The organism is Pseudomonas shirazica, assembly GCF_015168335.1.
In the GTDB taxonomy this organism is placed as follows: domain Bacteria; phylum Pseudomonadota; class Gammaproteobacteria; order Pseudomonadales; family Pseudomonadaceae; genus Aquipseudomonas; species Aquipseudomonas asiatica.
The window spans coordinates 56,449-114,119 of the sequence record NZ_CP063457.1 but is presented as its reverse complement, the minus strand read 5'-3'; the positions used below and the strand labels follow the sequence as shown (position 1 = coordinate 114,119).

The window sequence follows — 57,671 nt, the reverse complement described above, 5'->3', positions numbered from 1 at the left end:
TCCAACAATGGCATATCCGTCTCCTTTCCAGATCCGCCGATTAAAGGCCGCGCCCAGTTGGATGGCAAGTGGCCAGCGCCTTCGAGGTGCTTCGCCGTGTTCCGTTTGCCTGCCTTCCTGACCGCCACCCTAGTGGCTTGTCCGGTCGTGACGCTACACGGGCAGAATTTCTGCATGCTGGCCAGTATCAAGCCGCTCTAAAGTCCGCTACCGGAAAGCGCTGTTTAGCGGTGAGAGACGGGGAAAGTGCGGAAGCTACTACCGACGCAAGCGATGTGGTGAGCAGTCCTCAGGTATGTGCGAAATTGCACTCCTCTTGACCACCAATTTGGGTTGGCGTTGACCACGGATTGCGTTCAACTTGACCAGGGCGTGTCACTGTCACGACCGTCAGAGAACGGCCAAAAACGGACACCGCCAACCCGTTGGAAAAAAACTGAGCGTTGCTTTCCGTTAAGTTTGGTAGTTGCAAGCCCCGTTCAGGAAGAATTGCTCGATCAACGCCGCCATACCTGCGCGTGCGATACGGCCGCGGCGCTCGGCGTCTACCAGGCCGAAGATCAAGGAGGAGAAGATTTCGGTAAGCGCCGGGGCACCGATATCGATACGGAATACGCCCAGTTTTTGCCCGCGTAGAAAGAACTCGTCCAGCGTTTCTGAGTAAGGCAGCCATCGGCAGCCGCCTGCATCTAAATCAAACGTGTCCGGGCGCCACTGAAATGAGAGGAAAACCAACAACTCCCTGTGAGTCAAATGGCCTTCGATCAGGCGATGCAATGCGTCCAAGGGCGCCGACTCAAGATCGGCATCGGCAATGACCCGATAAATAACCACCGAACCATGATCCAGAAGCATCTCGATCAGGTTGTCGCGGGTGCCGCAAAACCTGTTTAGCGTCGCCTTGCTGACTCCCGCTGCCTGGGCTATTTCTTTGAACGTGGCTCGCGGGTGGTCAACGATGGCGATCGCCAGGGCCTTCAGCAATTTCTCATCGGCAGCAGTTAAATCCATCGGTCACTCTTTATCTATCGCAGGCAGATGCGGGTATTTTGCCTAGAACACTCATTTTTCTCAAAGAGGATACTAGCTTTGTTCACATCAAAATCAAATGAGTCAATATTGACTCATTTGATTTTGGTGTGCATTATGCGCGGCTTCGACTACGTACTGGCTTCGTGCTTGGGTGAGATATGAACAAATTTCGCGAGTGGATCACTTTTTCCGTGATCTCCTGTTTGGTCGCCGTGACCCTGGTTGGCTGCGACAAGCCCGAAGAGCAAGGGGAGGAGGCGCCGGCGCGTGAAGTCGATGTGCTCAGCGTGCAGACCGAGCCCTTCACCGTGGTTGCCGAGCTACCAGGACGCATCGAGCCGGTGCGTGTCGCCGAGGTGCGCGCGCGGGTGGCGGGGATCGTGCTCAAGCGCACCTTTGAGGAAGGGGCCGACGTGAAGGCCGGCGACGTGCTGTTCCAGATCGACCCTGCGCCGTTCAAAGCGGCCCTGTCGCGGGCGCAGGGTGAACTGGCCCGCGCCGAGGCGCAGTTGTTCCAGGCCCAGGCGATGGTTCGCCGATACGAGCCGCTGGTGAAGATCAACGCCGTCAGCCAGCAGGATTTCGACAACGCCAAGGCCGCTCTGCAGAGTGCCCAGGCCGACAAGCGATCGGCCCAGGCCAATGTCGAAACCGCCCGCCTGGACCTGGGCTATGCCGAGGTTCGCGCACCCATTGCCGGACGCATCGGCCGAGCCCAGGTCACCGAAGGGGCGCTGGTAGGCCAGGGTGAGGCGACTCTGCTAGCGCGTATCCAGCAACTTGATCCGGTGTACGCCGACTTCACCCAGCCGGCTGCCGACGCCCTGCGCCTGCGCGCGGCCATCGCCGAGGGCAAGGTTGCCGGCGCTAGCGACCAGCCGTTGTCGCTGCGCGTCGATGGTACCGATATCGAGAGCAAGGGCACGCTGCTGTTCACTGATATCTCGGTGGATCGCAGCACCGGGCAAATCGCCCTGCGAGGGCAGTTCGACAACCCCGAGGGCGTGTTGCTGCCGGGTATGTACGTGCGTGTGCGCACGCCGCAGGGGCTCAACCAGAACGCCATCCTGGTGCCGCAACGTGCCGTGCAGCGTTCGGCTGACGGCCAGGCCAGCGTGATGCTGCTGGGCGAGGGCGATACCGTCGAGGTGCGCCAGGTCACTACTGGCGCCATGCAAGGCTCGCGCTGGCAGATCAGCGAGGGCCTGCAGGCCGGCGACAAGGTGATCACCAGCTCGCTGGCGGCTATCCGTCCGGGCGCCAAGGTCATCCCACGCGAGCAAGGCGCCGCCGAAAAAGCTCCACAGTCCCAGGCCCAGTAAGCCGGAGAACCATTCATGCCCCTGTTTTTCATCCGACGCCCCAATTTTGCCTGGGTAGTCGCCCTGTTCATCTCGCTAGGTGGCCTGCTGGTCATTCCGTTCCTGCCGGTGGCACAGTACCCCAACGTGGCGCCGCCGCAGATTACCGTGACCGCCACCTATCCCGGCGCCTCGGCGCAGGTGCTGACCGACTCGGTGACCAGCGTCATCGAGGAAGAACTCAACGGCGCCAAGAACCTGCTGTACTTCGAGTCCACCAGCAACGCCAACGGCATAGCCGAGATCACCGTCACCTTCCAGCCGGGGACCGACCCCGAACTGGCCCAGGTCGACGTGCAGAACCGTCTGAAGAAGGCCGAGGCGCGCATGCCGCAGGCCGTGCTGACCCTCGGCATCCAGACCGAGCAGGCCACCGCCGGCTTCCTGCTGATCTATGCGCTGAGCTACACCGATGGCGACAAGGACTCCGATGTCACGGCGCTGGCCGACTACGCGGCGCGCAGTATCAACAACGAAATCCGCCGGGTACCCGGTGTCGGCAAACTGCAGTTCTTCGCCTCCGAGGCGGCCATGCGCGTGTGGATCGATCCGCAGAAGCTGGTTGGCTACGGCCTGTCCATTGATGACGTGAACAACGCCATCCGCGCGCAGAACGTGCAGGTGCCGGCCGGTGCCTTCGGCAGCACGCCGGGTTCCAGCGAGCAGGAGCTGACGGCGACCCTGGCGGTCAAGGGCACCCTGGACAACCCGCAGGAATTCGCCGCCATCGTGCTGCGTGCCAACCAGGACGGCTCGCGCCTGACCCTGGGCGACGTGGCACGCATCGAGGTCGGCAGCCAGGACTACAACTTCGGCTCGCGCCAGGACGGCAAGCCCGCCGTTGCCGCCGCCGTGCAGCTGTCGCCCGGTGCCAACGCGATCCAGACCGCCGAGGCGGTCAAGCAGCGTCTGACCGAGCTGTCGGCCAACTTCCCGGACAACGTCGAGTTCTCCGTGCCGTACGACACCTCGCGCTTCGTCGACGTGGCCATCGACAAGGTCATCATGACCCTCATCGAGGCCATGGTGCTGGTGTTCCTGGTGATGTTCCTGTTCCTGCAGAACGTGCGCTACACCCTGATCCCGTCCATCGTCGTGCCGGTGTGTCTGCTTGGTACCCTGACCTTCATGTACCTGCTGGGCTTCTCGGTGAACATGATGACCATGTTCGGCATGGTGCTGGCCATCGGCATCTTGGTGGACGACGCCATCGTGGTGGTGGAGAACGTCGAGCGGATCATGGCCGAGGAAGGCCTGGCGCCGGTGCCGGCGACCATCAAGGCGATGGGGCAGGTGTCCGGGGCGATCATCGGTATCACCCTGGTTCTGTCGGCGGTGTTCCTGCCGCTGGCCTTCATGGCGGGTTCGGTGGGGGTGATCTACCAGCAGTTCTCGCTGTCGCTGGCGGTGTCGATTCTGTTCTCGGGCTTTCTCGCGCTGACCTTCACCCCGGCGCTGTGCGCCACGCTGCTCAAGCCGATTCCTGTAGGCCATCACGAGAAGACTGGCTTCTTCGGCTGGTTCAACCGCAAGTTCACCAGCCTGACCAGCCGCTACACGAAGCTCAACGACAAGCTGGTGCCGCGAGCCGGGAGGGTGATGTTCATCTACCTGGGCGTGGTGGTGCTGATGGGCTTTCTCTACATGCGCCTGCCGGAATCCTTCGTGCCGGTGGAAGACCAGGGTTACATGATCGTCGACATCCAGCTGCCGCCCGGCGCCACCCGTGAGCGTACCTCGGCCGCTGGTGGAGAGCTGGAGTCATTTCTGATGGCCCGCGAGGCCGTGCAGACGACCTTCCTGGTGCTTGGCTTCAGCTTCTCCGGCATGGGCGAGAACGCGGCCATTGCCTTCCCGCTGCTCAAGGACTGGTCTGAGCGTGATTCTTCGCAGTCGCCGGAAGCCGAGTCGGTTGCGGTCAACGAGCACTTCGCCAACCTCGATGACGGCGCAATCATGTCGGTACCACCACCGCCGATTGAAGGCCTTGGTAACTCCGGTGGCTTCGCCCTGCGCCTGCAGGACCGCGCCGGTCTCGGCCGCGATGCCCTGTTGGCAGCGCGCGATGAAGTGCTGGGCAAGGTCAACGGCAATCCGAAGTTCCTCTACGCCATGATGGAAGGTCTGGCCGAGGCGCCGCAGCTGCGCCTGGTGATCGACCGTGAGCAGGCCCGCACGCTGGGTGTCAGCTTCGAAGCGATCAGCAGCGCGCTGTCCACTGCGTTCGGCTCGTCGGTGATCAACGACTTCGCCAACGCCGGCCGCCAGCAGCGCGTGGTGGTACAGGCCGAACAGGCCGAGCGCATGACGCCGGAAAGCGTCCTGCGCCTGCATGTGCCCAACGACAGCGGCAGCCTGGTACCGCTGAGTGCTTTCGTCACCACGAGCTGGGAGGAAGGCCCGGTGCAGGTCGCGCGTTACAACGGTTACCCGTCGATCCGCATTGCCGGTGACGCCGCGCCCGGCGTGAGCACTGGCGAGGCGATGCTCGAACTGGAGCGCATCGCTGCCGAGCTGCCCGAAGGTATCGGCTACGAGTGGACCGGGCTTTCGTATCAGGAGCGGGTCGCCAGCGGCCAGGCGACGATGCTGTTCGCGCTGGCCATCACCGTGGTGTTCCTGCTGCTGGTGGCGCTCTACGAGAGCTGGGCGATCCCGCTGACGGTGATGCTGATCGTGCCGGTCGGCGCACTCGGCGCGGTACTGGCGGTGACTGCCATCGGCCTGCCCAACGACGTGTACTTCAAGGTCGGCCTGATCACCGTGATCGGCCTGGCGGCGAAGAACGCCATTCTCATCGTCGAGTTCGCCAAGGACCTGTGGGAAGACGGCTACTCGCTGCGCGATGCCGCTGTCGAAGCCGCGCGCCTGCGTTTCCGCCCGATCATCATGACCTCCATGGCGTTCATGCTCGGCGTGGTGCCGCTGGCCATCGCCACTGGCGCCGGCGCTGCGAGCCAGCGCGCACTGGGCACCGGGGTGCTGGGCGGGATGCTCAGCGCGACCATGCTCGGGGTGATCTTCGTGCCGATCTTCTTCGTCTGGGTGCTGTCGCTGCTGCGCACCAAACCTCAGCAAACCGACAACCATCCCCTGCATAAAGCGGAGTAATGCGATGACCTCTCACTTCATGCTCCGTCGCGCTCTGCTGCCCCTGGCCATCGCCGCCCTGGCGGGGTGTTCGCTGGCCCCGACCTACGAGCGCCCGCAGGCACCGGTCGCGTCGCACTGGCAAGCCGCCGACGCGGAGGGCGCCCGTGCCCAGGCGCTGGACTGGCAGACCTTCATCGTCGATGCCGACTTGCGCCGCGCGGTGGATACGGCGCTGAGCAACAACCGCAGCCTGCGCCAGGCGCTGCTGGATATCGAAGCTGCGCGTGCCCAGTACCGCATCCAGCGTGCTGATCGCCTGCCTTCGATCAACGCCAATGCCAGCGGCAACCGCCAGCGCCTGCCTGCCGATCTGTCGCAGACCGGGCGCTCGGAAGTGACCAGCAACTATCAGGTCGGCCTCGGCCTCGCGGAGTACGAAGTCGACCTGTTCGGCCGCGTGCGCAACCTCTCCGAGGCCGCGCTGGAGACCTACCTGGCGACCGAGGAGGCGACCCGTGCCACGCAGATCAGCCTGGTTGCCGAGGTCATCCAGGCCTACCTGACCCGCGATGGTGCGCTACGCCGCATGGCCCTGGTCGAACAAACCCTGGACAGCCGCATGGCCTCGCTGGAGCTGGTCAGCCAGCGCCGTGCAGCGGGGGCCGCCACCGCCCTGGATTACCAGGAAGCGGTCGGCCTTGCCGAACAGGCTAGGGCCGAGCGCGAGAGCACCGAACGCCAGTTACGCCAGGCGGACAACGCCCTGGTCCTGTTGCTCGGCACGCCAGATGCCGCTCGCCTGCTGCCCGCGACGCCCCGCGACGACCTGATGGTGCTGCAGGACATCGCCCCCGGCACCAGCTCGGAACTGATCGAACGGCGCCCGGACATTCTCGCCAGCGAGCACCGCCTCAAGGCGCGCAATGCCGATATCGGTGCAGCTCGCGCCGCGTTCTTTCCCCGGATCAGCCTGACCGGTTCGGTGGGCAGCTCCAGTGCCGAGTTGTCCGGATTGTTCGATGGCGGCTCGCGGGCCTGGAGCTTTGCCCCGACGCTGTCGCTGCCGATCTTCGCCGGTGGCCGCAACCGCGCCAACCTGGACCTCGCCGAAGTGCGCCAGGACGCGGCGGTGGCCGACTACGAAGGCACCATCCAGACCGCCTTCCGCGAAGTGGCCGATGCCCTGGCCGCCACCGACACCCTGCGCCGCGAGGAGGCTGCCCGCCAGGCTCTGGCCGGTTCCAGCGAGGCTGCGATGGCCCTGGCTAAGGCGCGTTACGAGGGCGGCGTGGACGACTACCTGCGTTATCTTGACGCCCAGCGCAGCACCTTTAGCAACCAGACCACACTAATTCAAATCAGCACGGAACGGCAGATTGCGCTGGTTGACCTGTTCAGGTCTCTGGGCGGTGGCTGGGGCCAAACTGAACCGATGGCCGGGATCGGCGCTGAGTGAGCAAAGCCAGGAGTCCTGCATCCGAAGACCGGACTCTGGCTCCATCACCGGTGAGCTACTGGTCATCGACGGGGCAATCGTCTGATCGAGAATAAGACTGTCTGACGACTGGCAGGCCTATGGATTATTGGTGGCAGCAGCTAACGGCTCTATAAAGAGCTGCAAAAAATCACTGTAACGCATGATTGACTGACTGCTTCTGGCCGGTTTCTGCCTGTTGCGTCTCTGCTGCCCACTGGCCAAGTCGGATGCACGCGGTGGTCAGTACCAATGCAATTGACTGGTCAAATGGGTGCAATTGCGCAGGTATGGACTTCAAGCCCCAATTTCCTGGAAAAGAGGTTCTTTCTATGGACATCCGACATCAGAGATTGAGTAGCGGAATGTCTGAGCTGAAGTCATGTCCATGGCTGTTCTTCTTTCCTTTAGATTGATGAGCTGTTCGTGAAGCTCGATGGGCTTCCCGAGCCGATCATCGAAGTGGGCCGCGCAATTCAATCTCGCGTGCTGGAGTGGACCGCGTTGCCAGTAGGTGTCGGTATAGGTCACACGAAAACCCTAGCGAAGGCAGCACAGCACGCCTCGAAGGTCTGGCGTGAGAAAACAGGCGGAGTTGTCGATCTGCGCAAGCCCGAGGCAGTTGAATGGCTGCTCCGTCGAATGCCGGTAGATGAGGTGTGGGGTATCGGCCGTCGCATGCGCGCAAACCTGGCCACTGACGGTATCACCACCGCATGGGAGCTTTCGCAAGCAGATGCGCGGGCTATGGGGCGCAAATACAGCGTAGTGCTCGAGAAGACGATCCGGGAGCTCTGCGGCGAATCCTGCATGGACCTGGAGCACACCGCGCCGGCGAAGCAATCGATATGCACAAGCAAAATGTTTGGCGAGCGGGTGCGCACGAAAGAAGGGCTTGGCCAGGCCCTGGCGTCTTACATTCATCGTGCGACAGAGAAACTTCGCAGGCAGCGTTCACTATGTGGTGTGTTGCGGGTTGGAATTCAGACGTCGTTTCATGGCGACGGCCCGAAATACGCCAATGCCGCGACGGTGGTACCTGACTATCCAACCGATGATGTGCGCCAGCTTACGCGGTGTGCTCTGCGCGCCCTGGAAGGAATTTTTCGCCCAGGGTACGCATACAGCAAAGCCGAGGTCCTGCTGATGGATCTGCGCCAGCGAGGAGAATTCACACAGGATCTTTTCCGTCCGAGCCAACCGGTGCGTTCTGACGCTCTCATGGCCACGATGGATAAGATCAATCGACGGTGGGGCCATGACTGCCTCCGGACAGCTGCTGTACCAAAGGCGCCAGAGTGGGCAATGAAGCGTGCCCTGCTCAGCCCAAGCTACATGACAGACTGGGATCAGCTATGGCGGGTGTATTGCAAATAGGGGCTGCACCCAATCGGCGATCCCACCCCAATATCTTGTCCGGAATCACAAAGGCAGATCCCGAGGCCCGGTCGATCGACTATTCAGGTCGCTGGCGAGGCCATCAGAGGGATGGTGGGGCTTGAGCTGCCGTGGCCATGTCAGCCGCCCAATCCCGGAGATAACCTGGAACGATGAGCTTGTGTCGAGCCCTAGACCCTCCAGTGTAAAGGGCAGCAAAAGCCCTGCTCGCGGCGATACGGTCACCAGGCCTGACCGGACTGAGCAGATCTGGCGCGAGCATCACCGCATTAATCTCAGTGTTGCGTGCGTCCATGACCCTTCCGAGCTGTAGCTGCGCAGCTCCTGTTGCATCAAGGCTGAGTAACGAGGCATCGAACTCTGATGAGCTATACCCCTTACTCAGCATCCGGTCGATCCGCTGGAAGCTACTGTTTTTGCTCCCCATGTCCGCTCGAAGATCCTCCCAGCTGGTGTACCTGAAAAGGGCACTATGGGTTGGGCGCACCTGATCATGAAAGAGGGCGATGCAGTCAAGAATGAACCGGCGGAAGGTATTCACTGCGCCAGGCAGCAGGCTGAACCGCGCGCCAGCATTGGCCAAGCGCTGAAACCACTCGAATAATCCCCACTCAGAATCAACTAGGATCGTGACGGCTCCGTTGGGAACCTCTGGCTTGTCGTAGTAAATAACCTTCGTCTCGATGTCGCTGTTGCCCTCGAGCGATGCCAATTTCAAGATCGGGTGCTTGTCGATCAGGGGGTTTATTACGCCCTCGATCTGTCGGCCGGCACGAATGGAATGGGTGATCTCGTGCTTGCGGAGTGTGCTAGCCCGTTGAAAATAGCTCCCATCCAGGCGCTGGCATGCGTCACCCAGGGTAATTACGGGTTGTGGGCAGCGATCGAGAAAAGCCGAAAGTGGCCAGCTCAGATCGTGCGCCTCGTCGACAATGATGTGGGTAAATTCCTGGCCTATAACCGCTTCATGCAGCAGGGTCATGCGCTTGATGCGGTGGTATCCACGAAGTGGTAGCTCCAAACGTGCATCAGTTGGCTCAATGGTCTGGTCCCACAACCGCTGCGCATATCCCACCAGCACCAAGCGGTCCATATTTTCGAGGTTGATCCCTTTGGGAATGTGCTGTTCCGACAAGGCAAGATCATTGCTGTTGCAGAAAGAGGCGACCATTCTTGAGCAAGCCGTAGCTACATGGGACGGGCTGAGCCTACCTACCTGGCCGAAGCCTAGTCTGGATGCGATGTCTTGGGGAGTAACCTGGTGCCGGGCCGAGGCGCGCTTTCCCGGCCGGGCATAACCGATATTTCGCTCGAGCACATAGTTGGCCAGATCTCCGAACGTCATTCCTCTCACATGCGCGGCTCCGATTCGCTGCATCAGCGCCTGAAGCTGAACCGCGGTGAAAGCCAACACGAGTGGACGACAGAAAGAAAGCGAGTCCACCAAGCGTTCAATCATGTGGGTCTTGCCGGTACCCGCGAGCCCCTGGATATGGATGCTCTCATCAGGCTCGGCATGAATAATTCGGAAGGTCCTGCTCTGCTGATTTGACAGAGAAATTGTCTTTCCCGATGAGGTCTCGAATGAGTGCTTGAGCGGGTTCAGGTTTTGGGCATGCGTCGCGCAGAAATTGAAGTCCCAGTGCCCGTCCTTCAGGTATTGCTTTGCATCTAGCGCCTCTGCATCAAGGAAACGGAGCCGCAGTCGGGGCATAAGCGCCAGCCCCTGTTCAAACAACTCACGCTTAAATCGCCCAGCAATGAGGCCAGAAAACGTACCTGCCGGATGGGTAAGGGCCAGATCAGTGCCCACAGAAATCAACTCAGCCAGCGCCTTCTCCACCAGCATTTCGCTTTTAGGCTTTCCGTTCAAGGCGGGCAGGTTTTGGATGACGGCTACCGAAGCCACTTGGGCCACGTCCCACTGCCCCAGTAGGACACGAGCAACACTACTCGGATCAACCAGTGAATCGGCCTGGGAGGCCAGCAGTGGGATGTAGAGAACCGGGTCGCTCACGCTTTTTTCTCGGTGAAATGAACATCGTTGACCGTCACCAGCACTACTTGCCGGCGACGGGCCCAGCTACCCAGTGTATGCCAAGCCAGCTGAAGGTCACACTGCGTCACCGCCGGTACCAGTTGAGCTGATAACACCTGGCGTCCTCGGGAATCTCGTCAGGTGGCCATCGTAGACAGCCAAGATACAACCGGTCAGGTCGGCTCGGACTGGGCCGGGTAACTTGTACCAGGTAGGCCGACCCACCGGAGGTCAGGATGTAATCACCAGCGCTCAAACCATCCGCGCCGTCGATGTAGAGCTTACAAGGGGTGAAAAGCTGGCGGCGGCTGGCCATACGTCTCTTTACAACCCAAGGGGCAAGTCATATACCCCGAAATGCTGGTAATCCGCAGCGGCGGATCCAGCAGGATGGGCAGCGCGCCAAGCTTTCAACTGGTCGTGATATTCAACCCATGCCTCATCACTATCCAGATCCGTTGGGAGCTCAGGTGGGCTTAGGTGGTAGTCGATCAAGCTTTCCAGCCAACTATCAGCCTGCGCTCGATCTTCAAAAACTCGCAGCGGTATCGGCTGCTTATGGTCGTAGACTCTGGCGGTCGCCATCACCAGGAAGACTTTCTCCCGAGCCGCTTCGGCCAGAACAGTCCGGTCGCCTTGCGATTTTTCAAGTTCGGCCAGGTCCTGGGCCGCAACCTTCATGAGTTGAGGGTGGCTCTTAGCCGCCGTATTGGCGGCTTGGGTGGTCGGGTCTTTGTCTTTCATCGCTGTTACCTACTTCCCTTCGTCGCTGCGCTTAGCCTGCCATGCAGCACCAGCCTCAAACGCTTGGATGGCTGAGTGACCAAAGTAGTAAGGCGCATTGGTTACATGCTCATGCCCATCAGGTGAAAGCCCTCCGTTTGCTACGTAGTCCAAGCCGGCGGTATAGCGATCAGTGTCAAAGCTTTCACCTTCTGATGCTCGACAGGCCAACGGCTGCTCAGCTGATTTGTATACGCGCACCGCGCTTTCGGCAGCTTGCCTGGCCAGATCGTAGAACTCATCGCGCTCGTCATCGGTGATGATATTCGCATCTGCCAGAGCTTCGGCATAGGCACGCACATGCTCCTCGGCGCGATCGATGTAGCGGCGCTCAGCGCGGGCTATCTTGCTGAGCTTGATGCGCACCAGGTTGAGATACGTAGCTTTCGGGGCAGTAGCGGTGCTGGACATGTGGGGCAATCCCTTCCTTTGCCAGGGCGCGAGATTAGCGCCCTTTTACTGACTTAGCCCCGACGAGCGGGGCTGGGGAGAGAACGATTTATCACTCAATTCTGGATGTAGTTGCGCGAGCATTTGCAACGCTGTTCATAAAACGCAACGGCTTCACTGTCAGGCATGTTGGTTGGGCACGGTTGTAGCGTTTTTGTCCTATGGATGCACGCACAGCCTTCCTCAAAGTACTCACGGTTGAGTCTGAGGCGTTCCTGCTCATTTTGCTGCTCGACCTGCATGGATGCCTCCTCCTAATCGTGTGCTGCCGCTGCCCAGGCGAAGGAGCTGGGCGACATATCGTTGCCTCAAACTCGGCGCCAGCGCAAAAGAGCCGAATGTAACCAGTGACCTAGCCGCATGCTCGATCACCCCTGCATCGACCGGCGTTGGCTAAAAAACCGAGGATATCAACCGGCGTGAGCCAATCAGCCTCCGCCATCCAAATCTCTCTTTCAAGCTCGCTCGACACGCATTCGGCAATGCGGTCTTGCTCATCACGCTCATCTTGTTCGGTCATCCCGAAGGAATGCTGAATGGGCTCACAACAGAACCCGCAGCTGCAAATACCGCGGCTACTCGTGCCGGAGCAAACCGCCACAATTCCAGCGCAAAAGATGCACGAACAGTTGAGCATTTGCCGATTTCCCTACACCCGAGATGTGTTGTGAGCCCAGGCAGAATGGCCGTAATCCAGCTGCCCGTAAGCCGCGTTACAGTCGTGGATAACCACCATGAAGCGAGCTCTGAACAGCCCCCGCTCGTTGTACTTCCCAGAGTCGAATTCTTCGCTCAGAAACGCACCGATGTCCCCATCCAAGCGCGATGAACTCTCCACGTCGCTACGCTCTCGGGCGGCGATGTAATGCGCGGCAAGCGTACAAGCAGATTTCAGAAGCGATGGTGGGAAAACAGTTTCGTTCTCTGCCAGTTCGGGCAGGGTGAATGGGTTGCTGGGTTTGAATGTCATGAGCCGTTTCCTGTCGAATGATGGTCGACATACAGGTTGTCGATGAATTGGCGCACCGCTTCAACGGTGGGCGCTACCAGCCCGTGGTAGCGCACGAAGTCAAAGCGCTTATCGTGTTCGTCCCATTCGGCCAACTGGTCAGCATCGAACGACCAGCGCCGGCCGGAATGAGAAATCTCAAGCCAGCCCGGTGAGTCAAAATCAATGAAAACGGGCGAGTTAACTGCCAACGCACACTGTTCAGCACTGTCCTCGCAATCCTCCCAAGCCACAGGGCTGATGCAACCAGCAGTCTCCATATCCAACTCGCCTGCTGCATTGACGGTCGTGGAATAGATTTGGCCATTCTCAAGGAATACAGCCTCGCCACACGGCAGGCGCAAAGCCTTGCGTGGCTCGCCCGTCAATAGCGCCGTATAGGCGTCGAGCGCTGCGCGATAGGTCAGATTTTTAGCGGATGCGGTCATGGTGGCGCGATTTCCCTTGGCAGCTGGTAATGGTAAGCCCGGATGATTATCCGAAGATATCGGCCGTGGGCTGAATCCCAAATCGCTGCCTCATTGTGCTTTTGCCACCTCCGTAATGACATGGCCATCGGCGAAGGCCAGATCCAGCTTGCACACATGCCGAGCCTGCTCGGCGCTGCTGATTATCTCACCGCCAGGACCACGGACCAGGGCAAAGCCTCTACCAAGCAGTGCCAGAGGATTTGTTTTGTCGTATACCGTGCACGCAAGCTCCAGACGAGAATTTTCTCTGGTAACGAGCGCTCTACTCAGGGAAGCCACCCTCGAGGCGGCAAACAACCCCCTTTGGCGCTCAGCTACGCAGAGACTAGCCCCGAGCCTTGTAAATCTATCCAGCGCCAGCTGGAGGCTCATGCGCTGCTGGCTGATGAGCCGGTCCCGCCCTTTTTCGAGGCTGTTTTGCTGTTGCAGCAATAGCCGATGCTCCCCATGGAGGACTTCCGTCACTCGGCGGCTGAAGATGCTCCAAGCACGGTCTAGATGCGGGGCTTGGCCAGACACCAAGCGCAAGATCATGCCATTGGCCCGCTCTACCTGAGCCCGTGCAGTCGAGGCCTCAGACATGAGCGCTGTTTTAATGAACCCTATGACCTTGGATGGTGTGTCGAACCGGCGCTGCGCAACAAGATCGAGCACGCACTCGTCGACCTCGTGCCCAATGCCAGTGAATACCGGCACAGGCAACCGGCAGACCCAAGCCGCAAGGTTCGCGTCGTTGAGCCAGGCGAGATCGCTTTTCGCCCCACCTCCACGGATTATGCATACGGCGTCGAATGGCTGATGTTGATGCTGTTCGTGAACAGCCCGCAGCGCAGACCGGATACTGTCTGATGCGTCACGTCCCTGGAACGTGGCCGAGAAATAGTCGAAGCGGCACACTTCGGCCGCAGCTAACTGCTCTGCATCACGGCGAAAATCGGCCAGCCCAGCAGCCTGGTGCGGGGCGACAACCGCAACGCGCCAGAACCCCCTTGGACTCGGAAGCCCACGTTGAAGGTCGAACCATTGCCGATCTTTCAGGGAGAAAATGATCTTCTGAACTTTGGCCTGCATGTCCCCCAGCGTGTAGCTCGGGTCGATGCCAGTGACCATCAAGGAGAAGCCAAACTGAGGGGAAAATTCCGCTCTCACTTTCAGCAGGACATTCATTCCTGCTTGAGGTAAGCCTCCTGTTGCCTCCTGCCATTCACCAAGTACCTTGCCGGCGACATTGGCAAACATGGTGCACCGCGCCTTCGCGACCTCAGCTCCCTCACGCGACTCCAGGATGTCCATGTAGCAATGACCGTTAGGACGGCGCTTGAAGTCGCTCAGTTCCGCCACTACCCAGCTGCTTTCTGGTACCGCGGCTCGGATAGCCTTCTGGATCTGAGCAAGGTATGCACTCAGGCTGAGGTGCTGCGCTGAGGGCTCAGGTGCGTTCACCGGGTTGGCCCTCTTCAGCGCCCAAGGTTGCCTGGACAACGCTCTCGATGCGGGTCAGACGGTCGGCGCAAAACTTACGGGCATCCGCAAATTCGCGAGCAAGGGTCTCCAGCTCGTCAATACTCACTTCATTGCGCTCCAGGCGCTTTACGGTCTGGTCGATGAAGGCGATGTTGGCTTCGTAGGTATCTCGGCTCATGTGGGAATCCTGGAAATTGGGTCAATCAGCCTGCCGATTGTCGCAGCTTCCCCAGAAGTCCCAAAACGATCAGCCTTCAGGGTTGATCCACGTTGTATGCCCCGCTGGGATCGCACCTCGTTTGCAGCCGTATCGCGCCAGGTACATTTCCCGGCTTTGCTGCAACCAGGTCTCAACGGTTGGAAAGATCATCGCCGCATACACCTCAATGCTCGGATGTTTTTTCCAGTCGCCATTGTCGATCGCAGACTCCAGAGATCGGTCATACCAGGTACTGATCAGCTGCTCAGCCCCTGCCAGCTCATCGGCGGCCGACGTCGCAGAGTGGATCAGGTCATAAGCCTCGCGTTTCTTTTGCTCTCGGGTGGCATGCGCAGCAGGTAGTGCTTTGAGGGAGAAAAGAGCTTCCTCGAAATTGAGGTGACGCTTCTCGTGAGCATTTGAGTCTTGGGTTTCACAGGGGGCGAAAGAAAAGCGGCAGAATTTGCAGTAAACCAAGCCACTGTCCTTCCGATCGTAGTGCTGCTCCAGTGAGCAAGCAACCAGCTTGCGAACTTCATGATAGCTGCGTGCCTGGAGATACTGCTGCGCCATCAAGTTGAGGCGCTGCGCATGGCTAAGTCCTGGATGCAGGGCCTTTGCCTGTTTGGCGAGCTTTTTGAGGTTTTCGATATCGCGGAGTGTGATTGGGTTTTGCATACGGCAGCCTCCAAAGGCTGATGCTCAGTGTCCACTTCGAAGCACCCATGTGGGTTCCGTTGGTTTGACAGTAGTGCTTTCGCTTTGCCAGTGTGGACGGCAGGCACCTACCCGAGTGCCAGGGGAAATATCCCTGTGTCGAATACGTACGTCAAGAGCCACGTCGAAAATTGTATGTGGGATGAAAATCTATCCTGGGAGCGCGCCCAGACCGAAGCGGCTGCCACAGGGTAGGTATCATCATTTGGGGCAGTCTGCTCCCGGAAAAGCCTCCACTATCTCCAACAAAGAAAAGCGAGTGAGGACGCACTTCCATGTCTGCCATTGCGCCCTCACCCGCCATAACTCCGCTTCGCGACACGTTATTAAGCATGACGCCTCAGCAACATCCACTGATTCCCTATATTAGGGTCACTTAGTAAATATACCTGCTCCATCCCCTCGAAAGACGTGTCCAATTTAAGGGCGTCGCAACCGAAATGCTCGCTTAATCGCAGTAGCACTTTATACTTCTCCGGTTGTGGTTGGCGCTTGAGCTCGTCAAGGATCATTTTCAGTTCGGTGATAGCTGCAACAAAAAACGTTCGTGCGCGCACTGCATGTACTTGCCCCAGCAATGATTCATATTCAGCAAGCACTACAGCGAGCGCCTTACAACTACGCTCTCGCAATGCAGAACACTCTTGAGTCATGGCGATAGCTGTCAAGAGATAATGACTGTTGGGGATTTCCCCACGCAGTTTTTTCAACACCGCCTCGCACCAATCTTTTTCTCCAGGCAAGATATAGCCTTCAAGCAAAAAATTATCGCTGCCTACGCACAACTGAGCAACTCGACACATCAAACATCTCCTCCATAAGCATATAAGAAGCGCATCACATTTATCCGCTACGCGACACGGTTGCAGCGCAAGGCGATCAATCCAGTTATTTGTTCCCGCTGGATTCGTAGCTGATTCTGTTCATTAGGCAGTAATCGACAGTGTACCCATCAATTCGAGTAATTATCTCTCCTGACAAATCGAGAAAAGCAGACGCTCCAGCATAAAAACAGATTCCGCCGCTCGGATACTTACTACTCCTAATCTGAAAACCCTTGGCATCAGTCACGGAGATTCCTGTGATTTCATTCCAAAGGAAAAACAATCCTTCCCCATACAACCCATCATCCCTTACTGAAAAAAGCACCTGCCGAAGACGGCTCCCATGAGCAACGCCAATGAAGTCACCGTTCGGCAATACCGGAGGGAACATTCTGCCGTCACTTCTCTTTTTGAACTCCAAATTCACCACCTATCCGTTGCCTTGCTTATCCAGCAAATTCCTAAATCCAACTTACCCCAGGCCAATCATGCAGATACTGTGAAAATAATCCGCTGAGGGGTTATCGCCGAGATTCCAATCACGACAGCGCTACGAAGAAGCCCCCTCAACGACCATCCGCTCGTATTCGCCGCGATGGTTGAAGGGTCTTTAATTACCAGCGGTGTGCTGTTGCTGGGCATCACTTCGGTGTGTGCATATCGAGTGCCGCAGCATTCGACCCATGGATTTTTCCCCGTGTACTCGAGCCCTATCCGCTCCGCGCAAGGTTCCATAGCTCCGTCGACCAGCAAGAGATTTTTTCCTCTCTCAATCCTGCATGCTGTCCCCCACCTCGCAAATTTGCGCTTTGCCAATTCTCCAACCACCGCATCCAATCCCAAGAATTTAACGCGCTTCAATCCCGGTCGCTGGGCTCTCAACCTAGCCTTCGGCGCTACCCCGCAATCCCACGCTTCGCGACACAGGTTCAGAAAAAGCGACCTCACACCACCTCGCTTGCTTATGGGAGTCTGACGGTTCACCTCACATAGAAGGACATGCGTATTCGAACTCGCCTTAGGGACGTCTTGCTGGAGGCCCTGAGTTCCGTGGCCTGTAGCAGTATCGAAACCCAATGATCGCTGCGAAGAGGCGTCGTCATGGTTTAAGGGGTGTCGTGAAGGGGTGTTGCAATGGTGTGGCGCAGGCTTGCGACGCAAGCCCTCTAAGGGTTTGAGGCTGTTACGGGGTGGGTTGAAGCAACGCAAGATCTTGTGAAGAGGTGTCGTCATGTGCAGGGGGCGTCGTTAAGAGGTGTCGTGAAGGGGTGTCGTGGCTGGAGCCCTTGATTCTGTTGCGCTCCAGTCAATTGCAGCTGCTTTCCCCCTGCGTCGCCTTCAATCCTTCGCCGCGGGGTAGTCGTGGGTGATGAACGCAGCAATTGAGCTGTCCACCGTGCCGGCTTTCCTCACCGCTGGGACCAACTGACGGCGAACTCTCTGTATGCCAGAGCACGTCTCCCTGATCTCGGCGAGCTGGATTTCGTAAGCCCGAACCATGCTCTTCAATGGCTCTTTCACAAATGAGAATGAGGAAACGGGGTACTTGCTGCCTTTCCCCTTATTGATGGTGCGGATTACACGAGGCTTCTTGGCCTCGCCTTCCTTGAACCTTGGCAAAATGACTTTCGCCCATTCGATGGTGACGGCATTCGGGCTGGATTGACGAATTCTGATCACGATCGGGATGTGGCCTGGCTTACCTGCGTGTAACGAAAGGGCTGCCTGGAAGAATGAGTCGCGCAGCTCCTCAGCTCGGTCAACAAGACAGGAATAAACGCGATCAAGCTCCGCCACTGCTGGGTGCTTGGGGGCTTCAGAGGGTGGATTCATATGCTGCTCCTTCGTGGTTGGGAGCATTTTGCGGTTCAACAACGCCTGGAGGGATTGATTTCAGACGCAAAAACGACCTGAAAACAACGCCCAAAGCTTTGGTGAAGCTGGATCATGACGGCAGGTCGTCATCTGTTGACCGGGTGATGTCGATACGGCGCTTGGGATTCCGAGAATTTAGGGTTTCCTGGGCTGTGAAGTCATCCGCGTCGTCATCTGGCGCACTTCTTTTGTCCTTTTCTTGCTGGGAGCGCCATTCGAATGGGCAACGCATTGGGTCTAGATATTGGTTACAGCAACGTGATTGGTGTTTTTGGCAGCGGTGATAGCCAACCGGAGTCGATTATTCGACCATCGCAGGCCGCACCATTGAGCCTTCTGCCCGGTGATTCGGGGTTACGACCTGGTGAAGTAATTGTTGAGGTAGGTGGAACTTCATGGGTTGCTTTTGCCGCCCCCGGCCGTGTTCAGGAAGGGCGGGAGCTGCATGAGGATTACACGTCTTCGCAGGCCTACGAGGCGCTGTTCAAAGGTACTCTCCTGCACGCTGCGGGAGAGAATGATGTAATTGACTGCTTGGTAACGGGACTCCCCGTGTCACAAGCTCGCGACAAAGAGTACGTTGAGGCGCTTGTCAAACGTATGACTGGTACACATCGAATTACACCAAAACGCGAAGTGACAGTTAAGCGGGTTCACGTTGTTGCTCAGCCGATCGGTACGCTGACAGAAATCTATTGTAAATCTGATGCGTCAGATGTGATTGAAGAGTCAGTTTCGATCATCATCGATCCAGGATTTTTCAGTGTTGATTGGGTTGTGTTTGACCATCGTGAGCTTGTCGTGAATTCCAGTAGTAGCAGCCTTAAGGCAATGTCTGTAGTACTTGAAGCGTGCAATGAGGAAATCGCAAAGGATCATGGCGGCATCCCAGGGGTAGAGAAGATTGAACATGCACTCCAGTCCGGAAAGTCTTACATTCTCCTCTATGGGCGCAAGGTTGAACTGGCCGAATACCTTGAACGCGCGGCAGAACGTGTGATTCCTTTCGTCTTCACTGAAATCAAGCAAGGCCTTCGATTCTTGAAGGGGCGAGCTATTGATTGTGTGATCCTTGGCGGCGGTGGCGCTTCATTGTACGAGCCATTTGCCAGGAAGGAATTTCCAGAGGCGATGGTAGTAAAGCCTGAGAATAGCGTTAAAAGCAATGCTGAAGGTTTCTGGCATATCGCTCGTTCTTAATCTAAGGGAATGCGCAGGGATGCGCAGAGGGGAAAGCATGAACAAAACGATGCGACTTCAATGTCGAGTCACGCCAGCAACACCGGAATTGCACGCGCATCTTGAAACCATCGACCCCGACTACAGGGGCAAAAGGCTGGTCGCAATGGCTGCCTTATATTTAAGTATGACTAATGCTCCTGACGACATTAAAGGCAAACAAGAAGAAATCCAACAAGCCACCACCAATATAAAAGGTCAAAACAATAGTGCAACAACCTCTCGACCCGTAGCCAACTGGATAAGGGGGGCAAATGTTTAACATAAATAAAATTTCAACTATTGCTGCAACCGCAGTTTTAATTACGTTCTCGATTGAAGCAATAGCGGAAAGCTTTTCCCTAAAAGGCACTATGTGGGAGCGAGCTTCGCTTGCTTCCGCGTGCAAACCTGATCCTCTCCTTTTATATTCTCTCGCTCTGAATGAGTCTAAGGCCTCAACCGGCAATGGTATGGTGGCACCTCATCCATTCGCACTCCGTAATGCGCCTAGTGGTGCTACTTATCCACACTCCTACCCCGATGCCGAAACTAAACTAAAACGATTTATTGCCGAAGACGCTCTTACCGATATAGGCATTATGCAAATCAATTATCGATGGAACGGTAGTCGGGTAAAGCACCCGGAGCTTCTGCTTGATCCCGAGGTAAATATAAAAATTGGTGCGCAGATATTGTGCGAGTCGATCGCTCAGTATCCAGTTGATATGCAGCTTGCCATTGGTGGGTACCATACTCGCAACCCCAAAAGGGAACTTGACGCACGCCAGTATGCGAGTAATGTGCTCCACATTTGGCGTTCACTACAGCGTTTGAAGTAAGGGCGGGAACATGCGAGTTAAGATCAATGCATCGATGATACAAATGGGTCTACGCTGGCTGACATCCGGCTTGCGAGATTTCAATGTCATTCTCGCTGAGCAGCGCTTGACTCAGAGCGATATGGTTTGGCTTTCGTCTTTGAGCACGAATCAGCGCCAGCTGAACGCTGTAGATGCTCTACCCGTATCCCTTTACCGTGTCCACTACAACACCCTGAAGGTTGGCAGGGGCTATCTTGACGACGAGGAATTTAGGGAGATAGGCAACAAGCTGGTCATGTTCATGGAGTTTTGCCACTTTTCCCGTGTTAACAAGACGAGCCCAATACTTGCTGTGGGGTTCGACGACGTTGGGTACCGGGTTTTCGAAGCTGGCTCTTTCGACTCACGCATGATGTTGGTCAGCCGCGGCGGCTTCTCGGTTGGGACCAGGTGTAATCTCAGGAAGCTGAGGATGAATCTTGCTTCGCCAACAGACCAGTTGAGGGACGTGACCACTGTTTTGCTTGGCGACCTTCGCTACTTCCTTAAGCCCGGCGTGAGTGGAATAGGCAGGGTCAAGGACTATCCATCTACCATGCCCCTCGACGTCGTTGCGACAGAACTGCTTCAGCAGAAACTACAGCCAAAGCTGGTCGCGCAGTGGACAGGACTGAATGCTGACGAGGTGGTTCGGATGAAGCGTTCTTTGCTCCGGGATACCCCTCTCGTACAGTCCCAAAGCGGTCGAATCCAGGCACCCAACAAAACATTGGCGGAAAGCCCTCTTCACAGCCTTCTTTATCTGACTGTATACCGGCTGCTCGCCGACAATCCCCTGCGGCGAACGAATGCTCGTGCTGTGGTTGCGGCTCATCGGGAATACGTCGAACTGTGTAAGGCAGTTGGCGTTGAGGCTAGTGATATGATCTCCCCTTCTAATGGGTACCAGCTCAGCAACGCAATGAAGACAGGGGACATCACGCTCACCCCATGCAGTAAGTGCAAAGAGATCAATGCTCGGTACGCACTCAAGCCGGGCCGTTGCATCTGGTGCAACCACTGAGACCCATCCACGAGGGGCCGTCATAGGGCTTCCTTGCCTTGATCAGGGCTCTCCGTTTGGGTTTTGGTGCGGTGGTGTGATTATGGTGGGGAGATGAATCGAATGGTGAATGAAATGCGCAACGACAAAGTTGAGTGCCAGTGCTGCAAGATGATGATGGTCCCGAAGGTGGTAACCAGCGCCCCCTTTTACATCTGTGGTGTCCCAATTGGTGGACGTGATCCCGAGTCCTCGGTTTGTCCGTTTTGCCTGTCACCCAAGTGGATGCTAACTGAGGATCAGGTGCTCACTGGTGCTAAAGCCAACGTTGAATTTTTCGGCATCATGGTGTTGGTTTTGATCAACATCGTCGTCTTCACCCGCTTGGGTGCTGAAGCGGTTGGGGTGAGCGTGGGACTATCTGTTTTGCTTTTCCTGTTCCGGGACCGAATCGCAATGGGGCTGAAGAGTCGCCTGACTGGATTTTTCAAGAGGTAACACATGCAGTTGGTAAAAAAAGGCCGGGGAATCCCGGCCTTGTCGTTTCCGATCTAGATCGTTTACTCGGCATTAATTCCTGTCGGCCGACGAGGTTTTGCGGTCACAGGTTCCGCTGGAGATGACGCTGGAGCAGGTGGTGGACCAGATCTGGCAGGTTGAGGTGCCGATGCCTGGACCGGAGGCTGTGGAACGTCCTCATTTGGAAGACCTGAGTAGGCCTGGGGTTGAGGTGCCGATGCCTGGACCGGAGCCTGTGGAACGTCCTCATTTGGAAGACCTGGGTAGGCCTGGGGTTGAGGTGCCGATGCCTGGACCGGAGGCTGGGGAACGTCCTCATTTGGAAGACCTGAGTAGGCCTGGGGTTGAGGTGCCGATGCCTGGACCGGAACTCGTGGAACGTCCTCATTTGAAATGCCTTGATACGCCTGAGGTTCGACAGCTGCTCTTGAGTCCGCGAGTGCCGTCAGGGTGGGGTATGAGCCGCTTTCTGGGGCCTTAGCAGCATCGTCGATCGCACTGATAGCCCCTGCGATGTAGTTGTCATCCCGAATTCCCTGGCTCCGGTAGTAGCTATTCAGTTCACGATAAGCGTCCCCTTGGGACTCGCCGAACTCCCCAGTGGCTTTGGCCGCGAAGTATTGTGCCTCCTCTGGTTTCAAGCCTTGACTGATCCCAATGTCATAGTAGTTTTCAAGCTTTTCGCTATCTGAACCACTGCGGAACGCTTGAGCGATGGTATTGATACCTGTAAACGCAGAGTTGGCTCCTTCTGCCACTACCTTGCCAAGATTGGAACCATGTCTTGCGGCTTCGCCTCGTTCCGACAGGGTCTCGTAGGCGGCTTTGGATGAACGTTTATCGATGTCTCCCGAGTTTGTGGTTCGTGCCTCAGTCACAGGTTTAAGGTTCTGCGCATTTCGCTGATCGATGACTGTCGCCCCGTCATCCTTGGTAGCCTGGTAACCACTGAGGTTCATATCGTTGGTGCTCGCATAAGCACCGGCATTAGAGCCCCATTTCGCATCGAATTTGCCGCCTATGGCGTCGACGCCAGCCGTAGCCCTTGCAGCATCACCCGTGAGCCCCGCGTTCCCATTGGCATTCCCCTGGTTGACGTTGAAATCGAAGGGGTTGTACTGGCTCATCAACAGCTCACCAAGACGCCCGTCCTGGTTGATTGCCCGGATTGCTGCCATAGCGCGACGCTCGCTCATGTCTCCCGACATATCCTGAATGCTTTGGCTCCCAAAGGCTTGTTTGTACAGCTCTTTGCCCGAGTCTGTTTGCCCTGCCATTTTCTCAAGGGCGAGTGCAGTCTCATTGCGGCCAAGCCCGCGCGTGAGTGCTTTCACGCCGGCGTCTCTGAGGTTGAGTGATTGACCTGCCTTAATCGAATCCTGCTGAGCTGATGCCTGGCTATAAGTCTGCTGCGCCTGAAGGGCTGTCAAACGGGTTTTACCGATTTCGTCCGTATTCGTAGTGCTTTGCTGTGCCAACGCGCTACTTGAGAAGGCGTCACCCGTAGCGAAAGTCAGCGTGCTCGAATCGGTTGCCTGCACAGACTGCGTAAGTTGAGCAAGCGCTTTCTCGGCCTTGGCTCTGCTTTCCTGGGTCATGGTGTCGGCCGAGGTGTTGTCCGACCGCTTCATACCGCCAATTGGCGTAGAAATGCCCATCGCTGCGTTGGACGTGGCTTGATTCAACGACGATTCGGAGAAGCCGAGGCTCCGCAGAGACTCCTTTGCCTCGTTAAACGAGGCATTTGAGCTGAGGACTGAGCCGGCCGAAAGGTTTTCCCCGATCTGCGCAAGAGCTTGCCGTCCAGTAGCAGAAGAGTTGAGTTGCTGCCCGGCGGCTCTGAGGCTTTCTTGGTACTGCGATGTTGCTGTTTGTGAAGCCATGCTTGCGCTCTGCACAACAGCAGTCGCTGCCTGTTCGCTGCTGATAGTTTCTGCCAGTTGTGGGCTACCTGTTTTGGCAACGCCGGCCCCTATCTGGTCAGATGTGAACGTAGCGTTGGTACTTAGAACAGGTGCGCTTTCCTGAGATCGAGGATTAACGTCTTCGGATTTGAATTTGTCGCCTGCTGTCATCTGGCTCATGATGCTATTCGCAACCATGGCAGAGCCAGAAACGATGAATAGAGCCAAGGGCGGCACAGAAGCGGCGAGCAAGCCGCCGATGCCCAAGGCCTTGCCGATCGCCTTATCAATGTCCATGAGTTGTAGCATCGCAAAGCCGGAGCTAGTCGGATCGTATCCATTGAATACAGCCTCCATCTGGGAGCCTGCATACCAGAGGGTGAAAGCATTCACGATGCTTAACAGCGGCATCCACAACCCGACAGTCAACGGCAATACGAGGTACTTACCGAGGATAGAAAGGCCAGGCGATCCCAGGAGCAGAGCGAAGGCCAAGAACGGTGTCATCGCATAAAGCATACCCTCGAAGAAGGCGATCATCGGCCTCATGTAGTGTTTGAAGCTGTCGCCCTTCCCCGCCCATTGAATTTCTTGTTGGTTGAGCGATTCACGCAGTGCCATCGCAGCCCGTTGCTCTTGCCAATGGTTCATAGCGTCGACGCGAGAATCGTTGAAAATAGGAGCTATAAGTGAAGTCAAAACATAGTCCTGAGCGGACTTGCTACTGAGTGCCAGGCTCTGAATCGCCTGATCTGTGGCAGCTTGAACCTGAATACCTGTGGTCATACGATTGGTTTTGACTTCTTCGCTGAATCCTTTCTGAAGAATGTCGTCAAGCACGTCTGTGTACACATTTTGCAAATGCGCGTTGAGGAACGACCTGGCCTCTGCGCAGCTCTTCATTGAGCCGGCGGTACCGTCATAGACGTAGATAAACATCGATGAAGTCTGATTGGAGAGTACCTGAGCCCAGCCAGGAGACCGGTACAGGTCAGCCAGGGTCTTGTCCGTTCTCAGCGCAACGGGGTTTAGGGAACAAAATGTCATGTACTCGTTTACCGACCGGGGCAGATCCCACCCATCGGACTTTCGGTAGTTTTGAAAGCCGTCGAGAGCCATTGGGTTCCGCAGAGCATCACGCACCTTCGACAGCGTGCTCAGGCTTGAAAACAGCCCATAGTCGGTCATGCTTGGAGTAGAGAATGCCTGCTCTGTGGTTTTGGTGATACCGTAAGCTACCGTTGAAATGACCGAGCCGACGAATGCAGGACCAAGAGGGACGTTGTCCACCACCCTCACCTGGGAGGTCACCGTGTCCTCGATGACTGTGGTAACTGTAGGGCCGTAGAACATCATGTAGAGGACAAGCACAAGGCCCGCTTTGCCGAAAGTAATGGCCTGGTTATTAAAAACTGCTTGGAACGCCAACAGGAAAATGCCTATCAGCGCGCCAATCCGAGCAAGATCTTCAGCATCACCGCTGCCTGTAATCATCGCGCAGGCATTGAGCATCATCTCCAGAAATTCGGCGCTGCCAGTCGTATAAATAGTGAAATCCATGGATATCTCCGTTACGCGCCTGCGTTATCGTTGACGGTTCCCTGAGGCAGAGTTCCGCTATCAAAGACAGGGGCCATCTGGAGCATTTTTTCAGCTTGCCCATCGGCATCTTTGCCTTGCATTGCGTCCTCAATGTACGAACGGTACTCGTCCATGAGCTCTCCCTTCGTAGCACGCAGATCTTCGATAACCTTCCCAGCATCTGCCATGTTCAGGCTTGTCAGGCCCTTCTCTGTATGCCCAAGAAGCTGATTGATAAGGCTCATCGAAGCATCAGCAGCGATTTTCTTGGCGAATTGATTCAGATAGTCATACCCCGATTGGGCACCTGCTTTCTGGGTGATCTTCATAAGGTTCACCCCTACACGGCTCGATGCGAGATAGCCAATGCGGTTTCCGTCAGCAGCGGTGGCTGTCCCGTTGGCGAACCTCTCAAGGATTCCGTTGTTCTGTAGGTCCTCAAGGATCCGCGTCTCAAGGCCCTTAAAACTGGTAAGAGTGCGGATGTTAGGCTCAGAGCAAGCAGGATCGTCGTCATCGCACTGGTAGACTTTCACATCCAGGTTGGTTGATCCCTCTACAAGGATCTTCAGACCTTCGCCGGTGATGAGCTTCGGCATGGGTTGCGCAGCAAAGTTTTTCCCCCCGTTGTCGTCGTTCGTGAGTGACACGTTGTAACTGCCTACCATCGACATGATGAATTCAGCGTTTTCATCGCTGCCAAAAAGGATTTGCGACTGGAGGCCAGATTTCTTCATGGCGCACCACAGCACGTTCCCTGTGTTCTCGCATTGGACAGCTTTTCCGGACGCCACAATACGATTCGCCGGCGAATCCTCTTTGGTGGATTTTGCAGTGAAGAAGTCAGACGCAACGTTTGAGCCGAACGCGGTCATCGCAGATTTGAAGTCTGTGCTTTCTTCATATGCTTTTTTGGCATTTGTGACCAACCCGCTCGCTAGCTGGCAGCTGTTGGAAAACATCTGATTGAGCGCTTGAATCTTGTTGGCCAGGTTGCGAATAACACCACCTGTTTGGGCATCCATCGCATCTAGAGCCAATTCAAATGCGAAGCCTGAAACGATGCCAGCAGCGTTTGAGGCCACGTTCCTCATGAGTGCTACGAACTCTTCACCGTTGATAAAGGAGAACGAGCCGCTGTACAGGTTGATGCCACCGCAGCCGCCCTTTGCGCTCGGAGGGGTAATACTGATCAGGTTGGCAGTGGATATTCGATTCCGAAGGACAACGGAGCCGCCGGTAATCACGCCTCGAGTTGCGGTCTTGTACGCCCCAGGGCTGGTTACGTTGATCATGCCGCTGAACATCTCATTCACCTGCTGTTGGATGTTCGCGTGAGCCCCGAAGGGCACCACAAATAGCGCTACAGCAAGAGCTATAGGTTTGATTTTCACTGTCCACCTCCGTTGTCTTTTTGAAAGGCGCGACGAGCTTCTTCGCGCATCCGATTCACGAATTCATTAGGGTTCTTTGTTGCGTCGGGCGGAGCGTCAGCCAGCTTCGTGGCGTCGATCAAACCCATGGTGTTCAGACGGGATGTGGCGTTGTATTCCTGAGCTGAAATCAGGCCGGCTTCATTCGCGGCCATGAGAATTCGTGTAGTTGCCGTCTCCATTGAAACGGTACTGAAGCTGACAATCTTCACATCATTTGGTGGTATGACTAGGGCGAGCGCCGGCGAGGTGATGATGCCCAGCTGCTCTGCAAGCCCTGTGTCGTACTGTGTGTTTGGGTACTTACCGCCAGGAAGGGGGGCCCCGTCCATCGAGACGGGCATGACAGTGAACCCGTATCTGAATTCGAGAGCAGAAACTGCGGCTAGGGCCTGCTCACACAAAATGCAGTCATTTCCGTTGTAGAAAAACATCAGCGCAGAGCTACCTGCGATCATCTTCAACAAGGTTTCTTTCTGCTTGCCCGCCGCAGTCGCTAAAGCGTCAGAGGCGGCGTTTGAGGCGGGGTATCGCATATCCTCATCGAGGAATGGGTCGTTGCGGATTACGTCGACGGAGTGGCGTGAGAATCGCTCTGCTTTGTCGAGCATGATTCGCTGAGCCCAGAAATATGCGCCTACATTCTCCTTGGTCGGGTTATCCATGGCCGCATCACGCAGCTTCGGAAGCATTTCGCGAATCCAAGCCACGCTGCCCGTCGGGGGCAATTCAGGCAAGGAAGTCTCAGCGTGTTCCTTTTCGGGTGGTGGTGGCGCAACTGGAGCTGGGGTGGGCTCGACCTGTTCGGGCTCAGTCTCCGCGGGTGGATCCTCATACCAGAACCAGCCTCGTTCCTTATCCTGGTAGAACGATGAACCGGCAACCTGAGGTGTTTTCGAATCAGCGGGCTTGCTCTCTCCCCCAAGGGAAACGCTGCTGATAGTGGCAGCAAGCAATAGAATGGAGAATTGAAGGGGCGTCATGAGTTCGTCTGGCCAAGATGAGAATGCTCAAATTGTGAGCGTTGGCCAGCAAGAGAGGGCGCGTTTTCAGACGGTTTTATAACCTGAAAAAGTGGGCGGGGCGGGATGGCCTGAGGCCTATCGCTGTGCGCGATAGACCTCATGACCGAGGAAGCCGAGCGATCCACGTTCACGAAGAACGTCATTCCAATCGACCCCTTTAGAGCCGTCTGGGATAGGCATGTCTGGCAGCATGATTTGCGCCTTGATCCCCATCTCCCACAGACGTTTTTTTAAAGCGAGTGCAGCTTTCTGGCCACCCTCCTTGCGGTCCTTATCAGCCCAGATTCGGACTGCTTTGGTACAGGCTGGTGGTACAAAGCTCTCCAACAGGTATGAATTCACCAAGGGCCATACGGGTATGCCCATGGCAGTTTCAACCGAGAGAGCTGTTTCTAATCCCTCACTTACATCCAAGACTTCTCCTGGGTGAGATGTTGGTACCGCACAGCCGGGGAGCTTACGGTTGCTGGGAATTGGAAACATTTTTTTCGGCTCATCAAGATCGGCCTTTTCACCCTTCATCGTCAGGTAATGACGGTTTATCGTCACTGCCTGGCCTTCAGGATCGATGAGCGTACACACGATCCCCGGATGCTTCGAACGCTTGCCAGCTTTGTCCTTATAGGTCAATTCTGGGTGAAAGCGAACGTAGCGGCTCAGTTCTGGTCGATCCCAAGCAAGAATGCCGCGGGAGCGAAGATAGAGCCTTGCAGGTTCCGCTGATGAGTCTGTGAGGGGAACTGTTCCCTTCCACAGGTTGCGCATAGCTTCACGCAGCCAATCGTCTGAAGCCTCTGGCTTGGCCCGGGCTGGCTCCTTTCGGATCACAACGCTTGGGATAAATCCATCAGCGGTGCGTCCATAAGGGTCTTTGACCCGAAGCAATGCTCCAACCTCCTGTAAAGCATGGTGAAAACTCCAACGGTTGACCCACATCAGCAAAGCTATGCCATCCGCTTTGACTCCGCAGGTACGGCAGATTCCGCCGCTCGACGAACCAGCCGTCTTCCGGAAAATCTTAAATCCGTCTTCCCCACCATGCACAGGACATGGAACCCCACGCCCTGCTTTCTTGTGTGCCGGCACCAATGAAGATGCGAGGCGTGCGAAAATGTCATGCCAGCGGCCATCAGCGGCGACCAGCACATCTTGCTTCTCTGGGGCGTAATTGCCTTCTGAGTTGTTGGACATGGGTACCTCCGTAGGTTGAGATGCGCCCCGAAGGGCGCATTGCTGGCTATTTCAAGATTTTGATTTCCCAGGAATTGCGGTAGGTATTAACCCACTCCTGTTCTTTTTTACCGTCGACAACGACCTCTTTGAGAACACTCACGGCGGTTTTGCCAAGAAATGTCAGCGAGATGTTGTCACCTTGTTGCGCTCCAGATTGGCGAAGCTGAGCGTTGAGCTCGACTCCCCAAACCAGGTGTTCACCGATACGCAAAAAGAACGACTTTCCGTTCTTCTTGAGGAATCGATAATGGGCGAAACCTGAACCGCGGTATTCGCCGGTAACAGACCTGCCAGCTACCCCTTGAAAATTGAGTTCAGGAGCGCGCTCACCTTCCCCTTCATCGCTCTCGGCGACTTGGATCTCTTGAGCAGATCTTTGAGGCGCGGGCTGCGGTTCGCGGGGGATGAATTCCCCTTTGATCTCGCCCGGTTCTTGGTTCTCGATCGATGCAACCTGGTTGCGGCCTTCAGGCCGGTACAGTCTGTTGATCACCACCGGTTCAAGCGCTTGGTGCGTAATTTCATTGGTTTCTGGCTCGGGAAGCATATGAGCCAGGCGCTCTGAAACTATGCAAAGACCTTGTGGCAGTCGGAGATAGCTTGGAACATCGAAGTCGACACGGATCATTTCTCTTCTCCCTGGCGACGCAGGTAGGAGGGAATGTAGTAGTTGTCATAATCGACACTGCTACACCAACGGGCGTTGGGCAACGTCTTGGTTGCTTGAGGAGCCGAAGCTCTCAACCAACCGCGCACGTAGATCAGAACACCACGCAGAATCTGCTCAGCATTCAAGATCACTACGGCAAGGAACACGCAGAGAGCGAATGGCAAAATGTGACTTGCAAACTGCGGTGCGTATATAGCTCCCAACGTTGCTACGAGGAAACCAGACGCGGTCAGCACTTTTACTTTGAGGGTAGTAGATGCCATTTTTAGTTCTCCATTTTTGAAACGGAGAACGCCCTAACGGGTGTTCCCCGTCAGGGTTTTCAGACACAAAAAAAGGAAGCCGGATGGCTTCCTTTTTTGATCGGCGCTACGCGAACGTAGGCTGGGCTTTTAAGCTGATGAGCTCAGCTTGGCTTGCTCCCAGACGCATACACGTCGTGGGTACCTGTGGCAGCAGCATGCTGTCACTTAGGGTCAATGGTCTCTAGAGACAAATTCTTAATCGACCTTAGCCGATGAGTGAAGCAATTCTCGCCGCCATTTCTGTCAGTCGTCAACCAGAAAAATTCACCCCAAATTCAGACGCTATTCGTGCGTGAAACCGAAATCCGGAGGGTGCACAAGCTGGTGCAATAGGCTGGCCACCAACATCCGGAGATACCGCCAATGGCGACCGCTCAACCACAACCCACGAAGTACCAATATTCCAAGCCATCCCTCAAAGGGAAAATGGTACTGAACACGGAGCAGGCCAAGTTCTTCGCCGGCAACCGTTTCGACAGTCTCATGACAGCCCTTTTTATCATCGACGTTACGTCCCGCAAGCTAGCGAAAAATCTCAAAACCTTTGATCACAAAGCGGTAGTTGATGCGGTGTCGAAAAAGATCGAGCGCATGGAGGTAGCCGTGCGTGATGAGTCTGAGCGGATGGACACCCTTCTGAAGAGCTTGGGGATTAAAGAGCTTGCTAGTTACAGCTCTCCGCTGACTCGTGAATTCGAGATCACCAGTCCCGAAATCAAGCGGATGAGCAGCCTGCTTCAGGCATTTGACCATCTGATCATCCAGGTAGATACCGCCTGGCTGCATGAGAAGATCGATAGCTCGGAAGCTGATGAATTTCGGGCAAACAAGAGCAACCAAATGGCGCGGCTGATCCGCTCACTCGTTGGCCTCGGCCAGAGCGCGCGAGCGAAGGCATACGCCAGCAAGGTTGCAGAGCTCCATGAGGATATTGAGAAGGCTGAAGCTAAAGCCAGCGCTGAGAAGGAAGAGCGTGAGGCTGCGGGCCATATTGAGCCAGCAGGCGATCCTGACCCTCTCGATTCGCTTCCAGAAGAAGCCATCGCTTGATCGCGCCTGTAAAGACAACGCCCCGCATTGCGGGGCGTTTTGCTTAGGAGAGTCTTTATGCTTGATGATCTTGTGTCAACGCCGGCCAGGACGAGTAGGAGACGAAGAGCAACGACTGATCAGCCTACTCCACGCCAAGCCATCCCTCTGTGGGAAGAGGAGCCGGCCACCGATGAATCACTTGATGCGCCAAATGAGGCAGTTTTTTGGGATACGAAAGCGATTATCGCTCTGACGGCTGCTGTTCTTGTTGGCCTGGCGATAGGTGTTCCTCTAGGGGTCTATCTCTATGGCACGTCATAGGAGCATCCTCGCCGCGGCGCTTCAGCTTTTCTACATGCCTTCTTGCAGCCCAATAGCCCCCCTTGATTCTGCGCTCGCTCAGCGCCCGGCAGATTGACACCACATGGCCCCGGCTAAAAACCGGGGCTTTGTAGGACTGAATTTTACGAATCACCCCCCAAATGCTGAAGACCCGCTCAGGCATTCCATACGGGAAACTGGCCTGCCCTGCCATCACTGCGTAGCTGTGGATTTTTTGGGCGTGGACTCCGGTAACCTTCTGAACAGCCTTCACGTGTGCGTAGTTCTGCATCAGCGGGTTTTGAAGGCGATATTTTCTCCGGCCCACGATCTGCAGCCAGCTCTCTGGGGCTTCTGGGTAGGTAATGATCTTTCCCTTGAAACACTTCGTTTCCAAGACAAAGATCCCGAAGCGCGAAACGATGATGTGGTCAACCTGTGTCGATTCTCCTCTTGTCTTGCCACGATAGATCGCATTGGCGAACACCTTATATTCGCCACTGAGGCATAGGCGGAGCATGAAGTTGACCTTGTACTCACCCCACCACCCTCGGTAGACAGGGAATTCAAGCAGACGAACGTGGGCGATGCCCGCGAGAACCCCCAGAATGAGAACCGGGGGCAGATACAGTATTAGGAAGTCATTCATAGCATTACAAAACCGCCCTTTACGGGCGGAATCTCCATTAGAGCTTCGAGCAGCAATCTGTCCATCGCCAGAACATGTACATGGCATCGTTCCCTGTCCCTGGTACATGCCGACTAGGCCCACCCTCCCAAGTCTGCGGCGGTTCTCCAAGCCACATTGCTCTGCTGTTCTGCGACTTCGGCCAAAACTGGGTCACCTTGTACTGGCTTTTGGGGATCGTCGGGTAGATACCCGCCTTGCACACGTTTTCATCTCCCATCGTGCGTCGTGCGAGGCCCCTGCGGTGTTGCTGAGCGATCACTCTCGCAGCCAGCAATGCTGTCGTCCGGTTTGCATCTTGAGCCACGGTGACGCCGGCAAATGGATAGATGCTCCCCCACGTCCCGGTACACCACCAAAGCGACTCCAGAGGCTCCTTTCGGGCGGTCACGAGGGCTGATTCGGCAGCACAGGCCGCAATAGCGATTGGATTGGCTACTGCCGCGGACTCAGGGTGCTGAAAGAATGCCAACGTGCCGTTGTTCCAAGTCGGATCGATCTCGGTAAAAGAGATGATATCGAGGTCGAGATAACCATCCGGGTTGCATTTGGTCGGCGTGTAGAGATCGAGGATTTGAAGTAGGGGGAATGCATATAGATGGGCGTGGTAGAACGAGCCGGCAGCCTGGCCTGTCTGGGTGCTGTTGTCCTGCCGAAGCCGGCCGTAGCTGCGCTTGTTGCCTAGCGGCAGCGTTACACCACCTAGGGTTGGCGAGCAGCCGGGCTTACGGACAGTTTCTACCATCCGTGCGGGCTCCCACATCGCAGTGATGATTCCGGGCTTGTAGATCGAGGACGAGCCTTCCTGGCAGATACAGAAGACCATTTTTGTAGCCTTGGCAGGTGCTGTGCCGGGTGTTATTTGCACGCCGGATACACGGATGGGGAAAAGGCATGCCCAGCAGATGTCGGTGAACAATTTCGGGCCAAAAAGGCCAGAGTCTTCACACATCACCTCACCGGAAGATGTCGTATCAGCAGCTGTACCTGGAAGGTAAAACATACCTGCCATCAACAGCAGTGCGGTGGCTACTACCTTATTGATGCTCATGATTGGCCTCCTCAAAGGCTGATTGAGCAATCTCGCGGACAACAAAGTTTTTGTCGTCAGCTGTTACGACGGAAGGGGCGCGAAGAATCTGGAAGCGCTCTGCCATGTCAGGCGGCAATAGGTAAAGGGGGGCATCCAAACTGTCCTGGACGCTGTTGAACAGCTCCCAACCAGAGGCAGTGGGAATTTGAGTAGCCATTACCGTGACGGTGAGGTTTGCCCCATTGTCTGCGTATTCTCGCTTCGCCAGGGCAACCTGCCACGCCTGCGTCGGATCGATTACCACCAGCTTCTGGTCAAAAGGCATCATGTCGAGAGGATTAATCCTCCCTGCCTTTTGAACAACCCTGCCTTGGCTATCGAGGATGTCATCGGGAACAATGACCGATGCGTCGACGAGGCGTGTTGCGCTCTCTGTTACAGGCGGCAATGGATGCCCTTTGTGATTATCCCAAAACCGAGCGATTGCGCGCTTTTTCATAGCGACGGTGTCCAGCTCTGCAATACGCTGTTTCGCAACCTCCATTAGGTCTGGCTCTATGATTTCCTGTGTGGGGCCAATAGTGCCTAAATCCCCCCGCTTACCTTCCTTCACCGCTCCCTCGATGTAGCTGACGGAAGATGACCCAGCAGCTTTAGCGATCAAAGCATCATCCGTAGCTTCGAGAGCGACGGTGGGAACGGATGAAACGCTATGGCGCTGGAATGCGAGAGGATCAAGCAGAACGCTCACAGTGCTTTGCGTCTCTTGGGTGAGAAGGTGCATTTTGGTCACAGCGTCTCCCATCGACATCCCCTCAGGGATACCTCGAAAGACGATGCCAACACCTGGTAGTCCGTCAAAGGACAGCAAGATGTCTTTCAGGGCAGTAGCCCCCATCGACCATGACACAAAGATAAGAGTGCGGTTTCCATCGCCCAGGGGGTGTTTTTTCTCGCGATCTTTGCCATCCGCGCTGCGATCGTTCTGCTGGGATTCTTCATTGATGCCTTGATCGATGACTTTTGCGGCCATCTCGCTCACCCAGTTCATGTCATCTCGGCCGCTCACCTGTTCGCGCGCGGCTTTCGCGTTTTGGCTGATCTCCCTGACCTGATCGAGAAGCGCAGGATCAAATTCATTGAGTTTGTACTTTCGAATGCCAAGGTCATCACCGGCGATGGCCACCGTGTAGCTCAGGGCCAACCCAACACACATGGCTATTTGCTTTTTCACCATATCGGATACGCCTTCCCGATGATTTGGTCTGTCGACGCTGAGCCCCAATAGCGGGAATCGAAAGAGTCTGGGGTGCGGCCGAAGAACCAATAACGGCCCTCGCCTATTTCCCCTTCCCGAACGTATTTCTTGGGATCAATCCCGTGCTGGCTGGCGACCTGGAGCCCTTTGCCAACGGACACGCCATTGATGGTTGTTTCATCAAGTGTCACCTTCGCGAGATCGCCAGGCATTCCCTCGAGAACCTTCACGATGATCGTGCCGTCAGCAAAGATCGGACTCAGACCCTTGGAGTGAAAGGCATAAATCTCCCCACGCACCAGGTCATCCTTGTTTTTATCAATGATCCATAGCCTGTATGGGGGCAGGCATAGGGAGGCCTGGCTAGCGATAGCGATGGAATAACGGGATGCCAGCAGCACAACGCCGCCGGCAACCGCTGCGGATAAAAGTAGGCCTTTGCCGAGAAAGGCTGCCGAGATTCGCTTTGGAGCTCGATCTCGCTCAACCCTCGCCATTGCCCTGTGCACCTTGGCCTCAATGCTGAAGGGATTCGACAGCGCCATCACGCCACTTCCGCTGGGTTGGAGCTATATTCGACACCTCGATCACGCAGCACGCGCAGGATCGCCTCATCCTGCGGAATGCCGGTGAGCGTGTAGTTTCGGATCGCCTGCACATCTTCAGGTGCGGTGGAGTAGAGTAGGATCGAGTATGGGTCCACCGTGAGGCGCACGATACCGGCCCCGCGGGGGGTGAGCATGAAGATTTCGGAGTAATGCCCCTTGTACGACTTAACAGTCTTCAGGATTCGATAGCCACCTTCTCCCAGCGGAAGACGCTTGTTTTCCTGGATAGCATCAATAGCCTCGGCCTTTTGACCGAGTAGGAGGGTGAACGCGGAGTTTTCAGCAATGGCCTGACCGACTTTGTTCTGGTAGAGGTCGTTGACCCCTTGAGTGATCACGATGGCACTACCGCCATATTTCCGGAACCGCCGGTAACCGTGCTCAATAAACTCACCAACGTTACCCTGAGAAAGAAGTGACCAGGCTTCGTCAATGATCACAATTTTAGGGCGGTCACGCTCACCCAGGTACATGTCCTGCTGAATCTGGTAGATGAGCTGAAGGAGAACGACTTGTTGAAGGTGTTGACGTCCCTTCAGTTCCTCAAGCTCTAGTACGGTGAAGGGATTCTTGAAGTTGAGATTGTTCTTTCCGTTGAAGAATCGGCCGTACTGCCCCTTCGAGGTGAATGCGAAGAGCTGATGACCAATATCTTGAATACGCAGGTCTTGGTCTCCCAGAAGCGAGTCGGCGATGTTGTCGACAATCATCCCCTTTCCAAGCTCCTGCCAGCATTGGGTGAGATGTTTTTTCAGCCCAGCGGTCTGGAAGTCGCTGAGGGGTACGGTTGGGGCGGCCATTGCCGAAAGTAGCCCGACCAAGACATCCTCTTCTTCGCTGTAATCTTCAATCAGCTCGAAGGGGTTCAGGCAGAGGTTCGACTCCTGATCAAAGCGGGCAAAGTCGCCCTTGTAGGCCTCAGAAAGTTTTAGGTAAGACAGGCCCACGTCGATGACCCACACCTTCGCTCCAATGCTCAGATACGACGTGATGAGATAGTTGGTGGCGAACGACTTACCAGATCCCGATTGAGCGGCGATCATCGCGTTGTAATTGGTGTCGGAGTCGAAGAGGTTGAAGCTGACCGGCTGGCCGTTACGAGAAATGAACGGGGCCACCTGAGTTCCAGTGCCCTTCCAATCGCCATAGATTGGCAGCAACGGCAAGGCCTGGGTAAGGCTCAGTGTCTTGAACCTGAAAAGGTCCTTCATCGCATCCGGATCCGCGCACATCGGCAGGGAGTTCACGAAGACGGGCAGCACACAGAATTTGTCCTCCATGAGGCTGAAGCCCTGCGTAGCAAAATGGCTCTTCGCATTCGATGCTGCCTGAATGAGATCTTCCCGGTTCCGACCGAAGACAACGAGGGTCATTGTCGCCTGTACGTTGGGAAGACCCTTGTCGAGGTCTTCGAAAAGCGTGTCGTAGGCTTCCTTGGTCTTTCGAAGAACGGGTACGAAATGAACCATAGGTCCGAAGCTCTGGTTGATGGACCATTGCCGGCGCTTCGACAGCTTATCTTTGGTTTCCAGCTGGGGTGGGAAATACAGGGTCATGTTAATGATGCAGTTGCCCCGGATTCCGCCCCGCTGAGACATGATGTCAGCCAGATACTGAGAAGCATCACCCTGCCACATGACATCAGGGAAGCGCTTGGCGGACAGCGTTTTTACGAAGCAGTCTTCTCCGATCTGAAGGTGGTCTTTGCTCACGTCCAAGCTGCGGTTGTAGTCGAGGATCTGTTCGTTGAGAGGCTTGTCCGTCTCTGCCTTAATGTCCGGATCTTCTCGCCAGGATGCAGATGGCCCCTGGTTCAATATCGAAGAAAAGATTTTCTTGTAGGAATCGTTTGTAAGAGGCACAGCAGCCAGGTTGCAGCTATCCAACGAGGTTCGCAGCCCGTCGAAAAGCTCCTTGGCCGCATTCGCCTCCGTCTGGGTGGGAAGCGCGTTGGCGATCGGTATTGTTACCGAGACAACGAGGCTCTGTTCACGAATCCGTACACCTGAGATCGAATCAACCGGCCGCATGGTTCGATCGCTGAAATACTCGGCCCGCGCATTCGTTACTTTTTCGAGCAGAGCTTGCGTTTCCAGCGGCAGATCTATGCGGCCTGACTCACGAAATGCACGACGCAGACGGAGGAAGCCTGTCTTCATCTCATTGATGTTCTCGGTGCAAATCATGCTGAACTGGATCGTTGTTTTTTCCGGCCAGTCAACTGTCAGGCCAGCCTTCAAACGGTCGCCTTCATCCCCGTTTGAACCTGAAAGCGGGGAGCATAGGAATGCGAATCCCAACCGGTTCCCTTCCAGCTGAAAAAGGTAAAGATTCGGTTCATAGGCAAGCCCATTGATCAGCTTTGAAAGGCGAGGCGTCGAGCGAATGATTGCTTTGAGCATTGTCGGGCTCCTTAAAGGTTGCGATTCGATTCAATCCAGGCGCGCAAGCCTTCTTCAGGCTTGCCCTCACGAGTCAACCCGTCATCACGAATGAGGAAAGGAACATTTCGAGCGCCGAGAAACTGTGCTGTCATGCGGCGCTTCGCTATGACATCCAGATCACACTGGGCGTCGGGGACCTGTTCGAGGGGTGTTTTCATGTCGCCGGATGCCCCCGCTTTCCATGCGGCAACTTTGTCTTTAGCGCAGAGAAGTTCTCTGGTTCGCGCAGCACTCTCTTGGCTGAGCAGGGGCAGCATAAGCACGTCAAGCCGATACCCCTCGGGCAGGGATGAGCGCGCTTGCTGAATGATTTCTTTACAGAACCCACAGGCGGGATCGGAAAACATGGTGATTGCTCTCTCACCATTGCCGATTGTAAGAGGGGCGAGATCCTTGAAACCGAGGTTAGTCTTATCCACTGGGATGTAGTGGGCGGCAATTCGAGCATCTTCGATGGTCTTTAGCTCTTTCTTGGCCCACACGTCATAAACCGTCCCCTGGATGATGAATCGGCCGGTATCGCTGATCACCGCGAACTTGCCATTCTTCTCAATCGCCAGCATTGCTGACGCAGGCAACATCACTACCTTGTCGGCGTTATTGCCCACAGGATTCGCAGCTAATGCGGAGCCGGCCACTACAAAAAACGAGCTTGCAAGAATGGTTCGGGCTACGGTGAACATGGGCTTACCTCCTAAGTCGATTCACCCAGAGTATTTCGCCCGGAATAGAAAAGGCCTCTTTTTCAAGACGTTTTAGCGTCGGAAAAAGAGGCCTAAAGAAGGAGAATTGAGGGAGATCAGAGCCCTACAGGCAGGCTCAGGAGAGAGTTGGTGACCACCGAGGCTGCGGGGATAGTCGCAGACATTACCGACTCGATAACATCGGGCGCGGCATAGAGGCCCACACCTCCACCGACACCAGTAACGAACGGCATGAGCGATTGGCGGAGAACGCCCGCGCCGATGCCGGTGAGGATCATCAGACCGATCAGAATACGGCCTAGGGTACCTTGCATCCATTCAGTCAAGGTAATCCACACGCTGTCGAAGGTATCGCCGCCGGTACCAGCGATCGCGGTACCCGCCACAACCATTGCCGCTGCGATGGCCATCGTTTGGAGGGTTGCTTTGTTGACGTGCATTGGTCTTGCTCCTAGAGGTTGACATGCGCAGGGGCTGCGCTCAGGAGACATTTTTTGTTTTTTCAATAAGCCTGTGGCTCGCTTTCAAGCGCGTTTTTCGACGGAAATTAAAAAAGGCCGCTTTGGGCGGCCTTTTTTTTACTTGCTGGAAACCGGAGAGGATTCCGCTCCGGAGTTATCGACGCCTACCAGTGTTATTACCGGCTCGCCGTTTGGATAACGCCACATGGGCACGGAGATACTGTTTGAACTGAGCGCCTGCTGCTCACCGTTGATGAACCAGATATTTTTGGCCATTCGGCCATCCTCATCAGTACACACAGCTTTCGCCAACCATGAGGTTCGACCCTCTACAACCTCCAGCTTGCAGACCGGGGGCTTGTTCCTTGCAACAGCGATGGAAACTTCGCCTGTAGCTGTGTGCCCCATTGCACTCGCAATATCCAGCTTCACTGTATACACGCCCTCCTCATCCAACGTTGCTCGACCATAGTCGCCTGAACTTGATAGCGTCTCCCCGTTGAGGCTGTAGGTTTTGCTCAATATTTGATCCTTAGGATGACCGCCAGTAATTGATGGTCGAATCAAAACACCCAATGGGGCACGGTTCGCATCGTTGTCCCCACTCCAGGACAATTTTACATCCCACGGTATAGGCTCCAAAAACTCCAACTCTGTTTCAGCATAACTGTAGTTACCACGAGAGTCGGTAATATGAGCACCGAATGTGTATGTCCCCGGCTCAGTAAGTCGAACAATACGGTTCGTCTGGCTAGAGTCCTTAATCATTTCAAGGCCAGCATAGGGGGGGATATCCCACTCGATGGTCAAACCCTCGAATTCTCGGAACAAGCCAAGAGAGCGAGCGGTCATTGTCAAGTCAGCCGGCGCATATTTGGCTGAGTATTTGGTGTTTATCTTCCACTCAGGCCAGTCATACGACCAAAAAATCAGCCGATGCTGAGTCAGACCCAGACCGCCCCTATCCTCATACCCATTGATCCAAGATCGGACGCTGATGTAGCTCTCTTCTTTCTCCATGTCTTCCCGAGTCGGGGTGTACTTCACCTCAGTGGAGTCGACCACAGTACCGTCAGGTAGGATGAACTCACCGTCCATGGTCATATCCATTTTCGGGTACGGCATCATCAAGTTGGCTACCCACGTAGCCTCTTTTCCAACCTCCGGACGACGCGGCCCGATGATCTGGACGCGCGGCGGCCGAACGGGTCTGAATGCAACGCCGGCGCGGAGGGTTTTGTAGACGCGCTTATCCTCAGGTGAGTCGGCGTACTTCAGCCTGGCCGTAAGGTATACACGTTCCGCGGAGTTGCGACTCAGCCGGTAGGAGCCTTCCCCAGCGACCCAGGTTTTACCGCGATCCTCGGACCATTCCACAATCATCCCAGTAGTATCGAGCGCATTCCCTTTGAGGTCAGTGAGCAGGAATGTACCGCTATCTCCAATAAACACGTTCGCTGGTCCTTTGAGGCGCGCAACGGGCACGACATAGGCAATGACCTCAATGGTGGGAGTCATGGATTTCGCGCCGCTATGACGGTTCGTCAACTCTGCCCTTAGCTGATAGGTACCCCGCTGAAAGACCATGCTGAGCCGTTGCGGCAGCTTCGGATTGGCCTCAACAGCCTCCCACGTTACCCCTCCATCCTTGCTCATTTCCCAGCGTACGTCGCCAAGGTCCCCTGACTGATAGCGATCATTGGTAACTGCGTAAAAGCTGCTACGCAAAGGAGCTGGGCCAATAACTCGCAACGCCTGGATTGAACCATCGAGAGATTCGCCGTTGAGCACAGAGAGCACCATCGGCGAGCTCGACTCACGAATAAGCTCGTATTCCGGCACAGGGGAACGAACTCGCGCTTCAGCAATGATGCGAACAGCTTTGTTCGTAAGAGTTTGCAGATCGATCTCAAACTCAGCCTCCCCGTTAGCGTCAATGGGTTCCCAGTTTGTCATTGGCTCATAGTTCACCCCAGCAGTTGTCGAAAGCAATCGAATATCCCAGTCGCCCATGCTGCTCAGCCGGTATGCATCTTCCATGTAGCGGGTGTCTTTGATACCCACGCGGATTGGAAGGCTGACCGTATCCAAGACGGTTCTCTCGTCGTTGAGAATGACAGGTAGAATTTTGTCGTGAGGAACCGCCAAGAGAGAGACGTTTCTGGTCGTCCTTAGTCCTGGCAATGCTGTATATCCAACGTCAATGGAGTACGGCGTTACGCTCCACAAAGGGGCCTCGCCTCCCTCGATGTATCGCGTGAACCGCTGGGAACGACCATAGCTCGGAAGGGTAGACCGTTCGATTGCAGCATCCCCCCGATTGATGGCCACGTCCAATGATGCTGCGATTGCTGTCACTGATGCGCTACCAACATAGCCGCCGAGTTGCGAAACCGAATACAGCCCTTCTTTGACCAGGTTGCTTTCCGGCATTTCGATTTCGATTGCCGGCGGCGCAATCACATTTATGGTGTGCTCGCCGTAGCCGATATCGATTTCCTTACCACTCGGGGTGAACATGGATGCCTTCCAGGAGATGTTGTTCGCTCCCAGCAGGTTCATTGCCCCCTCCACGAGTGGAGTCACGGTGTTGCGCTGCTGGGCCAAGCCCTCTGGCACCTGCATCCATCGGATCAGGCATGCCGGCCGACTCGACCATTGCTGAGCTGTCTTTTTAGCTACGTCTTCGTTAGCAGTTGCATCACACACAGGGCCAACCTTGTGACGGGCCAGCAAGGAGAGTTGCTGCACCTTCTGATAGGCCTCTGCTGGTGCAGGCTTCAGCTCAAACAGAATCTGATCAGCGACTGGGAGAATCTTCAGCTCGTGGGTGAACCTGGCAATCTCATGTTTCGCGCCGCTGGGGTCAAACACGTATGCGGTAGCCTCGATAATCTGGCTACCCAATGAACTACCTCCAGCTTCCATTGATAGGTTGACAGAGGTGCCAACGTTGCGCCATTCCTCGGGGGTTTTCGTCCAGGTCACGAAGCAGGCCCGATCTTGGATAGCGTTCTTGGGTTTTACAACTGGCTCACTAGTCAGGATGCTGCAAGCATCATTACTCGAACTGAAGCTGACCTGAGCTCTACCGGCCGCTTGCAGCACTTCCCAGGTATCAGCCGACAATGCGCCCTCAGGAGCCCATACTCGAACCGGCACAGAGTAGACCGGACCAGTCATGTCAGCACGTGAGAGGTACACTTTCGCAACGCCATCAACACCAACATTCAGACCTGCAATACGAGCCTCCATATAGTTGGAATTGCGCTTTGTTGGGATGAGCCTCATACCGATTTCAGGCGCTAAGTCACGGCTTTCCAGCTTCACTCCTATAGGTGAGTCAGGGGTGACAATAGCCACAATGTCATCGCCAAGATTTCCGACAACGGATGCATCTGATATTTGCAGGCCATAGCTCCCATCACGGCGAGTCATAAAGGCGGTAACAGCCGGCACAGACACTTCGATACCGCTGGGCTGCACCTCTCTACCCTCAAACATACCCCAGGCCGAGCCGAACTTAAGAGTAATATTTTTTTCGAACGCTAAGCCGTCTTGGTCAGTCGCCCTAACTCGCACTACTGTTTCAGAAGAGCCATCAGTTCGAATGGTGAGCTTATTTCCTTCAATGGACGCGGTACCATGCGCTGGTTGACCCACAACCGACAGCTGATGGCTACCCCAAGTATTTGGATCAACAACCTTCAGCTCAACAGAGCCCCCAACGCCTGCGTAGAGGTTCACAACCCCAGGGAGGATGTCGGTGGGTGTGTAGTTAAACTTAGCCACTACAACTCTTACCTCACCCTCTACACTCGCGCCTGCCTTGTCAATTGCACGAATGAGGAATGAATCATTGCCGAAGTATTGGGAATTTGGTGTGTATTCCAACCGGCCGTAAACAAGCCTGGCATGTCCGTGCGCGGGTTGCGAGACTATTTCGAACGTGTGTTCATCACCGTATGGAATGTCTACATCAACCACCCATGGGGCGACATGGTCACTAGCCATTCCTTCTTTTGCGGTAATCGTTGCACCGGTAGCGGAAGGAGCATCATTAACATACGTAACTTCTACCGTAATGGGTTGTATCTCAGACCAAGCTCCCTCAGCATCTTTAGCGCGGTATGACAGACGAAGAGTACCGTTCCAATCCTTGGCAGGACTGATGGTCAGCAAATTGCCGTTCAGACTGAACGTGCCTTCCTGCTCGGCTAAAGTCCCGATGATTTCGAACACGAAGGGTGGACTGTTATCAACGTCAAATGCTTCTAGGGTAATCCTGAGAACCGTGTCCTCCGGCATTGAACGCACAACCGGCTTGACCACCGGCGCGTCATTCACAGGACGCACGATGATAGTGATGGTAGCAGTATTGGAAATGGCACCTTTCGAGTCAGTGGCTCGATACGTCATCGTCGTGGTGCCGTTCCAGTCCTTGACTGGGGTGAAAGTCAGCTTATTACCAGTAATGCTTGCCGCGCCATGAGCGGCATTCGGTGCACTGACAATGCTCCAGATATGGCTATCGCCCTCGAAGTTAAGATCTACGTCCGTCACTTCCAGTGTCAGCGTGCCTACCGTATCTTCATCGAGAGACAAGGAAGCATTACTCACCGAGGGCGGGTCGTTTACTGGGGTAACAGTGACGGTGACCGTTGCGGTGTTGGAGTACAAGGATCCATCGCTCGCCCGATAGGTAAAAGTAGTGGTTCCGTTCCAATTTGGCTTTGGTGTGAAGATCGCCTTATCCCCGCTGATAGTCACCGTGCCATGGGTACTGCTCGGCGCATTGACCACGCTGTAGGTAAGCGCATCTCCGTCAACATCCGTTGCGAGCAAGGTAACGGTGCCGACAGTGTCTTCAACAATCGTCAATGTGCGATTGGAGGCCACCGGCGCGTCATTAACAGGACGCACGATGATGGTGATGGTCGCGGTATTGGAAATGGCTCCTTTCGAGTCAGTGGCCCGGTACGTCATCGTCGTGGTGCCGTTCCAGTCCTTGACTGGGGTGAAGGTCAGCTTATTCCCATTAATGCTAGCTGCGCCGTGAGCAGAGTTCGGTGCACTGACGATGCTCCAGGTATGGCTATCCCCCTCAAAGTTTAAATCCACGTCAGTTACTTGAAGCGTCAGCGTTCCTACTGCGTCCTCATCAAGTGTGAGGCTAACATTGGATACAGATGGAGGGTCATTCACCGGGGTTACATTGATAGTAACAGTAGCTGGGAGTGACCATGCGCCTTTAGAGTCCATGGCGCGATATGTTAGGGTCGTGGTACCATTCCAGTTAGGGGTTGGTGTAAACGTCAATGTCGAGCCATTGATAGTAGCAAGTCCATTCGCTGGTTTATCGACAACTTCGAATACAGTAGGAGCTGGAGAATCAACATCAGTTGCTGAAAGAACAACGGACCCTGAAGTATCTTCGAGCAATGATAGAGTTTTGGGCGAGGCAACAGGCGGCTTATTTGTTTCACCAACAGAAAACTCCAAGATGTTGGTAAAGTGCGTTATGTCAGTACCGCGATAATAACCCTGACTGATCATCATAACCAACTCATAAACGCCCGCTTCAGTTGGCGGCTGAAGATCTGTGCCTAAAATATTTGAACTTGTTACGTGTGCTGTATGCGTTTTTGACCCGACACCGCAATCATCAAGCGAGTTGGGCCAATACCTAGCTGTACCGTCGTAAACTCCACCAAGTATGATGCCCCAAGCCTGGGTGCCTTTCTTTCTGTAATAAAGATCAACAATAAGCTGACTACCACCATTGCCGATAACATTATGGTCAAAACAACCACTGTTTTGACTAACATAGGTGAATGTTATCGGCAAACTAAACGTTCCTACTGCGTTACTAGGCTCACCATTTGTCCAGCGCAAGGTAGCACCAGGGGATGGGGTTGGGTTCGTCGGAACATTATCCCCCATGGATGCAGCAAATGTGGGCACGACCCAACATGAGACAACAAAGAAGACCAGTATTCTTACATAATCCATTATCCAGCTCATTGTTCACCCCAATGTGAAAGCAGAAAATATAAAAGCCTGCTCGAAGCAGGCATTTATAATTATTCAACTGTTTTAAGCGGTCTCAGCGTAGGCGTTGTAACCGGTTGCCTTGATCCGATTCCCCAACGGCGCGGTTCGATTTCGGTATAAATGAAGCCTGGTACATATAGATCGCCACGCTCATCCTCCCAAGGATCAACAGCGATACGCATCACCAATGCTTGCGAACGTATAGGTAGGGGGTCCCTAGCTCTCATAGGTACTGGTGCATTATCTGATCCTTCTGCGATAAGGACACGGGGCGCAGCATCCGTTGACTCTTTACCGCTGCTTGTAGTACCTCCTTCTTGTTCTTTCTTGAGTTGTGTCTTGTAGTTATCACCCTCGGTCGCCGAATAGACATCCTTTGCAGACATACAGGTGACACCACTAGGCATACCCTTGCACGCGTATTCATCTGAGCCCAAGCCCATAATGCTATTGCAACCAGCCAACGTCACTGCTGCCATCGCGAGGATAACTTGCTTGATCATAACTATGTCCTTACTGATTAACATCATTGACTTTGAGAGTGGCTGCATTGAACTTTACTGTCATCCCTTTATTGACGATGAAATCGACCTCACGCATTGCATCAATTTCAATTACAGGGAAAATGTTTTCCGCCATCTCCAAATAGAAGTCGGCTATCCGCTCAAGGGCTGAGCTAGCGCCGCTAAACCCGGCTGACTGAAGTGCGTTGCTATCGAATGCCTGCTCGTAAACCGGAGATACTGTCTTGCCGTCATCACCTGCTCGAGTCACATTGATTGTCGGGACCTTTTGAACGTTGAAAGCCCCAGCTATGCCTTGGAGAAAACCCGCTCCCAGGCTACGAGCAATGATCTGGCCTTGTTTACTGACCAGGCGGCCGCGCAAGCCTGCTTTGCCGTCCTCCCCTGTGGCAAAGGCCTCCACACTGGCTTCTAGAACCGAACCATCATTGCGAACGCACGATAAGCGTTCGGCACGCAGGTAGGCCCTTTCAGCACTGAGATCCCCCCAGCCGCCAGCGATCATGAAACATTCACGAAAATCGGCTCTAAAGCGATTAGGTAGAATTGCCTCATTCTTGATGCGGATCAGGGTTGGAAAAGGGTCGCGTTGAGCCTGCTTGCCTGTAGGTGCATCCATGCCTGTGACCAGGACGCCAGACAACATCGAGCCAGCAGGAAGCGTCACGGAAAGCTCTTCAGGCTTTTCGCTTTTCCCCTCGTCAGTCTGAGCCTTGATGACCCTGATTTTCGGCGTTTCCTTCTTCTCGCTGGAACGCGTTTTCGGATCCTCCGGTTGATCTGGCGGAAGGTTCGAGTAAACGTCAGTCAACTCTGCCGGCGAGCTCGTGGCCTTGTTTACAAAGGCTGGCTCACGGGGAGGAATAGGGGATCTCGCCGAATTAGCTGTTGTACCGCCAGCTGTCTTGTCGCCGTTCTCACCCGAATCATTCTTATCCCGACCTTTACGTGCCAACTCCTGTTGAAGGAGTTGGAGTTCCTTTTCCAGCCCGCTCACTTTCTCTTGAGTATTTTGAAGCTGAACGTCCTTTTCTTTCTGCCCAATCACTCGCTCAAGGCGGTTTTGCTGCTGCTGGAGCTGACGCAGTTGGCTCGCAAGAGAATCCAAGCCTACCCCTCGAGGATCTTCATCGGTGAGAACGGCTTCAACCTGAGGTTTGGCTGCTGCGCGAGCTTTGCGCTCAGGGCTGGCTGCATTCATAGCCAGGCCAACGACCGTACCCACGACAAGAACTGTTCCACCGATCGCAAGCATCAGCTTGCCTCTAGGTGTAAGCTTTTCGATGAACTGCGGAATCAATTTCACGGATGGGTCCCCTTACTGCAAAAGGCTTGGGCGAGTGGAGCTTTGCGGTACTTCGGTCGGTACCCGAGTGACGATAAATACTTCAGTTTTTTGGCCTGGTTCGAGAACCTCATCCGGCCAGGCACTCACAGCTGCACGATGGGGGTGGGTGCACGAACCGTGATCGAACTCAATGGTTTTGGTCGAAACGTTCTCAGCCGTAGCCACGAACACTCTGAAGTCATGACCTTCGATCAACTGAGACTTGCTGAAATCGAAGCTGAGGTTTGGCTGGGCACATGCGGGAATCTTGGTGCCGCTGGCAAGTACGCCAAAGCTATATCCACGGGGTAACTTGCCAAGAGCCATGTCGCGCATCAGAGAGCGGAGGGTGTCCATATACGGCTGAGAGCGTTCCCACTTCCGCGCTTGGCCGCTGTAATTCGTCGAAGAGCTGACAGGCAATCCGCTCGCAAGCCCTTGTACATTTTTGGCCAATATCAGGTTCGCCTGGATGGGAGGCACGCCCTGTGGCAATAGGGTCAGTGAGATTGCTACGGACTCATCATCGTCGGGTGTCACATACATTGTCACTGGCTTATCTTCAGTCGTAGTGACGTATATAACATTGCCACTTATCGAGATGTCGGCTGTACTAACCGTCTGGATTTTAGGCACATCGAATGGCGTAACGATTCGGTTCATTTGGCCGCGGCTAATCGGGATGAGCGTGTTAGTACCACTTGTCACGACCACATCCTGCCGAGATTCAATAGGCCGAACGGGAGCGGCAGTTTTCACGACACTAGCAGGCACGCTAGGGTTCTCAGCAGTGCCTGGGGTGATCGCAACAAGTCGAGGCTTCTTCTCCACAACTTGCTCCACATGTTCTACATCTGGTTCAGCACCAGTCGACGGGGTTGATGCTGGCCTGTTTACCACTGGGGGCTGCGTACTGGCTGCAACAGGCAGGTTCATTCCAGGTATTTGAATCTGCTCTTGGGCAAAAGCAGGCATTACCACAGCCGTCGCTAATGCGAGCGCAGCCGGCTTGAAGAAATTGATAGAAACTGAAAATGACATCGAGACGACCTCTGCTCTGAGTTGTCGTCAATTCTGGGGGCCATTCAGATGCTTGAGTCGCGTTTTCAAGCAGATTTAGCGTCTGAAAACGGATGGGGGTGTTGGGTGACCGGACTGTAGAATCCAAGAAAAAAAGCCCATAACCGGAACCCGGCATGGGCTTCAACCACGTAGCTTAGCGTTGCTGATTCTTTCGCTTCTCGCGCTCTGCCTGCTTCTCCGCCTTGGCATTCTCGCGATCAACCACATCCTGAGTCCGAGCATCGCCGGAGTTAGTGCTAAGCCAGCTTAGGACTGGCTTGTAGTCCTTGATTTTCAGCTCGAATTCGTAGGTTCGATTGCTACGTTTTTTGTCACCCGCCGGTCCCTCGCTCACGGATCTACCAGTAACATAGAATTTATTCTCGTTGAGATTATCTCGGAGTACTTTTTGCGGCTCGAAGCTAAGACTCACACGATCCTGACGAATCTGATGAATTTGGGTATCGAGTACCTTCATGGTCTCTTGGTAGATTGACTTATCGAGGATCGGACCCAAGGCATCCCTAACGACTGAGGCATTATGCGGAGTAACATTGCCTAACATCATCGCGATGTAAAGGGCCCAGGCATCGGCGTACTCACCCGAACTTTGCGATTTGCTGACCCAAGCAGTTTCAGTCAAGGTAGGTGGTATAACTGTAACCACTTCATCCTTATTCAGAGCAGAGCAGGACACAAGTAAATTGCTCAAAACTAATCCTGCAACAGCAATGCGCAAAAACTGGTTCTCACCTCGCATTCCATCGAATGAATTTTTAAGCGACTTTAAAAGCATCAGACGAACTCTCTCTCGTAGGAATTGGGCATCGTTCGCACAGCCTTACGGCCGATAGCGCCCCAGTGCCAATAGATAGCATGGAGCAAATAACCATCTGGTCGGTTGTCGCAGAAGCGTCGATAGAATCGCGCGAGGAGAAGTCCAGCTACTGTGCAAAGAATCAATTGAGCTAGCAGAACGCCAGCAACCAAACCGATTCCAATCGGCATGACTTCATCCAAACGCCAAAACATAACGTGTGGAGGCTGATCGATGTATGCCGGTATTTTGATGGGCTCGCTCATTTTGCACCTCCGGCTTTACCGAGGCTTGCAATCGCCTTGAGGATGCCCTCATGACTAGCATTGGCCCCCTGTAGAACCATCGACATACCTGTCTGGTTGTCTAAAAGTAAGGTCGAGGGAGTCTGTTGAATCCCCAGCTTTATGGCTTGATCCAGATCGGCAGTTACCCGGTCGATAGCTTGCTTCGAGTCCGTGCATGCCGCAAATCGCTTCCCATCCAGGCCGAGCTGGGTCGCGAGGGAAACAAGTGATTCTGTTACTCCCTTGCCGTTGCCACCCGTATTATCAAAAACGGTCTGGGCGTACTTCCAAGCGGCATCCGAGCCGCCCTGCTCACCTGCGCACTCAATCGCCAAGGCTTGTCTGCGGGAAGCTTCGCCAAGCGCTGGGACATGAAGAATTGCAGCATTGATTTGCCCTGCCGAGGACTCGATAAGCGCCTTAAGGAGGGGGAAGTGATCGCGACAATACGGGCATTCAGTATCAGTCATCTCGATGAGGGTGTAGCGCGCGGATGAGGATCCATAGATCCAATTGTCCGGAGCTGCGGGAATGTCATCTTGTTGAAGCTGTTTGAGGTTGTCGACGATCTCTTGAATGGAAGCGGGATCAACTGCCTGGGCTTTTGCAATAGACAATTCGCCCTCGAGGGTTTTGACCTGGCTTTGAAGCCGGTCCATCGTTGTGAAGTGATAGTACGAGCCGACAACCAAAGCGGTGGCCAGGGCTGTGATAGCGATAGCGAAAGGGATCGTTCTCGATGGAGAAGTTTTTGGTTCCATAAGGATCAGCCTGTCATGGTGATGGTGCAATTCTGCGGACAAACTCCGCCTGAAAGCTCCGTTTTCAGGCGGTTTTTTGGTCAGAATTCAAATTCGTTTCGGCAGGTTGCTGATCAGCACGGACAGCACAACGGGCAGCATGATGACGATGAAGGTCGAGATCACGAGCGGCGGTAAGGGTAATGGCAACAATACGCTCAGCACGATGAGCATGCCGCCCCAGGAAAGGACGATCGCTGCGTTGTTGTTCAGAAACGGAGATGAATAATCGAACCCATGCCGCTTGGCATTCCAGCGCATCCAGCCGGCAAAAACTGCCGGAACCAAGACTGCAATCAGAAGTGGCAGCCAGTAGAGCGCTAAAACCACCCGGTAAATCATTTGGTAAATGATTTTCTGGACGGCCTCGCCGCGAGATTCAAGGTAACGGAACCACCAATCCACGTTTTTTTCGAAGGCGTCCACTGTACCGCCGCGAGGCATCAGCAGGTCAGAAACAATTTTCTTGGCCCCGGAGTCAATCACAAGTGCCGAGTAGTAGTGGTTGGTAGTTTCAATCACCTTCCCCATGTCAGAATCGCCGAGAAGTTCTATTCCCCACTTACGCTCTTTCAGCATCACTGTATCCACAAGCCTATTCGGCGCAACGGTCGCCAGCATCAGGATCAGAACGAAGAAGAAAGCAATGGAAGCCATAACGCCCTTTGGCCACTTCTCTTCAAGCATTTCAGCCATTGATCAAGAACTCCCTGATTGGTTGCGGCACGTTAGTTGTTTCGCACCAATGGGAAACATCATCCACAGCAGGGGCATTACCGGATTTCGTAAGAATTTGTAGGATGTGGCCAAGCACTACTCGTAGACGAATAAAATCGCTAATGCCCTCACGGCACATCCTCTGGTAAGCCTCTAATACATCAATCAGAGCCGCCCCTATGACGTCAGGCTTATGGCCCGCCTCCAACATCTTGAAGATGAATTGTGTACCACAGCGCCATTCCAGATCGAACGTGCGTAGTCGAGTGGTTGAAGCATCATCAAGGCCAGTGAGCCGTTGAATTTCAAGTGGAATTGAGACAGTCATTATTTACTCCGAAATCAGTTGGCAGTCGGGCCAGTGAGAATTGGTAGTCTCCCTTTGCGAATATCGCCGCCCGCGAAGATCGCAAGGAATTCCAGGTCGGGTAGTTCTCCCAGAAGAGCGGCAGGGAAGCGCTCGCCTTCCTCCTGCATAAGACGCTCGCCGACATTACCTCCTTGCAAAACACCACCCTCGCCAGCTGAGTTACCCTGAGTTCGCATCACGTATTTAAACCGGGTGGGCGTCATTTTTTTCGATACAAATTCTTGGGTATCGGAGTCCAAAACGCGGAAGCAAATGATGTTGTTGCAGTTACCAAGGACCTGCATTGCTTTAGCCTCGTCTCCCATTCGGGCTACGAAATCGGCAATTGTCTGCGTGGCGATGTAAAGGTTTATGCCTGCACCTCGCCCCTTGTTGAGCAGTTGTATTAGCTGGTCGTTGATAACTTCGGCCGCCTCATCAACAAATATGTTTACTGGTTTCGGCAGCCTATGGTTGTAGATCTCACCTGCTGTAGAGGCTAGGTCGGCCAGTGCAAGCGAACCGATAGTTGAACCAACCATAGGGTCTGCAAGTGAATCGAGACCTAGGTAAAGCACCTGGTCTGCGTTGATAACCGAGTTTAGATCGCTTATTAGTCGAGGATCTTCGTCATCGGTGTGGGGAGACAGCAATGGCCCCATCTCACCCGATGTGAGCATCGTGAGGATAGGTAATAGACCGGCGATCATTTTGCTGAAGTGTGCCCGCTCATGTTCGAGCATTGTCAGCAGACCTTCAAGGTCGGTATTCGCCTTGACCTTTGCAATATCGTTGTAGTAGACGCGGCGCAATACCTTCGCTTTCTGTTCAATATCTTTTACTTTAGCGGACAAAATAGCTGAGTCCGCCATGCGTCTAAACTCATCCTCCCCAAACACTTTTGCTCCATAGGCCATCACGACTTTGATAGTTAAGCCAGGAACATCACCTTCTAGCGTTCGCCTGATACCTACCAGTGTTGGGAGAATGTTGCAAATCAGCATGGCTTGAATCACGCTGTTCAAAGACATTTGGGCAAACGCTTGGAAGGGATCTCCTGCCTTACTTTGCATCAAGACAGCGACCCTGGACGCTATCTCGGTCGCTCGACCAAAGTTCTTTGTCAGAGACAAGCGCACGGACTTGTCTGGATGGGCCGGGTGGAAATATTTGAACAAGCTTGGCTTACCGACAGCAGCACATGCGCGCTTACATGTTGCTGCCAACCCTTTATCCCCTTTCGGATCAATTACGATAACCGCCTCGCCGCGGGCAACGCACTGAGCGATAGCGATATCAAACCATCTGCTTTTCCCGGCACCGGTAGTACCAGTTATCAGGTGGTGAATAGAACGCTGATCATGTGGCCGAAAGCATGGTTCTTCCTCCGCCATACCAATGCCGTGTATCCATCGCGTGCCCTTTACATTTGCCTTACGTCTCCCTTTCTTTCCAAGAATTGCCTCTACATCCATTGCTTGAAGCTCAAACGCATATTGCCCGTGCATTTGCCTCCAAGGAAATGCCTCGCCGAAATAGAACTCGTGAGGATGACGCTTTACCAGTTCCATCACCTCCTCTAGGGTGATGAACGACAACTCCCTTCCAAGCAGGCAAGCTTTAGCTTGGTGAACCCGTAACGCCCGTGGAATAGCAGCTAATGCAAATCCCGCTTGCACACCCAAAGTAATGAGGTACGGCGTAAGTGGCATAGCTGTTAATAGCTGAACAGCTGTACCTGCGACCATGGATGAACCCCACGCCATCGCCTCTCGTGCTTCGTAATTTTTTCTCCAGTAACTGGTGTAGTCCCATTCACTCATTTTTGGTGCAGCTCCTCGGGAAGTGGGCGAACGAAGATTTTCCGGCGCTTAGCGACCTTTACAGCATCGCGGAAGCAGAACAGCGCGTTCTCTAGGGAAATGGCCGTGATACCGAACTGCTCGGCGACATTCGCCAGCATATAGGTTGTGATACCGAGTACAGGCGAGCCGCCTATTTCCTCCTGTACGGCCTTGTTGATAAGCGACTTCACGGCCTGCTCAAGACTAGGGATGTCGGCCTCATTTAGGCGAGACAAGTGAGGAATAACCCAGTCCAACCCTGCTAACTTGCAATAGATGACGCTGAAGTCTGATGTGAGCATGAACCCTTCACGGGACTGTAGTGTTCTAGTAAGGGCCGGCCCCTCGACAGTAATGTCCTGCCACAGCCAGCCCGCATTAACGAGCGGGTGTATGTCATCTGAAATGAAGGAGGATTTACCCAGGCGTAAGAAAACTTTGTTCCTTGCAAGCGCCGCGTTCTCGGGATCTCTAGTTGCAGTTATGAGCTTTTTAGCAAGGCTAGGTTGTTGCTCGAGTAAGTAGCATTCATGCGACGTAAGCTTCGCGATGATCTCGGCTGGCAAGATGCTGACTGAGCATGCTTTTTCATCCGCCGCCACTGGGCCAGGCACCTCGATTTTTTTATTCTCAGGTTCCAACGTAGCAGTCGTCTTAGTCGTGCGTTTGCCTTGTCCCATGATGGTATTGAGGGAGATCTTTTCTTGGCGTAGCAGTAGCTCTTGCGGGCTTGGTGTTGATTCAGACTGCGTTTCTGCGCCAGGAATATCGGCACTACTTTCTGATTCCACGGCGGGGCTTACTGCATTGTGAGATGTCTCCGCCTGCGGCGTGTGAGGACTCAAGAAAAGCAGCATTTCTTCAAGGGTGGCAGGAGGCTCTTGGGGTCCGGTTTCCTCCTCCCCCTCAACGATTGCTTCCTCTGGTTCGGAAGGATCGGCCACTGCCGTCATGGCAGGTACTGTATCGACCTTCATATCAACTGGGGCGTCTTCGACTGGGCTCTGCTTTTGTTGGAGGCTAACCCCAGAACTGGCAGCCGTTGGTACCGGTGCTACTTGCCTCGAAACCGCTTTTTTCTTTCTTGAGGGTTTCGACGATGCGGCATCGGTACTAGGTGTAGACGCAGACTGCTCGTCGCCTTCTTCGTTTGAGTCACCCGTCAGGTCTGCTCCAAATAGGTCCTCCTGGTGAGCAGTCAGTGCGTTTGCGGCTGCGCCAGCCGCATCGTTAGGAGCAATGACATCTTTCTGCTTCCCTTCCTTTCCGAGGCTGATTGAAACCGGTGGCGGTATCGGTGTGGTCGGGAACAGGATGTCTGGATTTACAAGCTTCATGCAGCGCAGCGCAGGACCTTTGCCGTTCTTGCGCAGAAGGTGAGGAGTAACCAACCAGTACAAGTCCCCATTTGGGGCTCTCTCGGCTATCCCATGCTCGACCAGGAGGCCAATTAGGGTGTCAGGTGATCGAGGAATGGCCACAACGCCATCACCCACCAGCATGCCTACAATCTCCTCGGCACCTTGATTCCAAGCAACATAGACGCCATCAGTTGCGACCCACACACGGCCAGCAGGGGTGTTGATTTTCCAGCTACCGTCACTCAGCAACCTAAGCATCGCATCCGATACCAACCGCGGTACCGGGACCCCAGTGGCACTGCCACCACTATGATTCGAGCCTCGGTTCAGATCGCGCTTGGTGGATGCCGCGTCGGCCCACTTAACCAAGTCGGTCAAAGGCGAGCTACCAGTACCAGATATCGCATCGAGGAGCGCTTCGTAAATGTCGTGGCCACCTTCAATAAGCCATGCCTGCACTACCGGAGGTATGATCCGTGTTGCTTGCGCTACAGATACCTGTACGTGGTTCCCGTGCCTATTTGAATTCCAGTGCAGGAAATAGCGGGTCAGCTTATTGCGTACAGACCAGTCATGAAGCGTTTCTTGCGCGTAGATCCATTGGTTATTGCCTTCAAAATCTGTGGCGCGAATATCGGTGAGAGGTTTTCCGGCGTCATGCAACAGGCCTGACGCAATACCCGCGACGTACCAACGACGCAGACGCATGCTTCGCCTTGCCGGGGTCTCGTTCGTATCGAAGGCAGTGGTGAGGCACCCATCAAGGGTGAGCGAGGCGACTTCAAGGCTATGTCGGAGTAACCCGCCTGGCCCTGAGTGATGGTGGTTCTCCGATGCCGGCAGCATGTGGGCCAGCTCGGCGAAATTCACCAGGATCGGCTCAACGTAGAGCTTGAGATCACTGGCAGGCATTCCTACAGAATGAACAATCCGATCGAACAGCTCATGCTGATAATTGCGCATGAACCACTGCCCGCTAACCAAGCCCGGATAGCCCTCTTGATACGGGGGGTATCGAAGGTTCCGCCAGTTATGGTTCTCCAGATACCGCTTGATTTCAGGAGTAATCATCTGCTCGGCCGGGTGCGCGAAGCCGTCCGTGAGGGCACGCTCGCTACGAGGCCACAGGCGTTTGAGGAAGGAAAAAGGACGCATACACTTCTCGACCGTATTATGTGATGAGAATGATGCGTGAGGGACCTGGCCTTGAGTTTCGTTTTCAGGCTGTTTTATGGTCAAAAAAAAACCCGGCAAATGCCGGGTTGAGGGGTTAGAACCAGAAGGTTCCGAAAAACTGTGACGGCTCTTCGACCATCTCATTCAGTGCATCCACCTTTTGCCGTATACGGGGCAAAGGCTCAGGTTTTTCCTGACTTTCATCATAGGAAGCATCAACAGAGAACCGTGTTGCCACTGAGGAACCAGTCTGGTGTCTCGCGATCACATCGGCCGGAATAACCGCCTTCAGCTCTTGCGCAACACCTTTCCAATCCACTGTGCCAGCCACTTCATAGCTCGTGACTTTCACGCCCAGAGCCTCGGCCCGGCGGAACTCCCCCAGCAACGGCAGGATCTCGGCCTCAAGGTCTTTTGCTTCCTTGGTGAGCACCTTCAACTGAGCTTTCAACTCAGCGATCTTGCTCTCCTTCGCCCTCCTAGCATTTGCTAGTGGACGCCATGCAGCCAGGTCCAGCCTATCCAGCGGAATAACATCCCGCTTTGGATCGGCTTCAGGCGGCACACCGCGCATTACCAGCCCCCAGAAGATTTCTTCAGCCTGAATGATTCGTCTAAACAGGAGGTCATCCCAGTCAACGATCAAACAGCAGGGTTCATGCTTTGGCGACCAACACCACAGATACCCGCGCCGCGCTCCGCTAACGATCATCTGATGCATAATTTGCCAGCGGTACAGCTTGAATGCCTTGCTATGCTCCCTGAGTTGCAGCACTTCTAGGTGATTTGTCTCGGAGAGGTTCTTGATCTCCACCGGGGACTTGTCATCCAAGACGCCGTCGAACGAAGCCCGAATGAACGGGTGATCTGTCGACTCAGCACAGAAAGGCAAAGCTATCTTGCCGTATTTATCCTCGAAGGCTTGTAGTGCTAGCGGTTCGAATTTGACTCCCCTCCTAACCTGCGGGATTACCGACAAGTCAGCCGGCTCGACAATTCCGACCAGTTCCCTCCACAACTCGAGCTGCGTTTTATCAGGGTTTTCACCCATGATTACCGCGCAACTGGTTGCACTGATGCCTTCCCTTCTCCACGCATGCCACTCCGGTGTCCGCTGGGCGATGTCAACGATTTTCATTGCTGACACCCCCAAAGAACGCCAACAAAACAGCTGGTTTCAAAGGTCTTCATCTGATTTCTCCTTTTCTCAAGTTCACCACCCTGGTTCGAAAACCCAAGTGGCCCCCCGAAAAGGCGATCCCCATGAGGGCTTTCGCCCCCTGGGGGATATTCTTTCTCTGGTGCTCCAGTAATGCTCCACGCTTACGCAACTTTCGCGTAGCGGGAGTAGATTTCATCTCGCTTGCGAATGGCATCCTCGAAGCTCAACTGACCTGCATTGCAAGCCTGGATCACTGCGACGATTTCCATCCCGCGCTGCCATTCAGGGGTACCAGACAATCGATCAAGCGCCCCCATGTCTAGAAGTGCATATCCATCGTCAAGCATGTCGCCAATGCAAAGCTCCGGCGTGTCATGCGTGCAATGGCCGGTGAAGCCATCTCGTTGAAATGCCTGCCACCGAAAGCGCCCTTGCTGAGATGCGTCGGGAAGAAGAACACCCCAGGCATCCCGGCTCCGATGCTTCAGCGTCAAGCCAAAGCCGTTAATAGTGAACTGACAGAGCAGGTATTCCAGGAGAATGAGCTTCACATGAAATTGCTCGATCATTTCGTCAGCATAAGCCGCGAAAGGTCCACCCTCTTCTTTCATTTCCATCCAGCTAGCCAGGGAGTCCTTCAGTCCCTCAACGGTTGACGGTCGCATTGTTCTGCTCTCCTGGAAGGGAGTGGGTCAGAACGGCAAAAAAGCCCGGATGGGCCTTCTCTGCTTTGTCGATCGCGTCGCCGAAGGTGGTTGCCTCACAACGGAAGGTAGCCTTCTGCTGTGTATGCAAGATGGTCATCGACAGGATGTAGGTCCGCATGGTGTATCTCCTTCTCAGATTTTTAGCCCTGAAAAAGAGGCACCATCCCTGTGGGGGCGATGCCCCCTCAGGGTTTTTAGTACTGCGGCTAGGTCTCAGTGAGCAACGTCGACCGAACGGCACAGCTCGTTGTAGTGATCAACCAGCTGATCGAGGAAATGGAGAAGCTGTGGCCCTGTGAGGGGCGTGTTGGGGGCGATCATTCCTGCCTTCACCAAAGCGTCTCCGATTGCGGAGGCCAGTAGATCCCTCTGCTGTTCAACAGGTGGATCGAGGCTTTCTGCATTCTGGTTATGAGTTGCCATATCGTTTTCCTTTTAGAGAGCGACAAGGGCAATCACCTGGCGGGATATGCCCCGTCAGGGAGTTTGTTTGCAACAGCCTTACGGCAGCAGCAGGGTCAGGATGAAGACGATCAAGTCAGCCATCTGATTGGTTCCTTTCAACTGACGGAGCTCCCCTCACGGGAAAAGCCCCGGAGGGTTGTGGTCAGTTTGGAGCACCCTAAACAACGAGGCACCCAAAGCGTTTTTTGCGTCACTCGCCTTGCGACTGAGCAGCGTATTGCGCAGCTTGCAACTGAGTTACAGCGTAATTTCGAGCGTTTACAGGCCACGTCGAAACGTACTCGAACGCCGGTTCCCAACTATTGGCTTGACGAGCACGCCGAACAACTTCCGCAATTTTCTTGACCACCTTTTGAGGCAAGTCAGCAGGTGGCGGGACAGGGCTTTCATCACAGACAACCTCACCCTCGAGCACATCATCTGCCGGGGCAGGATCAGCAACCTCTGGTTTAGCGTTCTGGTCCCGCTCTTTGGTGGGCTCTGGTCGTTGATTAACCTGGTTAGAGGTCGGCAACGGTTCAGGGTCCAC

The 57,671-nt window shown here is 54.9% G+C and carries 53 protein-coding genes (2 of these 53 only partly in view); 11 read left to right on the top strand and 42 right to left on the bottom strand.

All coding sequences use genetic code 11. The annotated features are described in order from the left end of the window. Positions 1-14, bottom strand: the start of a protein-coding gene (locus tag IMX18_RS27310) for an AAA family ATPase (RefSeq protein ID WP_058131653.1). It extends 2,677 nt beyond the left edge of the window; the window shows 14 of its 2,691 coding nt (coding positions 1-14); the start codon lies at positions 12-14; its stop codon lies off the left edge, out of view. A gap of 439 nt (positions 15-453) precedes the next feature. Further along, on the bottom strand, positions 454-1,011 hold the full coding sequence (locus tag IMX18_RS27305; protein WP_003152690.1) for a TetR/AcrR family transcriptional regulator: 558 nt from the start codon (positions 1,009-1,011) through the stop codon (positions 454-456). 179 nt (positions 1,012-1,190) lie between these two features. Here IMX18_RS27305 and IMX18_RS27300 point away from each other — a divergent pair, with 179 nt between their 5' ends. The 4 genes from IMX18_RS27300 (at position 1,191) to IMX18_RS27285 (ending at position 8,337) form a co-directional block, all read left to right on the top strand. Further along, positions 1,191-2,354 carry a multidrug efflux RND transporter periplasmic adaptor subunit TMexC3 gene (locus IMX18_RS27300; RefSeq protein ID WP_034039546.1) on the top strand — a complete coding sequence of 388 codons (1,164 nt, stop codon included), beginning with the start codon at positions 1,191-1,193 and terminating at the stop codon, positions 2,352-2,354. A 15-nt stretch (positions 2,355-2,369) separates the two neighbouring features. After that, positions 2,370-5,504, top strand: a complete 3,135-nt coding sequence (locus IMX18_RS27295; RefSeq protein ID WP_034065037.1) for a multidrug efflux RND transporter permease subunit TMexD3 — start codon at positions 2,370-2,372, stop codon at positions 5,502-5,504. 4 nt (positions 5,505-5,508) lie between these two features. Next, a complete protein-coding gene (locus IMX18_RS27290) occupies positions 5,509-6,942 on the top strand; it encodes a multidrug efflux transporter outer membrane subunit TOprJ1 (protein WP_003152694.1) in 1,434 nt (477 codons plus the stop codon). A 429-nt stretch (positions 6,943-7,371) separates the two neighbouring features. Beyond that, positions 7,372-8,337: a Y-family DNA polymerase gene (locus IMX18_RS27285; RefSeq protein WP_217191221.1), complete on the top strand. Its 966-nt coding sequence runs from the start codon at positions 7,372-7,374 to the stop codon at positions 8,335-8,337. A gap of 103 nt (positions 8,338-8,440) precedes the next feature. On the opposite strand, the gene IMX18_RS27280 is transcribed toward IMX18_RS27285, so the two are convergent. From IMX18_RS27280 to IMX18_RS27235, 10 genes are all read right to left on the bottom strand, one after another. Beyond that, on the bottom strand, positions 8,441-10,375 hold the full coding sequence (locus IMX18_RS27280) for a DEAD/DEAH box helicase family protein (RefSeq protein WP_217191045.1): 1,935 nt from the start codon (positions 10,373-10,375) through the stop codon (positions 8,441-8,443). Positions 10,376-10,720: 345 nt separating this feature from the next. After that, a complete protein-coding gene (locus IMX18_RS28150) occupies positions 10,721-11,140 on the bottom strand; it encodes a hypothetical protein (protein WP_225903952.1) in 420 nt (139 codons plus the stop codon). A 9-nt stretch (positions 11,141-11,149) separates the two neighbouring features. Then, positions 11,150-11,590, bottom strand: a complete 441-nt coding sequence (locus IMX18_RS27270; protein WP_217191047.1) for a hypothetical protein — start codon at positions 11,588-11,590, stop codon at positions 11,150-11,152. 391 nt (positions 11,591-11,981) lie between these two features. After that, positions 11,982-12,149, bottom strand: coding sequence for a hypothetical protein (locus IMX18_RS27265; RefSeq protein WP_217191049.1), 168 nt, complete (start codon positions 12,147-12,149; stop codon positions 11,982-11,984). Between the two features lie 129 nt (positions 12,150-12,278). Beyond that, entirely contained in the window at positions 12,279-12,599 is a 321-nt protein-coding gene (locus IMX18_RS27260; RefSeq protein WP_217191051.1) for a hypothetical protein, read from the bottom strand. Continuing rightward, a complete protein-coding gene (locus IMX18_RS27255) occupies positions 12,596-13,066 on the bottom strand; it encodes a hypothetical protein (RefSeq protein WP_217191053.1) in 471 nt (156 codons plus the stop codon). Before IMX18_RS27255 ends, IMX18_RS27260 begins: the two co-directional genes overlap by 4 nt. Positions 13,067-13,156: 90 nt before the next feature. Beyond that, positions 13,157-14,551, bottom strand: a complete 1,395-nt coding sequence (xseA, locus tag IMX18_RS27250) for an exodeoxyribonuclease VII large subunit (protein ID WP_217191055.1) — start codon at positions 14,549-14,551, stop codon at positions 13,157-13,159. Next, on the bottom strand, positions 14,538-14,750 hold the full coding sequence (locus IMX18_RS27245; RefSeq protein WP_217191057.1) for an exodeoxyribonuclease VII small subunit: 213 nt from the start codon (positions 14,748-14,750) through the stop codon (positions 14,538-14,540). The genes xseA and IMX18_RS27245 overlap by 14 nt, the downstream gene beginning before the upstream one ends. Before the next feature lie 69 nt (positions 14,751-14,819). Further along, positions 14,820-15,449, bottom strand: a complete 630-nt coding sequence (locus IMX18_RS27240) for a hypothetical protein (RefSeq protein WP_217191060.1) — start codon at positions 15,447-15,449, stop codon at positions 14,820-14,822. A 365-nt stretch (positions 15,450-15,814) separates the two neighbouring features. Further along, positions 15,815-16,291 (bottom strand): hypothetical protein, encoded by a 477-nt coding sequence (locus IMX18_RS27235; RefSeq protein ID WP_217191061.1) that lies wholly within the window; start codon positions 16,289-16,291, stop codon positions 15,815-15,817. 364 nt (positions 16,292-16,655) lie between these two features. Here IMX18_RS27235 and IMX18_RS27230 point away from each other — a divergent pair, with 364 nt between their 5' ends. Further along, positions 16,656-16,829 (top strand): hypothetical protein, encoded by a 174-nt coding sequence (locus tag IMX18_RS27230; protein WP_217191063.1) that lies wholly within the window; start codon positions 16,656-16,658, stop codon positions 16,827-16,829. Between the two features lie 821 nt (positions 16,830-17,650). Here IMX18_RS27230 and mobI read toward each other — a convergent pair. Continuing rightward, positions 17,651-18,145, bottom strand: a complete 495-nt coding sequence (gene mobI / locus IMX18_RS27225; protein ID WP_217191065.1) for a conjugative transfer protein MobI(A/C) — start codon at positions 18,143-18,145, stop codon at positions 17,651-17,653. Positions 18,146-18,406: 261 nt separating this feature from the next. Between mobI and IMX18_RS27220 the strand changes: the two genes are divergently transcribed. The 5 genes from IMX18_RS27220 to IMX18_RS27200 all read left to right on the top strand — a co-directional run bounded on the left by IMX18_RS27220 (position 18,407) and on the right by IMX18_RS27200 (position 21,769). Next, a complete protein-coding gene (locus IMX18_RS27220; RefSeq protein ID WP_217191067.1) occupies positions 18,407-19,387 on the top strand; it encodes a ParM/StbA family protein in 981 nt (326 codons plus the stop codon). 37 nt (positions 19,388-19,424) lie between these two features. Next, positions 19,425-19,688 carry a hypothetical protein gene (locus IMX18_RS27215; RefSeq protein WP_217191069.1) on the top strand — a complete coding sequence of 88 codons (264 nt, stop codon included), beginning with the start codon at positions 19,425-19,427 and terminating at the stop codon, positions 19,686-19,688. Next, positions 19,681-20,247, top strand: coding sequence for a transglycosylase SLT domain-containing protein (locus IMX18_RS27210; RefSeq protein WP_223175426.1), 567 nt, complete (start codon positions 19,681-19,683; stop codon positions 20,245-20,247). Before IMX18_RS27215 ends, IMX18_RS27210 begins: the two co-directional genes overlap by 8 nt. A gap of 10 nt (positions 20,248-20,257) precedes the next feature. Next, entirely contained in the window at positions 20,258-21,292 is a 1,035-nt protein-coding gene (locus IMX18_RS27205) for a hypothetical protein (RefSeq protein ID WP_217191071.1), read from the top strand. Positions 21,293-21,406: 114 nt separating this feature from the next. Next, positions 21,407-21,769 carry a hypothetical protein gene (locus IMX18_RS27200; protein WP_217191073.1) on the top strand — a complete coding sequence of 121 codons (363 nt, stop codon included), beginning with the start codon at positions 21,407-21,409 and terminating at the stop codon, positions 21,767-21,769. A 62-nt stretch (positions 21,770-21,831) separates the two neighbouring features. Here the strand turns inward: IMX18_RS27200 and IMX18_RS27195 are convergent, their stop codons facing one another. The 6 genes from IMX18_RS27195 to IMX18_RS27170 all read right to left on the bottom strand — a co-directional run bounded on the left by IMX18_RS27195 (position 21,832) and on the right by IMX18_RS27170 (position 29,899). Further along, positions 21,832-25,254, bottom strand: a complete 3,423-nt coding sequence (locus tag IMX18_RS27195) for a conjugal transfer protein TraG N-terminal domain-containing protein (RefSeq protein WP_217191074.1) — start codon at positions 25,252-25,254, stop codon at positions 21,832-21,834. A gap of 11 nt (positions 25,255-25,265) precedes the next feature. Continuing rightward, positions 25,266-26,669, bottom strand: a complete 1,404-nt coding sequence (locus IMX18_RS27190; RefSeq protein ID WP_217191075.1) for a conjugal transfer protein TraH — start codon at positions 26,667-26,669, stop codon at positions 25,266-25,268. After that, entirely contained in the window at positions 26,666-27,691 is a 1,026-nt protein-coding gene (gene traF / locus IMX18_RS27185; protein WP_217191076.1) for a conjugal transfer protein TraF, read from the bottom strand. The genes IMX18_RS27190 and traF overlap by 4 nt, the downstream gene beginning before the upstream one ends. 117 nt (positions 27,692-27,808) lie before the next feature. Beyond that, positions 27,809-28,924 carry a DUF7146 domain-containing protein gene (locus IMX18_RS27180; protein ID WP_217191077.1) on the bottom strand — a complete coding sequence of 372 codons (1,116 nt, stop codon included), beginning with the start codon at positions 28,922-28,924 and terminating at the stop codon, positions 27,809-27,811. 46 nt (positions 28,925-28,970) lie between these two features. Further along, the gene (locus IMX18_RS27175; protein ID WP_217191079.1) at positions 28,971-29,594 is read right to left on the bottom strand and encodes a DNA primase; all 624 of its coding nucleotides are present in this window, start codon (positions 29,592-29,594) and stop codon (positions 28,971-28,973) included. Beyond that, entirely contained in the window at positions 29,591-29,899 is a 309-nt protein-coding gene (locus IMX18_RS27170; protein WP_217191081.1) for a hypothetical protein, read from the bottom strand. The genes IMX18_RS27175 and IMX18_RS27170 overlap by 4 nt, the downstream gene beginning before the upstream one ends. A 405-nt stretch (positions 29,900-30,304) precedes the next feature. Here IMX18_RS27170 and IMX18_RS27165 point away from each other — a divergent pair, with 405 nt between their 5' ends. Then, positions 30,305-30,991: an AcaB family transcriptional regulator gene (locus IMX18_RS27165; protein ID WP_217191082.1), complete on the top strand. Its 687-nt coding sequence runs from the start codon at positions 30,305-30,307 to the stop codon at positions 30,989-30,991. Positions 30,992-31,214: 223 nt separating this feature from the next. On the opposite strand, the gene IMX18_RS27160 is transcribed toward IMX18_RS27165, so the two are convergent. The 23 genes from IMX18_RS27160 to IMX18_RS27050 all read right to left on the bottom strand — a co-directional run. After that, positions 31,215-31,943: a nuclease-related domain-containing protein gene (locus tag IMX18_RS27160; protein ID WP_225903951.1), complete on the bottom strand. Its 729-nt coding sequence runs from the start codon at positions 31,941-31,943 to the stop codon at positions 31,215-31,217. Positions 31,944-31,980: 37 nt separating this feature from the next. Further along, positions 31,981-32,994, bottom strand: a complete 1,014-nt coding sequence (locus IMX18_RS27155) for a TraU family protein (RefSeq protein ID WP_411829489.1) — start codon at positions 32,992-32,994, stop codon at positions 31,981-31,983. Positions 32,995-33,019: 25 nt separating this feature from the next. After that, complete coding sequence (locus tag IMX18_RS27150; protein ID WP_217191085.1) at positions 33,020-34,252, bottom strand: TrbC family F-type conjugative pilus assembly protein; 1,233 nt, start codon at positions 34,250-34,252, stop codon at positions 33,020-33,022. Further along, on the bottom strand, positions 34,246-34,818 hold the full coding sequence (locus tag IMX18_RS27145; RefSeq protein WP_217191088.1) for a S26 family signal peptidase: 573 nt from the start codon (positions 34,816-34,818) through the stop codon (positions 34,246-34,248). The genes IMX18_RS27150 and IMX18_RS27145 overlap by 7 nt, the downstream gene beginning before the upstream one ends. Then, positions 34,818-37,283, bottom strand: coding sequence for a type IV secretion system protein TraC (gene traC / locus IMX18_RS27140; RefSeq protein WP_217191090.1), 2,466 nt, complete (start codon positions 37,281-37,283; stop codon positions 34,818-34,820). The genes IMX18_RS27145 and traC overlap by 1 nt, the downstream gene beginning before the upstream one ends. An 11-nt stretch (positions 37,284-37,294) precedes the next feature. Next, positions 37,295-38,008, bottom strand: coding sequence for a DsbC family protein (locus IMX18_RS27135; protein ID WP_217191092.1), 714 nt, complete (start codon positions 38,006-38,008; stop codon positions 37,295-37,297). Positions 38,009-38,124: 116 nt separating this feature from the next. Further along, positions 38,125-38,469 (bottom strand): TraA family conjugative transfer protein, encoded by a 345-nt coding sequence (gene traA, locus IMX18_RS27130; RefSeq protein ID WP_217191094.1) that lies wholly within the window; start codon positions 38,467-38,469, stop codon positions 38,125-38,127. A 138-nt stretch (positions 38,470-38,607) separates the two neighbouring features. Continuing rightward, positions 38,608-44,502, bottom strand: coding sequence for an Ig-like domain-containing protein (locus tag IMX18_RS27125; protein WP_217191097.1), 5,895 nt, complete (start codon positions 44,500-44,502; stop codon positions 38,608-38,610). A gap of 71 nt (positions 44,503-44,573) precedes the next feature. Then, positions 44,574-45,047, bottom strand: coding sequence for a type IV conjugative transfer system lipoprotein TraV (traV, locus tag IMX18_RS27120; RefSeq protein WP_217191099.1), 474 nt, complete (start codon positions 45,045-45,047; stop codon positions 44,574-44,576). A gap of 10 nt (positions 45,048-45,057) precedes the next feature. Next, a complete protein-coding gene (locus IMX18_RS27115; RefSeq protein WP_217191101.1) occupies positions 45,058-46,374 on the bottom strand; it encodes a TraB/VirB10 family protein in 1,317 nt (438 codons plus the stop codon). A 12-nt stretch (positions 46,375-46,386) separates the two neighbouring features. Beyond that, positions 46,387-47,436: a type-F conjugative transfer system secretin TraK gene (locus IMX18_RS27110; RefSeq protein WP_217191103.1), complete on the bottom strand. Its 1,050-nt coding sequence runs from the start codon at positions 47,434-47,436 to the stop codon at positions 46,387-46,389. Between the two features lie 175 nt (positions 47,437-47,611). After that, on the bottom strand, positions 47,612-48,253 hold the full coding sequence (locus IMX18_RS27105) for a type IV conjugative transfer system protein TraE (protein ID WP_217191105.1): 642 nt from the start codon (positions 48,251-48,253) through the stop codon (positions 47,612-47,614). Then, on the bottom strand, positions 48,253-48,540 hold the full coding sequence (traL, locus tag IMX18_RS27100; RefSeq protein ID WP_217191108.1) for a type IV conjugative transfer system protein TraL: 288 nt from the start codon (positions 48,538-48,540) through the stop codon (positions 48,253-48,255). The genes IMX18_RS27105 and traL overlap by 1 nt, the downstream gene beginning before the upstream one ends. Further along, positions 48,537-49,322, bottom strand: a complete 786-nt coding sequence (locus tag IMX18_RS27095) for a DsbA family protein (RefSeq protein WP_217191110.1) — start codon at positions 49,320-49,322, stop codon at positions 48,537-48,539. The genes traL and IMX18_RS27095 overlap by 4 nt, the downstream gene beginning before the upstream one ends. Before the next feature lie 87 nt (positions 49,323-49,409). Then, positions 49,410-50,057 carry a DUF4400 domain-containing protein gene (locus IMX18_RS27090; protein ID WP_217191112.1) on the bottom strand — a complete coding sequence of 216 codons (648 nt, stop codon included), beginning with the start codon at positions 50,055-50,057 and terminating at the stop codon, positions 49,410-49,412. Next, positions 50,050-50,406, bottom strand: a complete 357-nt coding sequence (locus tag IMX18_RS27085; protein ID WP_217191114.1) for a hypothetical protein — start codon at positions 50,404-50,406, stop codon at positions 50,050-50,052. The genes IMX18_RS27090 and IMX18_RS27085 overlap by 8 nt, the downstream gene beginning before the upstream one ends. A 14-nt stretch (positions 50,407-50,420) precedes the next feature. Further along, the gene (traD, locus tag IMX18_RS27080) at positions 50,421-52,250 is read right to left on the bottom strand and encodes a conjugative transfer system coupling protein TraD (protein ID WP_217191116.1); all 1,830 of its coding nucleotides are present in this window, start codon (positions 52,248-52,250) and stop codon (positions 50,421-50,423) included. Next, on the bottom strand, positions 52,247-54,952 hold the full coding sequence (gene mobH / locus IMX18_RS27075) for a MobH family relaxase (RefSeq protein WP_217191118.1): 2,706 nt from the start codon (positions 54,950-54,952) through the stop codon (positions 52,247-52,249). Before mobH ends, traD begins: the two co-directional genes overlap by 4 nt. After that, entirely contained in the window at positions 54,903-55,946 is a 1,044-nt protein-coding gene (locus IMX18_RS27070; protein WP_225903950.1) for a YqaJ viral recombinase family protein, read from the bottom strand. Before IMX18_RS27070 ends, mobH begins: the two co-directional genes overlap by 50 nt. A gap of 185 nt (positions 55,947-56,131) precedes the next feature. Next, entirely contained in the window at positions 56,132-56,635 is a 504-nt protein-coding gene (locus IMX18_RS27065; protein WP_217191122.1) for a hypothetical protein, read from the bottom strand. Further along, positions 56,616-56,795, bottom strand: coding sequence for a hypothetical protein (locus tag IMX18_RS27060; protein ID WP_017848001.1), 180 nt, complete (start codon positions 56,793-56,795; stop codon positions 56,616-56,618). The genes IMX18_RS27065 and IMX18_RS27060 overlap by 20 nt, the downstream gene beginning before the upstream one ends. Before the next feature lie 95 nt (positions 56,796-56,890). Next, entirely contained in the window at positions 56,891-57,100 is a 210-nt protein-coding gene (locus IMX18_RS27055; protein ID WP_217191124.1) for a hypothetical protein, read from the bottom strand. A gap of 232 nt (positions 57,101-57,332) precedes the next feature. Then, positions 57,333-57,671, bottom strand: the 3' portion of a protein-coding gene (locus IMX18_RS27050; RefSeq protein ID WP_217191126.1) for a recombinase RecT. The gene runs 753 nt beyond the window's last position; the window shows 339 of its 1,092 coding nt (coding positions 754-1,092); its start codon lies off the right edge, out of view; it ends in the stop codon at positions 57,333-57,335.

Bases quoted from the DNA above. Each gene is read 5' to 3' on its own strand.
- IMX18_RS27165 (WP_217191082.1), top strand. From the start codon at position 30,305: ATGGCGACCGCTCAACCACAACCCACGAAGTACCAATATTCCAAGCCA.
- IMX18_RS27305 (WP_003152690.1), bottom strand. From the start codon at position 1,011: ATGGATTTAACTGCTGCCGATGAGAAATTGCTGAAGGCCCTGGCGATC.
- IMX18_RS27135 (WP_217191092.1), bottom strand. From the start codon at position 38,008: ATGTTCACCGTAGCCCGAACCATTCTTGCAAGCTCGTTTTTTGTAGTG.
- IMX18_RS27090 (WP_217191112.1), bottom strand. From the start codon at position 50,057: ATGGCTGAAATGCTTGAAGAGAAGTGGCCAAAGGGCGTTATGGCTTCC.
- IMX18_RS27105 (WP_217191105.1), bottom strand. From the start codon at position 48,253: ATGCTTTTAAAGTCGCTTAAAAATTCATTCGATGGAATGCGAGGTGAG.
- IMX18_RS27210 (WP_223175426.1), top strand. From the start codon at position 19,681: ATGTTTAACATAAATAAAATTTCAACTATTGCTGCAACCGCAGTTTTA.
- IMX18_RS27270 (WP_217191047.1), bottom strand. From the start codon at position 11,590: ATGTCCAGCACCGCTACTGCCCCGAAAGCTACGTATCTCAACCTGGTG.
- IMX18_RS27160 (WP_225903951.1), bottom strand. From the start codon at position 31,943: ATGAATGACTTCCTAATACTGTATCTGCCCCCGGTTCTCATTCTGGGG.
- IMX18_RS27255 (WP_217191053.1), bottom strand. From the start codon at position 13,066: ATGACCGCATCCGCTAAAAATCTGACCTATCGCGCAGCGCTCGACGCC.
- IMX18_RS27065 (WP_217191122.1), bottom strand. From the start codon at position 56,635: ATGCGACCGTCAACCGTTGAGGGACTGAAGGACTCCCTGGCTAGCTGG.
- IMX18_RS27055 (WP_217191124.1), bottom strand. From the start codon at position 57,100: ATGGCAACTCATAACCAGAATGCAGAAAGCCTCGATCCACCTGTTGAA.
- IMX18_RS27235 (WP_217191061.1), bottom strand. From the start codon at position 16,291: ATGTGTCGAGTTGCTCAGTTGTGCGTAGGCAGCGATAATTTTTTGCTT.
- IMX18_RS27245 (WP_217191057.1), bottom strand. From the start codon at position 14,750: ATGAGCCGAGATACCTACGAAGCCAACATCGCCTTCATCGACCAGACC.
- IMX18_RS27220 (WP_217191067.1), top strand. From the start codon at position 18,407: ATGGGCAACGCATTGGGTCTAGATATTGGTTACAGCAACGTGATTGGT.
- IMX18_RS27155 (WP_411829489.1), bottom strand. From the start codon at position 32,994: ATGGCAGGTATGTTTTACCTTCCAGGTACAGCTGCTGATACGACATCT.
- IMX18_RS27145 (WP_217191088.1), bottom strand. From the start codon at position 34,818: ATGGCGCTGTCGAATCCCTTCAGCATTGAGGCCAAGGTGCACAGGGCA.
- traD (WP_217191116.1), bottom strand. From the start codon at position 52,250: ATGAGTGAATGGGACTACACCAGTTACTGGAGAAAAAATTACGAAGCA.
- IMX18_RS27260 (WP_217191051.1), bottom strand. From the start codon at position 12,599: ATGACATTCAAACCCAGCAACCCATTCACCCTGCCCGAACTGGCAGAG.
- IMX18_RS27180 (WP_217191077.1), bottom strand. From the start codon at position 28,924: ATGTCCAACAACTCAGAAGGCAATTACGCCCCAGAGAAGCAAGATGTG.
- IMX18_RS27170 (WP_217191081.1), bottom strand. From the start codon at position 29,899: ATGGCATCTACTACCCTCAAAGTAAAAGTGCTGACCGCGTCTGGTTTC.
- IMX18_RS27095 (WP_217191110.1), bottom strand. From the start codon at position 49,322: ATGGAACCAAAAACTTCTCCATCGAGAACGATCCCTTTCGCTATCGCT.
- IMX18_RS27200 (WP_217191073.1), top strand. From the start codon at position 21,407: ATGCGCAACGACAAAGTTGAGTGCCAGTGCTGCAAGATGATGATGGTC.
- IMX18_RS28150 (WP_225903952.1), bottom strand. From the start codon at position 11,140: ATGAAAGACAAAGACCCGACCACCCAAGCCGCCAATACGGCGGCTAAG.
- IMX18_RS27215 (WP_217191069.1), top strand. From the start codon at position 19,425: ATGAACAAAACGATGCGACTTCAATGTCGAGTCACGCCAGCAACACCG.
- IMX18_RS27085 (WP_217191114.1), bottom strand. From the start codon at position 50,406: ATGACTGTCTCAATTCCACTTGAAATTCAACGGCTCACTGGCCTTGAT.
- IMX18_RS27060 (WP_017848001.1), bottom strand. From the start codon at position 56,795: ATGCGGACCTACATCCTGTCGATGACCATCTTGCATACACAGCAGAAG.
- IMX18_RS27175 (WP_217191079.1), bottom strand. From the start codon at position 29,594: ATGATCCGTGTCGACTTCGATGTTCCAAGCTATCTCCGACTGCCACAA.
- traA (WP_217191094.1), bottom strand. From the start codon at position 38,469: ATGCACGTCAACAAAGCAACCCTCCAAACGATGGCCATCGCAGCGGCA.
- mobH (WP_217191118.1), bottom strand. From the start codon at position 54,952: ATGAGATGGTCGAAGAGCCGTCACAGTTTTTCGGAACCTTCTGGTTCT.
- IMX18_RS27110 (WP_217191103.1), bottom strand. From the start codon at position 47,436: ATGTCATTTTCAGTTTCTATCAATTTCTTCAAGCCGGCTGCGCTCGCA.
- IMX18_RS27300 (WP_034039546.1), top strand. From the start codon at position 1,191: ATGAACAAATTTCGCGAGTGGATCACTTTTTCCGTGATCTCCTGTTTG.
- IMX18_RS27125 (WP_217191097.1), bottom strand. From the start codon at position 44,502: ATGGATTATGTAAGAATACTGGTCTTCTTTGTTGTCTCATGTTGGGTC.
- IMX18_RS27070 (WP_225903950.1), bottom strand. From the start codon at position 55,946: ATGAAAATCGTTGACATCGCCCAGCGGACACCGGAGTGGCATGCGTGG.
- IMX18_RS27205 (WP_217191071.1), top strand. From the start codon at position 20,258: ATGCGAGTTAAGATCAATGCATCGATGATACAAATGGGTCTACGCTGG.
- IMX18_RS27295 (WP_034065037.1), top strand. From the start codon at position 2,370: ATGCCCCTGTTTTTCATCCGACGCCCCAATTTTGCCTGGGTAGTCGCC.
- traV (WP_217191099.1), bottom strand. From the start codon at position 45,047: ATGATCAAGCAAGTTATCCTCGCGATGGCAGCAGTGACGTTGGCTGGT.
- IMX18_RS27265 (WP_217191049.1), bottom strand. From the start codon at position 12,149: ATGACCGAACAAGATGAGCGTGATGAGCAAGACCGCATTGCCGAATGC.
- IMX18_RS27195 (WP_217191074.1), bottom strand. From the start codon at position 25,254: ATGGATTTCACTATTTATACGACTGGCAGCGCCGAATTTCTGGAGATG.
- traF (WP_217191076.1), bottom strand. From the start codon at position 27,691: ATGACGCCCCTTCAATTCTCCATTCTATTGCTTGCTGCCACTATCAGC.
- IMX18_RS27230 (WP_217191063.1), top strand. From the start codon at position 16,656: ATGAGCAACGCCAATGAAGTCACCGTTCGGCAATACCGGAGGGAACAT.
- IMX18_RS27290 (WP_003152694.1), top strand. From the start codon at position 5,509: ATGACCTCTCACTTCATGCTCCGTCGCGCTCTGCTGCCCCTGGCCATC.
- traC (WP_217191090.1), bottom strand. From the start codon at position 37,283: ATGCTCAAAGCAATCATTCGCTCGACGCCTCGCCTTTCAAAGCTGATC.
- traL (WP_217191108.1), bottom strand. From the start codon at position 48,540: ATGAGCGAGCCCATCAAAATACCGGCATACATCGATCAGCCTCCACAC.
- IMX18_RS27150 (WP_217191085.1), bottom strand. From the start codon at position 34,252: ATGGTGAAAAAGCAAATAGCCATGTGTGTTGGGTTGGCCCTGAGCTAC.
- mobI (WP_217191065.1), bottom strand. From the start codon at position 18,145: ATGAATCCACCCTCTGAAGCCCCCAAGCACCCAGCAGTGGCGGAGCTT.
- IMX18_RS27240 (WP_217191060.1), bottom strand. From the start codon at position 15,449: ATGCAAAACCCAATCACACTCCGCGATATCGAAAACCTCAAAAAGCTC.